Source organism: Croceicoccus marinus (genome assembly GCF_001661675.2).
Classification (GTDB): domain Bacteria; phylum Pseudomonadota; class Alphaproteobacteria; order Sphingomonadales; family Sphingomonadaceae; genus Croceicoccus; species Croceicoccus marinus.
On record NZ_CP019602.1, the window covers coordinates 2634548 to 2689860 of the forward strand.

At 66.2% G+C, this 55313-nt stretch carries 54 protein-coding genes and 2 pseudogenes (1 of these 56 cut by a window edge); 28 read left to right on the plus strand and 28 right to left on the minus strand.

Annotation, left to right across the window (positions count from 1 at the left end; genetic code table 11):
* Positions 1–608: 608 nt before the first annotated feature.
* A complete protein-coding gene (locus A9D14_RS12485; protein WP_066846966.1) occupies positions 609–1625 on the plus strand; it encodes a hypothetical protein in 1017 nt (338 codons plus the stop codon).
* A gap of 453 nt (positions 1626–2078) precedes the next feature.
* Here A9D14_RS12485 and A9D14_RS12490 read toward each other — a convergent pair.
* From A9D14_RS12490 to A9D14_RS12505, 4 genes are all read right to left on the minus strand, one after another.
* A protein-coding gene (locus A9D14_RS12490) for an IS3 family transposase (RefSeq protein WP_085995949.1) occupies positions 2079–3442 on the minus strand; the annotation gives its coding sequence in 2 pieces (ribosomal slippage) (positions 2079–3092 and positions 3095–3442; 1362 coding nt in all).
* A 52-nt stretch (positions 3443–3494) separates the two neighbouring features.
* Positions 3495–3707 (minus strand): hypothetical protein, encoded by a 213-nt coding sequence (locus A9D14_RS19560; protein ID WP_157668227.1) that lies wholly within the window; start codon positions 3705–3707, stop codon positions 3495–3497.
* A 16-nt stretch (positions 3708–3723) separates the two neighbouring features.
* The gene (locus A9D14_RS20475; protein ID WP_087910516.1) at positions 3724–4134 is read right to left on the minus strand and encodes an antitoxin Xre-like helix-turn-helix domain-containing protein; all 411 of its coding nucleotides are present in this window, start codon (positions 4132–4134) and stop codon (positions 3724–3726) included.
* A gap of 130 nt (positions 4135–4264) precedes the next feature.
* Positions 4265–4498 (minus strand): hypothetical protein, encoded by a 234-nt coding sequence (locus tag A9D14_RS12505; RefSeq protein WP_066846970.1) that lies wholly within the window; start codon positions 4496–4498, stop codon positions 4265–4267.
* A gap of 95 nt (positions 4499–4593) precedes the next feature.
* Here A9D14_RS12505 and A9D14_RS19565 point away from each other — a divergent pair, with 95 nt between their 5' ends.
* Positions 4594–4857, plus strand: a complete 264-nt coding sequence (locus A9D14_RS19565; protein ID WP_157668228.1) for a hypothetical protein — start codon at positions 4594–4596, stop codon at positions 4855–4857.
* 88 nt (positions 4858–4945) lie between these two features.
* Here A9D14_RS19565 and A9D14_RS12510 read toward each other — a convergent pair whose 3' ends face one another.
* The gene (locus A9D14_RS12510; protein WP_066846978.1) at positions 4946–5146 is read right to left on the minus strand and encodes a hypothetical protein; all 201 of its coding nucleotides are present in this window, start codon (positions 5144–5146) and stop codon (positions 4946–4948) included.
* Between the two features lie 80 nt (positions 5147–5226).
* Here A9D14_RS12510 and A9D14_RS12515 point away from each other — a divergent pair.
* Positions 5227–5481, plus strand: a pseudogene (locus tag A9D14_RS12515) (NAD-dependent protein deacylase); the annotation flags it as partial.
* 36 nt (positions 5482–5517) lie between these two features.
* Here A9D14_RS12515 and A9D14_RS12520 read toward each other — a convergent pair.
* A complete protein-coding gene (locus tag A9D14_RS12520; protein ID WP_066846985.1) occupies positions 5518–7791 on the minus strand; it encodes an NADP-dependent malic enzyme in 2274 nt (757 codons plus the stop codon).
* Between the two features lie 245 nt (positions 7792–8036).
* On the opposite strand from A9D14_RS12520, the gene mutS reads away from it, so the two are divergent.
* Both mutS and A9D14_RS12530 read left to right on the plus strand, forming a co-directional pair.
* Positions 8037–10670 carry a DNA mismatch repair protein MutS gene (mutS, locus tag A9D14_RS12525; protein WP_232468573.1) on the plus strand — a complete coding sequence of 878 codons (2634 nt, stop codon included), beginning with the start codon at positions 8037–8039 and terminating at the stop codon, positions 10668–10670.
* Positions 10671–10726: 56 nt separating this feature from the next.
* Positions 10727–11161 (plus strand): YidH family protein, encoded by a 435-nt coding sequence (locus A9D14_RS12530; protein WP_066846987.1) that lies wholly within the window; start codon positions 10727–10729, stop codon positions 11159–11161.
* Positions 11162–11178: 17 nt separating this feature from the next.
* On the opposite strand, the gene A9D14_RS12535 is transcribed toward A9D14_RS12530, so the two are convergent.
* The 4 genes from A9D14_RS12535 to gluQRS form a co-directional block, all read right to left on the minus strand.
* Positions 11179–11502, minus strand: a complete 324-nt coding sequence (locus A9D14_RS12535) for a hypothetical protein (protein WP_066846989.1) — start codon at positions 11500–11502, stop codon at positions 11179–11181.
* A gap of 70 nt (positions 11503–11572) precedes the next feature.
* On the minus strand, positions 11573–12151 hold the full coding sequence (locus A9D14_RS12540; protein ID WP_066846991.1) for a cob(I)yrinic acid a,c-diamide adenosyltransferase: 579 nt from the start codon (positions 12149–12151) through the stop codon (positions 11573–11575).
* A gap of 16 nt (positions 12152–12167) precedes the next feature.
* Positions 12168–12395, minus strand: coding sequence for a hypothetical protein (locus tag A9D14_RS12545; RefSeq protein WP_066846994.1), 228 nt, complete (start codon positions 12393–12395; stop codon positions 12168–12170).
* Positions 12396–12472: 77 nt separating this feature from the next.
* The gene (gene gluQRS / locus A9D14_RS12550) at positions 12473–13324 is read right to left on the minus strand and encodes a tRNA glutamyl-Q(34) synthetase GluQRS (RefSeq protein ID WP_066846996.1); all 852 of its coding nucleotides are present in this window, start codon (positions 13322–13324) and stop codon (positions 12473–12475) included.
* Positions 13325–13644: 320 nt separating this feature from the next.
* Here gluQRS and A9D14_RS12555 point away from each other — a divergent pair, with 320 nt between their 5' ends.
* Together A9D14_RS12555 and A9D14_RS12560 are read left to right on the plus strand one after the other, a co-directional pair.
* On the plus strand, positions 13645–14253 hold the full coding sequence (locus A9D14_RS12555; RefSeq protein ID WP_066846997.1) for an HNH endonuclease: 609 nt from the start codon (positions 13645–13647) through the stop codon (positions 14251–14253).
* 32 nt (positions 14254–14285) lie between these two features.
* A complete protein-coding gene (locus tag A9D14_RS12560; protein ID WP_066846998.1) occupies positions 14286–14849 on the plus strand; it encodes a DUF1993 domain-containing protein in 564 nt (187 codons plus the stop codon).
* Between the two features lie 21 nt (positions 14850–14870).
* Here the strand turns inward: A9D14_RS12560 and hemH are convergent, their stop codons facing one another.
* From hemH to A9D14_RS12575, 3 genes are read right to left on the minus strand one after another with little or no spacing between them, the layout of a single operon-like run.
* Positions 14871–15932: a ferrochelatase gene (gene hemH / locus A9D14_RS12565; protein ID WP_066847000.1), complete on the minus strand. Its 1062-nt coding sequence runs from the start codon at positions 15930–15932 to the stop codon at positions 14871–14873.
* Complete coding sequence (locus A9D14_RS12570; protein WP_066847001.1) at positions 15929–18475, minus strand: molybdopterin cofactor-binding domain-containing protein; 2547 nt, start codon at positions 18473–18475, stop codon at positions 15929–15931. Before A9D14_RS12570 ends, hemH begins: the two co-directional genes overlap by 4 nt.
* Positions 18472–19248 (minus strand): Mrp/NBP35 family ATP-binding protein, encoded by a 777-nt coding sequence (locus A9D14_RS12575; protein WP_232468940.1) that lies wholly within the window; start codon positions 19246–19248, stop codon positions 18472–18474. Before A9D14_RS12575 ends, A9D14_RS12570 begins: the two co-directional genes overlap by 4 nt.
* A gap of 413 nt (positions 19249–19661) precedes the next feature.
* On the opposite strand from A9D14_RS12575, the gene hflK reads away from it, so the two are divergent.
* From hflK to A9D14_RS12590, 3 genes are all read left to right on the plus strand, one after another.
* Positions 19662–20843: a protease modulator HflK gene (gene hflK / locus A9D14_RS12580; protein ID WP_332459769.1), complete on the plus strand. Its 1182-nt coding sequence runs from the start codon at positions 19662–19664 to the stop codon at positions 20841–20843.
* A complete protein-coding gene (gene hflC, locus A9D14_RS12585) occupies positions 20843–21694 on the plus strand; it encodes a protease modulator HflC (RefSeq protein ID WP_066847002.1) in 852 nt (283 codons plus the stop codon). The genes hflK and hflC overlap by 1 nt, the downstream gene beginning before the upstream one ends.
* A 161-nt stretch (positions 21695–21855) precedes the next feature.
* Positions 21856–23412: a Do family serine endopeptidase gene (locus tag A9D14_RS12590; protein ID WP_083988067.1), complete on the plus strand. Its 1557-nt coding sequence runs from the start codon at positions 21856–21858 to the stop codon at positions 23410–23412.
* A gap of 103 nt (positions 23413–23515) precedes the next feature.
* Here the strand turns inward: A9D14_RS12590 and A9D14_RS12595 are convergent, their stop codons facing one another.
* From A9D14_RS12595 to A9D14_RS12610, 4 genes are all read right to left on the minus strand, one after another.
* Positions 23516–25810 carry a transglycosylase domain-containing protein gene (locus tag A9D14_RS12595; protein ID WP_066847003.1) on the minus strand — a complete coding sequence of 765 codons (2295 nt, stop codon included), beginning with the start codon at positions 25808–25810 and terminating at the stop codon, positions 23516–23518.
* A 173-nt stretch (positions 25811–25983) separates the two neighbouring features.
* Complete coding sequence (gene msrB, locus A9D14_RS12600; RefSeq protein WP_066847004.1) at positions 25984–26421, minus strand: peptide-methionine (R)-S-oxide reductase MsrB; 438 nt, start codon at positions 26419–26421, stop codon at positions 25984–25986.
* Positions 26422–26454: 33 nt separating this feature from the next.
* On the minus strand, positions 26455–26949 hold the full coding sequence (locus tag A9D14_RS12605) for an NfeD family protein (RefSeq protein WP_066847006.1): 495 nt from the start codon (positions 26947–26949) through the stop codon (positions 26455–26457).
* A gap of 13 nt (positions 26950–26962) precedes the next feature.
* Positions 26963–27964: an SPFH domain-containing protein gene (locus tag A9D14_RS12610; protein ID WP_066847009.1), complete on the minus strand. Its 1002-nt coding sequence runs from the start codon at positions 27962–27964 to the stop codon at positions 26963–26965.
* Positions 27965–28155: 191 nt separating this feature from the next.
* Between A9D14_RS12610 and A9D14_RS12615 the strand changes: the two genes are divergently transcribed.
* A complete protein-coding gene (locus A9D14_RS12615; protein ID WP_083987912.1) occupies positions 28156–29679 on the plus strand; it encodes a sensor histidine kinase in 1524 nt (507 codons plus the stop codon).
* Positions 29680–29725: 46 nt separating this feature from the next.
* Here A9D14_RS12615 and A9D14_RS12620 read toward each other — a convergent pair.
* A pseudogene (locus A9D14_RS12620) lies at positions 29726–30091 on the minus strand (sulfatase-like hydrolase/transferase); the annotation flags it as partial.
* Positions 30092–30256: 165 nt separating this feature from the next.
* Positions 30257–31765: a YifB family Mg chelatase-like AAA ATPase gene (locus A9D14_RS12625; RefSeq protein ID WP_066847018.1), complete on the minus strand. Its 1509-nt coding sequence runs from the start codon at positions 31763–31765 to the stop codon at positions 30257–30259.
* A gap of 211 nt (positions 31766–31976) precedes the next feature.
* Between A9D14_RS12625 and rpmH the strand changes: the two genes are divergently transcribed.
* The 5 genes from rpmH to yihA all read left to right on the plus strand — a co-directional run bounded on the left by rpmH (position 31977) and on the right by yihA (position 35450).
* A complete protein-coding gene (gene rpmH, locus A9D14_RS12630) occupies positions 31977–32111 on the plus strand; it encodes a 50S ribosomal protein L34 (protein ID WP_066847021.1) in 135 nt (44 codons plus the stop codon).
* Positions 32112–32217: 106 nt separating this feature from the next.
* Positions 32218–32655 (plus strand): ribonuclease P protein component, encoded by a 438-nt coding sequence (gene rnpA / locus A9D14_RS12635; protein ID WP_066847024.1) that lies wholly within the window; start codon positions 32218–32220, stop codon positions 32653–32655.
* Positions 32652–32861, plus strand: coding sequence for a membrane protein insertion efficiency factor YidD (gene yidD, locus A9D14_RS12640; protein WP_083987913.1), 210 nt, complete (start codon positions 32652–32654; stop codon positions 32859–32861). The genes rnpA and yidD overlap by 4 nt, the downstream gene beginning before the upstream one ends.
* 133 nt (positions 32862–32994) lie before the next feature.
* The gene (gene yidC / locus A9D14_RS12645; RefSeq protein WP_066847027.1) at positions 32995–34767 is read left to right on the plus strand and encodes a membrane protein insertase YidC; all 1773 of its coding nucleotides are present in this window, start codon (positions 32995–32997) and stop codon (positions 34765–34767) included.
* Entirely contained in the window at positions 34764–35450 is a 687-nt protein-coding gene (yihA, locus tag A9D14_RS12650; RefSeq protein WP_066847030.1) for a ribosome biogenesis GTP-binding protein YihA/YsxC, read from the plus strand. Before yidC ends, yihA begins: the two co-directional genes overlap by 4 nt.
* Positions 35451–35474: 24 nt before the next feature.
* On the opposite strand, the gene A9D14_RS12655 is transcribed toward yihA, so the two are convergent.
* Positions 35475–36167 (minus strand): YitT family protein, encoded by a 693-nt coding sequence (locus A9D14_RS12655; RefSeq protein ID WP_232468584.1) that lies wholly within the window; start codon positions 36165–36167, stop codon positions 35475–35477.
* 187 nt (positions 36168–36354) lie between these two features.
* Here A9D14_RS12655 and A9D14_RS12660 point away from each other — a divergent pair, with 187 nt between their 5' ends.
* Both A9D14_RS12660 and A9D14_RS12665 read left to right on the plus strand, forming a co-directional pair.
* Entirely contained in the window at positions 36355–36816 is a 462-nt protein-coding gene (locus A9D14_RS12660; protein ID WP_157668230.1) for a DUF4019 domain-containing protein, read from the plus strand.
* A gap of 69 nt (positions 36817–36885) precedes the next feature.
* Positions 36886–37587 (plus strand): glutathione S-transferase family protein, encoded by a 702-nt coding sequence (locus tag A9D14_RS12665; RefSeq protein ID WP_066847035.1) that lies wholly within the window; start codon positions 36886–36888, stop codon positions 37585–37587.
* Positions 37588–37589: 2 nt separating this feature from the next.
* Here A9D14_RS12665 and A9D14_RS12670 read toward each other — a convergent pair whose 3' ends face one another.
* The gene (locus A9D14_RS12670; protein ID WP_066847038.1) at positions 37590–38054 is read right to left on the minus strand and encodes a DUF2165 family protein; all 465 of its coding nucleotides are present in this window, start codon (positions 38052–38054) and stop codon (positions 37590–37592) included.
* 120 nt (positions 38055–38174) lie between these two features.
* Between A9D14_RS12670 and ligA the strand changes: the two genes are divergently transcribed.
* Positions 38175–40325, plus strand: a complete 2151-nt coding sequence (gene ligA, locus A9D14_RS12675) for an NAD-dependent DNA ligase LigA (protein ID WP_066849149.1) — start codon at positions 38175–38177, stop codon at positions 40323–40325.
* 4 nt (positions 40326–40329) lie between these two features.
* Here ligA and A9D14_RS12680 read toward each other — a convergent pair whose 3' ends face one another.
* From A9D14_RS12680 to A9D14_RS12695, 4 genes are read right to left on the minus strand one after another with little or no spacing between them, the layout of a single operon-like run.
* Entirely contained in the window at positions 40330–41022 is a 693-nt protein-coding gene (locus A9D14_RS12680) for a DUF2459 domain-containing protein (RefSeq protein ID WP_232468586.1), read from the minus strand.
* On the minus strand, positions 40983–41888 hold the full coding sequence (locus tag A9D14_RS12685; RefSeq protein WP_066847044.1) for a 50S ribosomal protein L11 methyltransferase: 906 nt from the start codon (positions 41886–41888) through the stop codon (positions 40983–40985). The genes A9D14_RS12680 and A9D14_RS12685 overlap by 40 nt, the downstream gene beginning before the upstream one ends.
* The gene (gene bla / locus A9D14_RS12690; RefSeq protein WP_066847047.1) at positions 41885–42799 is read right to left on the minus strand and encodes a subclass B3 metallo-beta-lactamase; all 915 of its coding nucleotides are present in this window, start codon (positions 42797–42799) and stop codon (positions 41885–41887) included. The genes A9D14_RS12685 and bla overlap by 4 nt, the downstream gene beginning before the upstream one ends.
* The gene (locus A9D14_RS12695; RefSeq protein WP_066849151.1) at positions 42789–43523 is read right to left on the minus strand and encodes an SDR family NAD(P)-dependent oxidoreductase; all 735 of its coding nucleotides are present in this window, start codon (positions 43521–43523) and stop codon (positions 42789–42791) included. Before A9D14_RS12695 ends, bla begins: the two co-directional genes overlap by 11 nt.
* A 288-nt stretch (positions 43524–43811) precedes the next feature.
* Here A9D14_RS12695 and sdhC point away from each other — a divergent pair, with 288 nt between their 5' ends.
* From sdhC to sdhA, 3 genes are read left to right on the plus strand one after another with little or no spacing between them, the layout of a single operon-like run.
* Positions 43812–44141, plus strand: a complete 330-nt coding sequence (sdhC, locus tag A9D14_RS12700) for a succinate dehydrogenase, cytochrome b556 subunit (RefSeq protein WP_232468588.1) — start codon at positions 43812–43814, stop codon at positions 44139–44141.
* Positions 44142–44164: 23 nt separating this feature from the next.
* A complete protein-coding gene (gene sdhD, locus A9D14_RS12705; protein WP_066847051.1) occupies positions 44165–44545 on the plus strand; it encodes a succinate dehydrogenase, hydrophobic membrane anchor protein in 381 nt (126 codons plus the stop codon).
* A gap of 1 nt (position 44546) precedes the next feature.
* Entirely contained in the window at positions 44547–46364 is a 1818-nt protein-coding gene (gene sdhA, locus A9D14_RS12710) for a succinate dehydrogenase flavoprotein subunit (protein ID WP_066847054.1), read from the plus strand.
* A 91-nt stretch (positions 46365–46455) separates the two neighbouring features.
* Here the strand turns inward: sdhA and A9D14_RS12715 are convergent, their stop codons facing one another.
* Together A9D14_RS12715 and A9D14_RS12720 are read right to left on the minus strand one after the other, a co-directional pair.
* Positions 46456–47022, minus strand: a complete 567-nt coding sequence (locus tag A9D14_RS12715) for a hypothetical protein (RefSeq protein WP_157668231.1) — start codon at positions 47020–47022, stop codon at positions 46456–46458.
* A gap of 20 nt (positions 47023–47042) precedes the next feature.
* Positions 47043–47930, minus strand: a complete 888-nt coding sequence (locus tag A9D14_RS12720; protein WP_066847060.1) for a DMT family transporter — start codon at positions 47928–47930, stop codon at positions 47043–47045.
* A gap of 85 nt (positions 47931–48015) precedes the next feature.
* Between A9D14_RS12720 and A9D14_RS12725 the strand changes: the two genes are divergently transcribed.
* Positions 48016–48363, plus strand: a complete 348-nt coding sequence (locus tag A9D14_RS12725; RefSeq protein WP_083987914.1) for a DUF1294 domain-containing protein — start codon at positions 48016–48018, stop codon at positions 48361–48363.
* Here A9D14_RS12725 and thrS read toward each other — a convergent pair whose 3' ends face one another.
* Entirely contained in the window at positions 48364–50403 is a 2040-nt protein-coding gene (gene thrS / locus A9D14_RS12730; protein WP_066847063.1) for a threonine--tRNA ligase, read from the minus strand.
* 373 nt (positions 50404–50776) lie between these two features.
* On the opposite strand from thrS, the gene A9D14_RS12735 reads away from it, so the two are divergent.
* The 5 genes from A9D14_RS12735 to A9D14_RS12755 form a co-directional block, all read left to right on the plus strand.
* Complete coding sequence (locus tag A9D14_RS12735) at positions 50777–51922, plus strand: YjgN family protein (protein ID WP_332459770.1); 1146 nt, start codon at positions 50777–50779, stop codon at positions 51920–51922.
* 4 nt (positions 51923–51926) lie between these two features.
* Complete coding sequence (locus tag A9D14_RS12740; protein WP_066847066.1) at positions 51927–52985, plus strand: M48 family metallopeptidase; 1059 nt, start codon at positions 51927–51929, stop codon at positions 52983–52985.
* Between the two features lie 25 nt (positions 52986–53010).
* Positions 53011–53793 (plus strand): alpha/beta hydrolase, encoded by a 783-nt coding sequence (locus A9D14_RS12745; RefSeq protein ID WP_066847069.1) that lies wholly within the window; start codon positions 53011–53013, stop codon positions 53791–53793.
* A 30-nt stretch (positions 53794–53823) separates the two neighbouring features.
* Entirely contained in the window at positions 53824–54819 is a 996-nt protein-coding gene (locus tag A9D14_RS12750; RefSeq protein ID WP_066847072.1) for an LLM class flavin-dependent oxidoreductase, read from the plus strand.
* Between the two features lie 103 nt (positions 54820–54922).
* Positions 54923–55313: the beginning of an NAD(P)/FAD-dependent oxidoreductase gene (locus tag A9D14_RS12755; RefSeq protein ID WP_066847075.1), read on the plus strand. The gene runs 842 nt beyond the window's last position; only the first 391 of its 1233 coding nucleotides appear in the window; its start codon is at positions 54923–54925; the stop codon falls past the right edge of the window.

The following is a 55313-nucleotide window of genomic DNA, read 5'->3' on the forward strand; positions in this document are numbered from 1 at the left end:
GAGTTGACCTATGATCGGCTTCTTCAACGAGTGTCGCTCGCCCTTCGCAAAGCAGCGATGACTTGAGCTTATCGGCCTTGGACCGTGTGAGCATCTGTCGGTTGCCCCCACTATCCAAAAGATAACAATTCTCTGAGGTCGAGCAGCGCGAGATAGCCTCTCGAACCTTCACTTCTGTCGGTCGATTGTCCGCGCATCCGGCCAGCGTAAAGGCCAAGATGCACGTGAAAAGCAGTCTATTCATGTTGCGAGACTAGCGGTTCAGCCAATGACCGCAACGGGGTCGTTTGCAGACAGGCAGCTTTTAGACAGAAACCTAAGGAAGCTGCCAATCCGCTTTCGGGAAGATCGCCAACCGGTCGGGATGACCAAAATGGGGTGGATTTGCGACTGTCGACTTTTGGGCCGAAATTGTTGAAAAGCGATCATCCTTTTATCGACCGCCTCTCCCAAAATGCATCGAATTTCGGATGCGGGAGCAGCATTCTAAAAACGCATTAACGATGTTTTAGAAAAGGAAAGCTGGCAGCCGCCCTGATGGCAGCGTATTTGCAACGCCGAGCCTGCCAAATTAGCATCCGGTCAGTCACGCAGGCGATTGGAGGGTTATGACGGCCCAAATCGGTAATGATGTCGACCGTAGGCAGATTGCCTGGAAGATTTTACCCTTCGCCATCGTTGCACTGGCAGGAGTAGCGGTGCGAACGCCGTTCGCGACGAGCCATCCGCTCGTGGCCCTGCTTCTGTTTCTCTGGATCGTCGCGGATGCACTGATGCTGTCGCTCATTGCTCGATCTTCGGGAAAGCCGACCAGCAAAGCCGTTTTGGCGGTGCTGGCCGGGGCAAGCTTAACCGTCTGGCTCGTTTCGCCTCCGCCAATACGGGAAGCGCTACTCGACATGCCGATCTTGATATTGGCGATGGCGGTCGTCGTTCTGGCTCATGTTATCTGCGCTATGGCTCGAGCTAGGCGGATCGTGAACCGGGAGGGCATCGCCTGTAAGGAAAGGTGGGTGTCTGCCGCTTCGCAGTTCCTTCCTCCCGCATTGGTCCGACTGGCCGTGGCGGAGATAACTGTGCTTCAAATGGCACTTTTCCGCTGGGGCGGGCCGGCTGACGTGCCGCGAGACGCCCGAGCCTTTGGTTACCATAAACACCTGACGCCGATGTGCGTGACGCTACTGATCCTGTCGGCAATCGAGGTAGCAGTCTATCATCTCCTTCTCGGCCATTGGAGCCGCACCGCCACGATCGTAATGTTCATTCTGAGCGACGTGGGGTTCGTGTATCTAGTCGGCCTCATCAAGTCGTTTCGCTTCAGGCCGGTGTTGCTGACGCCCGAAGGTGTCCGCGTACGGGCTGGCTTCCTGATCGACCAGCTTGTGCCACTCGACGCGATCGCCGCTATCGAGGGTACGTTTACCGGCGATGAAGTACGGGACAAGACCACCCTCAACGCGGCGTTGCTTGCCTGGCCGAATGTCATGCTGCGGTTGAACCGTTCGCTGCCGCGTCGTACATTTCTGAAGAAGCGCCCTCCCTTCGTCCGTGTCGCGTTCCGCTTGGACGATCCTGAGCAGTTCATACGTCTATTGGAATGCAGGCTCGGCTTGCGCGCCCGGTAGGGGAGATACTTCCCGCAAACAAAGGTTTCTCCGGGCAGGGTCGTATCCCCAAAACCTGTCCTCAATTTCATTTTCCTGAAACGGTTCGTTGTACAGGGTGAAATCGGACTGTTGCAGGTCAACGGAACGGCCGGTTTCGCGGCGCCGCGCCGAGCTACTAGATGACCGAAACCGGTCGTTTGCTGCCGGGCAGCTTTTGGCGCTGCCCAGAATGCCCCTGATGGCGAGTTGGGGGTGGGGCGCTGTCATATCGAGATGGCAATCAGCAGCCACGCTCTCGCCGTAATCTGATTAGGTCCGCCGCTTCGAGGTGAACTTCTTCGTCTCGATCTCCGTCTGTCGGATTAAACATCAATTTTGCAATATCGTCCCTTAAAAGTGTCCGTCGTCAGAACATTTGGCACAACTCGCGGCGTAAATTAGCGGAGTGCGGGCCTCGTCAGGGGATGGATGTTAAGCGGCGAGCTTGCGGTGTTGCAAGCGCCGATATTCGATGGTCTGTCGTTTGATCCTTTCACGCTGTTTGATGATGGCTGGTGCCCTGCCGAAGTAGGCGTCGGCGGGCGTCACGTTGTTCAGGCTCTCGTGGTAACGTTGATTGTTGTAGTGCTCGACGAAGGCTTCGATCTGGGCCTCGAGGTCGCCGGGCAGGAAGTAGTTCTCCAGCAGGATGCGGTTCTTCAGAGTCTGGTGCCAGCGCTCGATCTTGCCCTGGGTTTGGGGATGGCACGGTGCACCGCGCACATGACTCATCTGCTGAGCTTCGATGTATTCAGCCAGTTCGCCAGCGATGTAGCTGGGACCGTTATCGCTGAGCAGCCTGGGTTTGTGCAGCACGGTGGCGCTGTCGCAGCCCGAGGCAGCCAGCGCCATGTCCAGCGTGTCGGTGACGTCCTCGGCCCGCATGTTGGTGCACAGTTTCCAGGCGATGATGTAGCGCGAGAAGTCGTCGAGCACGGTCGACAGATACATCCAGCCCCACCCGATGATCTTGAAGTAGGTGAAGTCGGTTTGCCACATCTCGTTCGGCCGGGTGGTCTTGGTGTGGAACTGATCGGCGGCCTTGATCACGACATAGGCCGGGCTGGTGATCAGATCATGGGCCTTCAACAGGCGGTAAACCGTGGCTTCCGACACGAAGTAGCGCTTCTCGTCGGTGAACCGCACCGCCAGCTCGCGCGGTGACAGTTCGCTGTAGTCCAGGGCCATCTCGACGATCTGGTCCTGGATATCATCGCCGATGCGGTTCCACACCCTGGTCGGCGCCGACGGCCGATCCTCCAAGGCCTCCGGGCCGCCTTCGAGGAACCGGTCATACCAGCGGTAGAAGGTCCGACGGGCGATGCCGAGCTGGTCCAGCGTGCGTTTGGCGGGCAGGTGCGACTGCTCGACGATCCGGATGATCTCGAGCTTCTCCGAGGCGGGATACCTCATTCGTCGTCGCCCCCATCCGCGATCATGCTTTTTTTCAGCAGGCGGTTCTCCAGGGTCAGGTCGGCAACGCATTCCTTCAGGGCGCGGGCTTCGCGGCGCAGATCCTGCACCTCGCCAGTGGTCGCGGCACGGGCGGTGTCGCCGGCCAGGCGGCGCTTGCCGGCTTCCATGAACTCCTTCGACCAGGTGTAATACAGGCTCTGGGCAATGCCTTCCTTGCGGCACAGCTCGGCGATGCTGTCCTCGCCGCGCAGGCCATCCAGCACGATGCGGATCTTGTCTTCGGCCGAGAAGTGCCGGCGGGTTGCACGCCGGATGTCCTTCACTACCCGCTCCGCAGGGGCCTTGGTCGGCGATTTTGCATTGGAGGATTTGGGCTTCATCTTCGTTCCTTCATCACTACGACGAAGCCCAAATCCTCCTTAAATCACAACCTCAAATCTGTGCCATTGGTGCTGACGGGGAACAACCTGCGAAAAGCTTTTTCGCCGTTTCAAGAGCAACTGCAAGAGAACGATCACCGATCGCTCCCACCAGATGTATCCCATCTGTCAGGAGCTCGGCGGCTTCATCATTCCGGTTCGTTTCGATGAGCTCCAGCAGGTTCACACTTCTCATCTGTCTGCCATTCTTTATGCTTTCGGCCATCCGCTTGTAAGTCGTCCTAGCTACATTCGGCCAAGAGATAATTCCGAACTCGCGCCATTGAAAATATGGTTCCTGACATCATGACGTCGAGCGGCGTCCGCCACTGAAAAAATTCGTTGGATTTTCTGACCCAGGCATTTCCAAATGACTTGTCGTGGTAAATGATCCTTAGGCTGTTGTGGATGCTAAGGAGCAGACCAAGGCGAGTCCCCAAATCTCGACTGATGCGTATTTTGCTGTTGCTTTTCCAACGTAGCCAGGTGTCCTGGCCAATTCCTCCCAGCAGCTCTCGGGATTCCCGGTCGCTTAGGCCCCATGCATCGAATAGTCTTACGATCGCACGCGCTCCGGTGTGTGCTTCTTCCTTTGTCACCCGGAGGCTTGGCGGTTCTGGAGCCATAACAGGAAAATATCGGAGCATTTGCATCCATTCCACATTACGTTGATAGCTAATTATCTAGGTGCGAGAGGCTGTTCGGAATGCCATTCGGCCTTTGCAGAGCGCGGGCTGAGCCAAAATTGTTACGGGGGCATCACTGTGCTAGAGAGCCCGTCGCTTATTTAGCGACCCGAGCATCTCGCAACTGGCGGGGCGCCAGAAAAGCCCAGTTTTCGATATCGCCTGTCGTTTCGCTGACGAAATCGACGACCATGCGATTATCCATGGCTATGAAGTCGAGATTGACATCGCGTATTTCGTCGACACCGTTCTCTCGAAGCTTATCGACGAGCTCGACTACGCCCATCTCAAACTCACTGAGTGTATACTCGCCAACCAGCTTGACTTGCATCGCGTCGCTACTCCTCGACCAGCCCTAGAGCCGGGCCGTGGTAACACCCGCGACTGGGTCCGAGCGCGCTGCCGTCTTTGGGCAGGGCCTTGGACATGCACGACAGCGACCCGGCCAGAAAGCTGACCAAGTCCCAATCGACAGTCGGGGGTACCACGCCCCGTGCCGCTCTTTATGCGGCGCAATTTGGTATTGCAGGGAGATCGGGTTTTGTCATCCGTGTTTTGCAACCGTTTTGCGCGATCGAACTTTGCGATGAGTTGCGACCATTGGAGTTCGAAAGTGCAGTGGCGCTTTCGAACTCCAATGGTCGCCCAAGAATCTGGCGCGCCGGTCGCTATTGGGAAAAAAGATTATAAAACCTTCATGGTTAGGTGGTCGCGCCTTCTTGGACAGTTTGACGGCTGAGTTAAGCCAACCCAGTGCTTATTCATGCCGCCTCGTACTTCAGGGATCGCCGGAAGCGTTCAATGAGAACATTGTCCATCCACCGGCCCTGGCCATCCATGTTGATGCAGACTTCGGCATTATAAACGCCCAATAAGTGATCAAGCTCAAACGCAAAATGAAGATAAGGCATAAAATCAGCTCGAGCGTTTGTTGCATTTCGACAGTGGTTTTTTGCATCAATGCGAAGGCATCAACCATGCAACAACAACCATCGATAAAACATGCGAAATGGCGTAAAACGTACCCGAATTAGCCACCTTTCGAAAATTCAAACCGGATACTTTGGGAGGATGCCCTATCAGATGGACCGCATCTATCAGGCGCTGGCGGAGTGCGACCTGTTCGTGTCGATCGGCACGTCGGGCGCGGTCTATCCCGCCGCGGGCTTCGTGCGCGAGGCCAGGGCGAACGGGGCGCGCACGCTGGAGCTGAACCTCGAGCCGAGCCAGGGATCGCGCTGGTTCGACGAGACCCGGCTGGGCCCGGCAAGCGAGCTGGTGCCGGTGTGGGTCGACGAAGTGCTGGGCGAGTAGCTACCCGCCCAGAACTTCGCGATCAGCGTTTCGCGATCAGCTCAACACCCCGGCAGCGGCCAGCACCGCCAGCGTCAGCACGTCGGGCGCGATGGCGGTCATCGGGGCGATCTGCACCGGCTTTTCCATGCCGACCATCATCGGGCCGATGGTGGACGCGCCCGCCAGTTCGCGCAGCAGCTTGGCCGACAGGTTCGCCGATTGCAGCCCCGGCATCACCAGCACGTTGGCAGGCGCGGACAGGCGGCTGAACGGATAGAGCTTCATCACCGTGGGGTTCAGCGCGGCGTCGGGCGCCATTTCGCCTTCATATTCGAAGTCCACGCCTTCCTCGTCGAGGATGTGAACCGCGTCGCGGATGTTTTCCAGCCATTTGCCCGACGGATTACCGAAGGTCGAATAGGACAGGAACGCCACGCGCGGATCGTGGCCCAGCCTGCGCGCGACCCTGGCGGTCGTCTTGGCGATATGCGCCAGCATGGCGGCGTCGGGCCGTTCGTTGATCGTGGTGTCGGCAAGGAACACCGTATAGTTCTTGCCGATCATCAGATGGATGCCGAAGGGCACCTCGCCCTCCTTGGGGTCGAGCACGGTGGCCACTTCCTTGGCGGTCTGCGCGAAGGGGCGGGTCAGGCCGGTGACCATCGCGTCGCCCGCGTCGATCGCCAGCAGCGCCGAGCCGAAGATGTTGCGGTCCTGATTGACCATGCGGCGCACGTCACGCTCGGTATAGCCGCGGCGTTGCAGGCGATTGTAGAGATGCTCGACCATGGCGGGCACGTGGTCGCTGTCGGCGGAATTCTGGATCTCGAAACTGTCGGGATCGTCGACGCCCAGCTGGACCAGCTTGTCGCGCACCGCCTGGGTGCGGCCCACCAGGATCGGGTGGCCATAGCCGAAATCGCGGAACTGGATCGCGGCGCGGATGACCACGTCCTCCTCCGCCTCGGCGAAGACGACGCGCTTGGGGTTCTTCTTCGCATCCTCGTACACCTTGGTCAGGACCGAGGTGGTGGGGTTGAGCCTGGCCTTGAGCGAGAGCTTGTAAGCCTCGAAATCCTCGATGGTGCCCTGCGCCACGCCGCTGTCCATCGCGGCCTTGGCGACGGCGGCGGATACGCGCTCCATCAGGCGCGGGTCGAACGGGGCGGGGATGATATATTCGCGCCCGAACTGGTGATCGACGCCATAGGCGGCCGCGACCTCGTCGGGCACGCGTTCGCGGGCGAGTTCGGCGATCGCCTCGGCGGCGGCGATCTTCATCTCCTCGTTGATGGCGGTCGCGCGCACATCCAGCGCGCCGCGGAAGATGAAGGGAAAGCCCAGCACGTTATTGACCTGGTTCGGATAGTCCGAGCGGCCCGTCGCGATGATCGCGCGCGGCTTCACCTTCTTGGCTTCCTCGGGCAGGATCTCGGGCACCGGGTTGGCCATGGCGAAGATGATCGGCTGGTCGTTCATGCCTTCCAGCCATTCGGGCCTCAGCGCGCCCGCCGCCGACAGGCCGAGGAACACGTCCGCACCCACCAGCGCTTCTTCCAGGCTGCGGGCCTTGGTCTCGACCGCATGCGCGCTCTTCCACTGGTCCACGTCGTCGCGGCCCGGATAGATCGGGCCGGAGCGGTCGCACATGATCACGTTGTCGTGGCGCACGCCCATCGCCTTGATCAGCGCGGTGCAGGCGATGGCCGACGCGCCCGCGCCGTTCACCACCATCTTGATGTCCTCAAGCTTGCGCCCGGTGATGTGGCAGGCGTTGATCAGCCCGGCGGCGGCGATGATCGCGGTGCCGTGCTGGTCGTCGTGCATGACCGGGATCTTCATGCGTTCGCGCAGCGCCTGCTCGATGATGAAGCACTCGGGCGCCTTGATGTCTTCCAGGTTGATGCCGCCAAAGGTCGGCTCCATCAGCGCGACCGCGTTGATGAAGGCCTCGGGATCCTCGGTATCCAGTTCGATGTCGATGGAATCGACATCGGCGAAGCGCTTGAACAGCACCGACTTGCCTTCCATCACCGGCTTCGACGCCAGCGCGCCGAGGTTGCCCATGCCCAGGATCGCGGTGCCGTTGGAGATCACGGCGACGAGGTTCGAGCGCGCGGTATATCGCGCCGCCATCGACGGATCGTCGGCGATCGCCTGCACCGGGGCGGCGACGCCGGGGGAATAGGCCAGCGACAGGTCGCGCTGCGTCGCCATCGGCTTCGACGCGATGATCTCGATCTTACCGGGACGGATCGTCTCGTGATAGAACAGCGCCTCGCGCTCGGTAAAGGAAACGTCGGGCTTGTTGGTACCGTCACTGGTCACGGATCGATTGCTCCTTCTTGCCCTCTCCAAGGGCGATGCCCCAAGGCGATAATGGGGATCGTGCTGGCGCGCCTATAGCCCATTCGCCACCGAGCGACAGGGGGTAGCGTTGCGAATTTCGCCGTATGGCTTGCGGTAATAGTCCGACAAATCGGGGTCAAGCGGGATGGGGGTCGGGCATGTCCGGGGATAGCACCGCGGCAGGGTTTGGCCGAATCGAGGCTGCGTCGCTAACGCTCTCGCCCATGGCAGGCGGAACGGTCACCCCGATGATGGCGCAATATCTGGCGCTGAAGGAGAAGGCGGGCGAATGCCTGCTGTTCTATCGCATGGGCGACTTCTTCGAACTGTTCTTCGAGGATGCGAAACGGGCCGCGCAGGTGCTGGACATCGCGCTGACGTCGCGCGGGGAACATGACGGGGCGCCGATCCCGATGTGCGGCGTGCCGGTGCATTCGGCGGAAAGCTATCTCGCCCGCCTGATCCGTGCAGGGCTTCGCGTCGCGATTGCCGAGCAGACCGAGACGCCTGCCGAGGCCAAGGAGCGCGCCCGCGCCGAGGGGCGGGCGTCGAAGGCGCTGGTGGCGCGCGACATCGTGCGCTTCGTGACCGCGGGCACGCTGACCGAGGACAATCTGCTGGAAGCGCGGCGCGCCAATGTGCTGGCGGCGATCGCGCCGGTGCGCGGGCGGGTCGGGCTGGCGGCGGTCGACATCTCGACCGGCGAGATGGCGCTGGAAAGCATGGCGCCCGAGGCTTTGGGCGCGGCATTGGCGCGGATCGGGGCCGCGGAGATCGTCGCGCCGGAGGATGCGGAGCCGCTGCTGGGTGTCTTTGCTGGTGAGGGGGCGATCCTGCGCCCTAACCGTGAATTCGCCAGCGACAAGGGCGAGGCGCGGCTGAAGGAATTGCACGGGGTCGCCACGCTGGACGGGTTCGGCGCGTTCGACCGCGCCGCGCTGGCGGCTGCGGGGGGCCTGATCGCCTATCTGGGTCATGTCGGGCGCGGGACATTGCCGCTGCTGCTGCCGCCGCGTGCGCGGTCGGCGGACGGGCATCTGGCGATGGACGAGGCGACGCGGGGTTCGCTGGAGATCCTGGTGTCCGCCAGCGGCACGCGCAAGGGCAGCCTGATCGACTGCCTCGACCGCTGCCTGACCGGCGCGGGGGCGCGGCTGCTGGCCGACGATCTGTCGGCGCCTTTATGCGATGTCGAGGCGATCCGCGCGCGGCTGGCCGCCGTGGGCTGGCTGCATGGCGATCCGCTGCTGCGCGAGGCGGTGCGCGATGAACTGCGTGCGCTGCCCGATATCGGGCGCGCGCTGGGGCGGATCGTGGCGGGGCGCGGCTCTCCGCGCGATCTGGGGCAGCTGCGCGACGGGCTTAACGTGGCGCTCGCCCTGCAGGACCGGCTGGCGCGTCGGGGCGAGATGCCGCCTCTGGTCCAGGCGCTGGTGCCGCGCCTGCAGGGGCACGGCGCGCTGATCGAACTGTTCAGCCGCGCGCTGGTCGAGACGCCGCCGACCGAGCGGGCGCAGGGCGGGTTCATCGCGGCGGGCTATGACGACGGGCTGGATGAGCTGCGTGACATTGCGAAGAACGGGCGGCGCGCCATCGCGGCGCTGGAGGCGAAATATCGCGAGCAGACGGGCATCGCGACGCTGAAGATCAAGCATAATGGCGTGCTGGGCTATTTCATCGAGGTGCCTGCCCGCCATGCCGATGCGCTGATGGCGGCGGACAGCGGGTTCACCCACCGCCAGACGATGAAGGACGCGGTGCGTTTCAACGCGCTGGCGCTGCACGAGGAAGCGAGCCGCATCGCCGAGGCGGGCGGACGCGCTTTGGTGGCCGAGGAGGCGCATTTCGAGGAGCTGGTGAAAACGGCGACCGACGCGCGCGAGGCGATTGCCGCCACCGCGCAGGCCCTGGCCCGTATCGACGTTTGCGCCAGCTGGGCCGAACGTGCCGGAGAGGGTGCCGGCTGGGTCATGCCCGAGGTGGAGGACAGCCAGACGCTGGACATCCGGGCGGGCCGCCATCCGGTGGTGGAGGACGCGCTGGCTCGCGCGGGCGAGCGTTTCGTCGCCAATGACTGCGCGCTTTCCGAAAATTCGCGGCTGTGGCTGATTGGCGGGCCGAACATGGGCGGCAAGTCGACATTCCTGCGGCAGAACGCGCTGATCGTGCTGATGGCACAGGCGGGCGGTTTCGTTCCGGCGGAGGCGGCACGGATCGGGCTGGTCGACCGGCTGTTCAGCCGCGTCGGCGCGTCGGACAATCTCGCGCGCGGGCGGTCTACCTTCATGGTCGAGATGGTGGAGACTGCCGCGATCCTGTCGCAGGCCACGGATCGCAGCTTCGTCATTCTCGACGAGGTCGGGCGCGGGACCAGCACCTATGACGGGCTGGCGCTGGCATGGGCGGTGGCGGAAAGCGTGCATACGACGCTGAAGTCGCGCTGCCTGTTCGCGACGCATTACCACGAGCTGTCGCGCCTGGCCGAAAGCTGCGAGGCGTTGTCGCTGCACCACGTGCGGGCGCGCGAGTGGAAGGGCGACCTCGTCCTGCTGCACGAGCTGGCCGAGGGGCCCGCGGACCGGTCGTACGGCCTGTCGGTGGCGCGGCTGGCGGGTCTGCCCGCGCCGGTGATCGCGCGGGCCAAGGCGGTGCTGCAAAAGCTGGAGAAGGGCCGCGCCGAAACCGGCGGGCTGGCGGCGGGGCTGGGCGAGCTGCCCTTGTTCGCGGCGGCGGCCGTGACGGCCGAGGAGCAATGCGATACGCTGCGCGAGGCGCTGCGCGATCTGGATGTCGATGCGCTGTCCCCGCGCGAGGCGCTGGACATGCTGTATCGGCTGAAGGCCGAAGCCGGGGACTGATCTTTTCCGAACCGCCGCCTCTGGAACCGCATCGCTTGCGCGGCGGTTAAACCTGTATGGCCGAGGACGATCCATATAACGCGGACGAGAAGGACGAGAATAGCGACGACCTCGCCCACGACCGCACCAACATGGCCGAGGACCGCACCGTCATGGCGGTCGAACGGACATTCGCGGGTTGGATGCGCACCTCTTTCGGGGCGATCGGCATCGGGCTGGGCTTCAACGCATTGTTCGATGCAGTCGAGCCATGGTGGGTCGCGCGCGCCATCGCCACCATCTTCATCGCGCTGGCCGCGGCACTCGCGGTGGTGGCGCAGCACCGTGCGCGCAAGGCGCTGGGCCGGATGAGCGGCCATGCCGTCGACCGCCCCGACGCACCGCACCTGCGCTATATCGCATGGTCGGTCTGCGCCGGGGCGCTCACGCTGATCCTGGCGATCTGGTTCCTGCTGGACCCAGCTTCGTCAGGAAGCAGCGGAAGCGGCTGACGCTTGATGGTTGGCGATCAGCTGTCGGAGTTGCCCGGCTCGTCCTTCATGATGTTGCGCTTGCCGTATTTCTGCTCGTTGTCGTCCATGTTCGGCTCGCCGCGATAGGCCGACATGTCGATGCCGCCGCGGTCCATCTGCTTCATGTGGTCGACCAAATCTTCCTCGCCCTCGCCATTGCTGGTGATCGAGCCGATGGCCTTTTCGCTATCCTCATCCAGGCCAAAGCTGGACGGGCTGCGTCCGCGCGCCTGGTCCGCGACGGTCTGCGCCTGTTCGTCCTTGTCGACCTGTTCGTCGTTTACCGTTTCGGGCGGAAGGTCGTTGCGGGGATCGGCCATGATATGTGTCCTGTCTGCGTTATCGGGGTTTTGCAGACAGAACGGCTGGCGGGGGGCGCTTGTTCCGGATTCAGCGATTTGCCGCGGGCACCCACAGCACGTCGGCGCGCCCTCCATCGTTCGCAAGCCGGGCCAGCACGAACAGCAGGTCGGACAGCCGGTTGATATAGGCGCTGGCGGCGGGATTGACCGGAACCTGGCCCGCCATGGCGACGACGCTGCGTTCGGCGCGGCGCGCGCTGGCGCGGGCGACATGCAGGCGCGCGGCGGCTTCGCTGCCGCCGGGGAGGATGAAGCTGGTCAGCGGTTCGAGCTTCGCCGTCGCATCGTCGATGGCGCTTTCCAGCCATGCGGTCTGCGATCCGACCATGCGCAGCACCATTTCCGACGGGGCGAAATCCTCGCCATCCGCCAGCGGTGTCGCTAGATCGGCACCAAGGTCGAACAGATCGTTCTGCACGCGGTGCAGCACCTCGGCCATGCGGTCGCCGGATAGCGCGGCAGCGGCGAGGCCGATGGCGCTATTCGCCTCGTCGATGGCGCCGATGGCTTCCATGCGGGCGTGATGCTTGGGCAGGCGCGATCCGTCGACGAGGCCGGTGGTGCCGTCGTCGCCCGTGCGCGTGTAGATCTTGTTCAGCCGGACCATGCGGGATGCGCGCCGCCTAGCGCGCGATCAGCAGCAGCAGCGCGACCACTGCGATCGCCGCGGCCTGGTACTTGATGCGCGCGAACATCGCCTTGTTCTGGCGTTCCTGCATCATTTTCACCCGCTCTTCCCCGCCTTCGAGGTCGAGCCGGGTCGTTTGCAGGAATGCGATGATCCCTTTCACCAGCGAGACGACGACCATGACGGCCAGGATGGCGATGACAATGGCAAGGAATGTATTCATGGCCGTGAGATAGTGATCGCGGAGGCGAAACGCCAGCCCCCCACGCTCCTGCCCCTAAGGTCAGGTCGCGACCAAGGTCAGCTCGTCCCCAATGTCAGCTCGCCGGGCAGCACGCCCGCGCGCAGCCGGTCCGCCAGTGCGCGCCCGTCCTCGCCCGCCAGCCGGCGCTGCGCCAGCGACGGCGATCCGCGCCGCTTGGCAAGCTTCTGCCCGTCCGCATCGAGCAGCAGCGCGTGGTGGTGCCACACCGGCACGGGCAGGCCGAGCAGCGCCTGCAGCAAGCGGTGGACATGGGTGGAGGCGAACAGGTCCATGCCCCGCGTCACCACCGTGATCCCGTCCGCCGCATCGTCCAGCGTCACCGCCAGATGATAGCTACCCGGCGCGTCCTTGCGGCCCAGTATCACGTCGCCGAAGATTTCGGGCGTGGCGCGCACGGTGCCCGCGATCTCGTCCTGCCATGCCAGGGGCCCGGTGCGGCGGGTGGCTTCCGCCATGTCGAGCCGCCATGCAACCGGGCCGTCGCCGGCGGCATGCCGCCCGCGGCAGGTGCCGGGATAGATCGGCCCGTCCGGTCCCGTCGCGGTCGCGGCGGCGGCGATTTCGGCGCGGGTGCAGCGGCAGGGATAGACAAGGCCATCGCGCTTCAACCGGTCGAGCGCGGCGGCATGGCCCGCGATGCGGGAAGACTGGCGGATCGCCTCTTCGTCCCAGTCCAGGCCGAGCCAGCGCAGGTCTTCCAGCGCGGCATCCGCGAATTCGCCGCGGCTGCGCGCACCGTCGATATCCTCGATCCTGACGAGGAAGCGGCCGCTGTCATCACCCGTCCGGGCGCCCGCCCGCGCCCGGTCATGCGCCGCGATCGCCGCATAGGCATGGCCCAGGTGCAGCGGGCCGTTCGGGCTGGGGGCGAAGCGGGTGACGATCATCGCGCCCGTCTGTGCCGCGCGCGCCGCCTGTGCACAAGCCTGCGGACATCGGGTGGGCAAATTGCGGATAGGCGGGGGATGACCCGTGCACGGACTGTGGAAACCGTTCCTTGCGCCATCTTGACCCGCGCGGCGCGTCAGGGCAGCAATTGCACTATCATGCGTCATCATGCGGTCATCCAATCCTGCCAGTCAGCGCCCCCTACCGGCGCTGTCGGCATTGGGGTATTTTGGGCGGCCGTCCGGCCCCATACCGCCGCGGCGCACCGTGGAAGGGCCGTCCAAAGGCCCTTCGCTCAGATGGAGGCGCGGCGAAGGATATGTTTCGGGCTGAGTTGATCGAACAGAAGGCCAGGCTCGCAAGTGCAGACGACGATCCCGTCCGCAAGCTTGCGAGCTGCCCTGCCCTTGTCCTCAACGCCGATTACACGCCGCTTTCCTATTATCCTTTAAGCCTGTGGCCATGGCAGACCGCGATCAAGGCGGTGTTCCTCGACCGGGTGGCGATCGTCGCCAGCTATGACCGGGAAGTGCATTCCCCCTCGCTCGACATGAAGATCCCCAGCGTGATCGCGCTCCGCGAATTCGTGAAGCCCTCGCAGTTCCCGGCCTTCACCCGCTTCAACCTGTTCCTGCGCGACCGATTCTGCTGCCAGTATTGCGGCAGCCCCCGGCAGCTGACCTTCGACCACGTGGTCCCCCGGCGGCTGGGCGGGCGCACCAGCTGGGAAAACATCGTTACCGCCTGCGCGCCGTGCAACATGAAGAAGGGTGGGCGCACGCCGAAGCAGGCGCATATGCATCTGCATGTCGACCCGATCCGCCCGACCAGCTGGCAGCTGCAGGAAAAGGGGCGCGGCTTTCCGCCCAACTATCTGCACGAGACGTGGCGCGACTGGCTGTACTGGGATATCGAGCTGGAGGAATAGCGGCGATCCTGCCGCTTCGCTGCGGAGCCACGATGTCCTTCACCAATCTCCTCGTCCCGACCTATGTGCCGATGCTGACAAATCTGTCGGCGTGGCTCGACAAGGCGAAGGCGCAGATGCCCGGCGACGAGGCCGAGGCGCTGCTGTCGGCGCGGCTGGCGGACGACATGTATCCGCTGGCGACCCAGCTGCGCTTTGCCTGCGTGCAGGCGCTGGAAGCGGTGCACCGGCTGCAGGGGATGCCATTTCCGGGCCGCATCGGCGAGCTGGTGCAGCAGGGGCGCGACGCGGGCGAGCGGCCCGGTTCCATCGCCGAAGCGCAAGCCGTGATCGCCGCCGCCATCGCCGAGGTCGAGGCGCTGGATGCAGGCGCGCTGGATGCCGATCCGGACAGCGCCATCGTCCACGAATTGCCCAATGGCATGGTGCTGGACCTGACCGCGCAGCAATATGCGCGCGACTGGGCGATCCCGCAGTTCTATTTCCACGTGATGACCGCCTATGCGATCCTGCGCCACCGCGGTGTGGAGATCGGCAAGGCGGATTATTGCGCGCATGTCCTGCCGTTCCTGCGCCCGGTGCCGCAAGACGTCTGACGCAAGGCGAAGCGCGACCGCCTAGACCCAGCCGCCCAGTTCGCGGACGACCAGCGATTCCAGCATGTCCATGCCGGGCGCCCCGTCGTTCAGGCAGGCGAGCGCGGCGAATTGCTCTCCCCCCGCTCCGGTGAACTGGTCGCGGCCCTGCATCGCCAGCTCCTCCAGCGTTTCGAGGCAATCGGCGGAAAAGCCCGGCGCGGCGACGACCAGCCGTTTCGTGCCCGCCTTGCCCTCGGCCTGAAGCACGACATCGGTGGCGGGTTCCAGCCATTTGGCGCGGCCAAAGCGAGACTGGAAGGTGACGTCGATGCGCAGGTCCGGATGGGTCTGCGCCATCGCGCCCGCCAGCAGGCGCGCGGTCTTGCGGCAATGGCAGTGATAGGGATCGCCCAGATGCAGCGTGCGTTCGGGCATGCCGTGGAACGACAGCAGCAGGACCTCGGGCTCCCACGCCAGCGCCGCGATCTGCCGCGCGATATCGGCCTGCAGCGCGGCGATATAGGCCGGGTCGTCGTGATAGGGCGGCAGGGTGCGGATCGCAGGCTGCCAGCGCATCCTGCCCAGCGCCGCGCCCAGCGAGTCGACCGCCGTCGCGGTGGTCGCGCCCGAATATTGCGGATAGAGCGGCGCGAACAATATGCGATCGAAGCCCGCGTCCTTCAGCGCCTGCACCTTGTCGGCGATCGCGGGTCTGCCATAGCGCATCGCCCAGTCGACCTTGACCCGATCCCCCAGCCGCGCCTGCAGCGCCTCCGCCTGGCGGCGGGTGATCGCGGCGAGCGGGGAGCCGTCCTCGGTCCAGACCTGGCTATAGGCGTGGGCGGATTTCTTCGGCCGTGTATTCAGGATGATGCCGCGCAGGATAGGCTGCCAGGCGATCGGCGGTATCTCGACCACGCGGCGGTCGGACAGGAATTCGGCGAGGTAGCGCTTCACCGCGCCTTTCTCCGCCGCGTCGGGCGTGCCCAGGTTCACCAGCAGCACCGCGACGCGGCCCGTCGGCGCGGTCGGGTGGTCGGCGGGGCGCGGCATGACAGCTTGCGGCGTCGCGGCCTGATGGGTCGTCTCGGTATCGCTCATCGTGCCATGCTCCCGTCGGGCAGTTCGACCGGCTCGTCATAGGCGGGCGCGGCGGAATCGGGTGCGGCATCCTCTGCCGCGGGTTCGAGGGCCGCGTCGGCGGCGGCATCGGCCTGCTGCGGCGGGTTCGCCGGGGCCAGTTGCGAAGCGCTGACGCGGATCGGCATCGTGCGGTAACGGCTGCCGGTCGCGGCGCGCAATGCGTTGGCGATGGCTGGCGGCGCGGCGACCACGCCGATCTCGCCCGGATCGAACGGCGGCGCGAGACTGTCGGCAAAGGCCACGCTGATTTCGGGCATGCGGGACAGCTGCGGCAGGTTCAGCGCGCCCAGCGTGCGTTCGCGCACCAGGCCGCCGTCGAAGCCGACCGCCATGCCCAGCGCCAGCGCCATGCCATAAAGCAGCCCGCCCTCGATCTGCTGCAGCGCAAGGTCATAGTCGATGATGCGCCCGATATCGACATGGGCCGACAGGCTGGACACCTCGACCCCGCCCCCCGCCTCGCTCGATCCCAGCCGCGCATTGGCGATCACCGCGATATAGCCGCCGCCCTCGGGCCGCCCGGCGGGATCGGCCATCTGCCAGCAGGCCAGCCCCTGGCTGCTGCCGTCGCTGCCGCCGTCCCAGCCCGCGATCTGCGCCGCCCCCTGCAAACAGGCGAACAGGCGCGGATTATCGCCCAGCATGGCGACGCGAAACGACAGAGGCTCCTCGCCATTGGCGCGGGCAACCTCGTCCACGAAGCATTCGGCGGCGAAGCAGGGATGGATCTCGCCATTGCCGCGCAGGCGTCCGACCGGCACGCCGATATCGGCGGGCACGCAATCGACCAGCAGTTCGGGTATCGCATAGGGCGGCGCATGGCCCATCAGCGCGGGCGGATCGACCAGCCCCGATGCCGCCTCCATCGCCGCTTCGGGGCGCAGCCCCTCGTCCAGGCGGGCGTGCATCTGGCGCGCGGCGGCGGGCCGGGCGATGCGGCTGTGCCAGGCGCGGATCGTGCCCCGCTGCCCGACCAGCGCGCGGCAGTCGATGCGCGCGGGCGGCAGCGGCAGGGCGCGCAGATGTTCCTGCCAGCGCGAATAGGTCAATTGCACCGGGCGGCCGATGGCAAAGGCGATGGCGGCGACCTCGCGCGCGATGGCGACTTCCAGCCGCGCATCGAAGCTGCCGCCCGCGCCCACGGGCAGCACCACGACGTCGCTTTCGGGAATGCCCAGCGCCTCGGCAGCGGCGCGGCGGGCGGCGCCGGGCGCCTGCGTCGCCATCCACAGCGACAGGCGTCCGTCCATGATGCGCGCGGTGGCGCTGGCCGTCTCGATCGTGCCGTGGATCTGCGGGGCAAAGCTGTAGGACGCCTCGGTCACGCCCATGCCCTGCAGCGCGGGCAGCGGGTCGGCCCGTTGGTGGATCACCTCGGGCGCGCCTTCGGCCATCGCCTGGTCCAGCGCGCTCTGGATCCTTGCATCGTCGGGCAAAGCGCGGCCCGGGCGAAAGCGCGGTTTCATCAGCCCAAGCGCCTTTTCCGCCGCCCACTGGCTGGTCGCGACGCAGGCCAGCCAGCCCGGCCCCTCGACCCGGCCCAGATAGCCGATCACGCGGCGCGCGGCGCCGTCGTTGGCATCGGCGTCGAAGCTGTCCAGCTCGCTATCAGCCAGCGGACCATGCGCGGTGGCGGCATAGACCAGGTCGGGGATGCGGATGTCGGCGGCAAAGGGATAGCTGCCGTCGACCTTGGACGGCGCGTCGAGCCTGACGAAATAGCCCGCCTCTCCCAGCGCGGCATTGCCGGTCAGTTCGGGCATGGTCGCGCTGGCGGGATCGGGACGCAGCGGGACGGGATCGGGGGGCGTCAGCCGGGCGGCTTCGTCGACCAGCTCGCCGAAGCGCAGGCTCTTGTCCTGATGGGTGATGAAGCCCGCCTCGGCGGTGCATTCCTCGAAATTCACGTCCCAGCGTTCGGCGGCCGCCATGGCGAGGACGGTGCGGACCGCGGCGGCAGCCTCGCGCAGTTTCATTTCATAGGCCGCGATGCCGGTGCCTTCGGCGGTGGCCATCAGGCGCTCGGTCTCGGCATGCCGCTCGACCAGATAGTCGTCCGGGTCGTCGGCCAGTCCCAGCCGGTTCGCCGACCCCAGCCAGCTTGCCGACCAGAGCCCCGACCAGCGCGCCGCCAGCACCGGATCGGCATAGGCGGCGCTGATCGCGGCGGGCTCTACCGCGACCTGGCGCCAGTCCGCGCCCAGTTCCTGCGCCGCGATGCGGGGAAACAATGTGGTCGATCCCTGCCCCATCTCAAGCTCGGGCACGGCGACCGTCACCACACCGTCGCGTCCGACCTTGATCCAGGCGTTGAACGCATGTTCCGCCTCTCCGGCCGAGAGCGGGACGGGATAGTCGCGCGGCATCAGCGCCCAGATCGCGATGATCCCGCCGCCCGCCGCGCCCGCGATCATTAGGTTGCGGCGCGTGACATGCGGACCCGCGCGATCGCGCGGCTTGCGCTTGTCGGCCGAATCCGGCTCGGGCGGCGGGGGCGTCATCGCACGCCCTCTAGCAGCCGGTCCGCCAGCCCGGCGAAGGAATCGGCGATCGCCCCCTCGCCCGCGGCGGGCGGGCGGCCCGCGTCGCTGGCGGTGCGGATGTCGATGGCCAGCGGGATGCGACCCAGGAACGGATAGCCCAGACGCTTCGCCTCCGCCTCCGCGCCGCCGGTGCCGAACGGATCGCTCGCCTCGCCGCAGTGGGGGCAGACATAGCCAGCCATGTTCTCGACCACGCCCAGCACGGGCACGTCGGCCTTTTCGAAAAAGGCGATGGCGCGGGTCGCGTCGATCAGCGCAAGGTCCTGCGGGGTGGAGACGATCACCGCGCCCGCGGGCTTGAATTTCTGGATCATGGTCAGCTGCACGTCGCCGGTGCCGGGCGGCAGGTCGATCACCAGATCGTCGATGTCGCCCCAGTCGGCCTCCATCAATTGCGTCAGCGCGCCTGCCGCCATCGGGCCGCGCCACGCGATCGCCTTGCCCGGCTCGACCAGCTGGCCCATCGACAGCATCGACACGCCGAACGCGGTATCCACGGGGATCAGCTGTTTCTCGCGCGCCTTGGGCTTCATACCCTCGGCCGCGAGCAGGCGCGGCTGCGAGGGACCGTAGATGTCGGCATCGACCAGCCCGACCCTGCGGCCCTTGCGTGCCAGCGCGACCGCCAGATTGGCCGACAGCGTCGATTTGCCCACGCCGCCCTTGCCCGATCCGACCGCGATCAGCCGCGGGCCCTTTGGCGCGGGCGCGTCACCGCTGCGCTCCGCCATGTGGGCCACGCGAATCTCGCCCAAGTCGAGGCCGGGGTCCATGTCCGCCAGCGCCGCGCGCACATCGCGTTCCAGCGCCCCGCGCGCGGGGGCGTCCATCCCGCCCGTTTCCAGCACCAGCGTCACCGCGCCGGTCGCGCCGACGCGTACGCCGGCCAGCCGGTCCCCGGTGACGGGTGCAAGGCGGGATCGGATCGCGGATTCTGTATTCTGAGAGTGGTCGGCCATGGCGCATGCACTGGCAGCTTGATGCGCAAAATCCAATGCCGCAAAATCGATTTCGACCATCGCGTTCGCCGCAGGGGCACCGTGGGGGCACTGTGGGAGCACTGTGGGGGGGGGGGCGGCACCGGGGCGGCGGTTTTTGATCCATGCCCCTGTTTTTATCGGCCCGCATACCTATAAGGAGATGCATGAACACGATGGGCGGGTCCGTGAAGGACGCAATACTGGGAATGGTCGGCCGCAACCCTTGGGGCTCGTCCGGCAGCGGACGGGATGACGAGGTGTCGGGCGAAGCCGCGCCCGATGGCGATTCTCCGGCTCCGGCCGGAGAGGACAGGCCGCCCCGGTCGAAACCCAAGAACCCCTGGCTGCCCGATGGCGGCGCCGGTTCCACCGGCGGCCCGCGCCGCGCCGCGAATATCGAGGATCTGTTCGGCCGCCGCGGCGGACGCGGTCCCGGCGGCGGGCCAAGCGGCGGCGGCGGCGGCAGTTTCCCGCGCATGCCGCAGGCCCCCGGCGGGAAGAGCTGGGTGCCGCTGGTCATCGTCGCGGTGATCGCGTTCTGGATCCTGCTGACCAGCTTCCACATGATCGGCCCCAAGGAACAGGGCATCGTCACCACTTTCGGCAAGTACGAACGCACGCTGCGCCCCGGCGTGTCCTTCACCATGCCCTGGCCGATCCAGCAGGTCGAGGTCGAGGACGTCACATCGATCCGCCGCGACACGATCCCCGAGGGCGAGGGCGAGAAGCTGATGCTGACCGGCGACCAGAACCTGGTCGACCTGTCGTATCTGATCCGCTGGAACATCAAGGACCTCAAGCTCTATACCTTCCAGCTGGCCGAGCCGGACGAGACGGTGAAGGAAGTGGCCGAGGCCGCGATGCGTGCCGCCGTCGCCGAAGTGACGCTGGACGAGGCGCTGTCCGGTTCGGGCCGCGCCGAGATCGAGCGCAGCGTGGCGGCGAACATGCAGGCGCTGCTCGATGCCTATCGCGCGGGCGTCACCATCCAGGGCGTCGAGATCAAGAAGGCCGACCCGCCCGGACAGGTGATCGACGCATTCCGCGAGGTTCTGGCCGCCCAGCAGGACGCGCAGTCCGACATCAACCGTGCGCGTGCATGGGCCGAACAGGTCACCGCCCGCGCCGAGGGTGAGGCGCAGGAGTTCGACGAGGTGTACCAGCAGTACCGCCTGGCCCCCGAAGTGACGCGCCGCCGCCTGTATTACGAAACCATGGAGCGCGTGTTGCGCGAGACCGACAGCACCGTCGTCGAGACCGATGGCGTGGTGCCCTATCTTCCCCTGCCCGAGACCCGGCGGAGCACCAGCCCCGCCCCGCAGGCCGCCCCGCAGGAGAACAACTGATGGAACGGATCTGGGAACGCTGGAAGCTGTGGATCATCGGCGCGGGCATCGCGCTGGTGGTCGCGCTGTCCTCCTTCATCGTGGTGCCCGAGACGATGCAGGCGGTGATCGTCCGCACGGGTGAGCCCGACCGCGTCGCCAACCGCTATCGCCCTAATGCCGATTTCGGCAATACCGGCGCGGGCATCGTGTTCCGCATCCCCATACTGGAGCGCGTGGTGTGGGTGTCGAAGCAGGTGCTCGACGTCGACATGCAGCGCCAGGAAGTGCTGAGCCGCGACCAGCGCCGCCTCGAAGTGGATGCCTATGCGCGGTTCCGCATCATCGACCCCGTTCTGATGGTCGAGACCGCCGGCAGCACCGAACGCGTGGCCGAGGCGCTGCAGCCGATCCTGAACTCGGTGCTGCGCCAGCGGCTGGGCACGCGCAGTTTCCAGTCGCTGCTGACCGCCGACCGCAGCGCGGCAATGGAAGAGATCCGCGAAGGTCTTGACCGCGAGGCGCGCGAATATGGGGCGCAGGTGATCGACGTAAGGATCAAGCGTGCCGACCTACCCGAGGGGAGGCCGCTGGAAACCGCCTTCACCCGCATGGAAACCGCAAGGAAGCAGGAATCGGACACGATTCGCGCGCAAGGGTCCAAGCAGGCGCAGATCATCCGCGGCGAGGCGCAGGCCGAGGCGTCGGCCACCTATGCGCAGGCGTTCAACCAGGATCCCGAGTTCTACGACTTCTATCGCGCGATGCAGAGCTATGACGCAGTGTTCGCGGACAGCAGCAGGGGCAGCGAAAGCTCGATCATCCTGTCGCCGGACAATGAATATCTGCGCCAGTTCCAAGGTCGCCGCTGATCACGCAACTGTACCGAATAGTCGCAGTTCGTATCAGCGAGCCGATATTCAATCCGCGTTCAGCCCTTTTAGCGTGAATGGACGGGGTCGATGGAAAATCGGGGATCGATGGAAAAACCTGCAATTGGCCCCATATTGACCTGAAACCGCCAGAAGAATTCATGAAACAAGATACCAAGAGGACCACGATCGTGCGTTACGCCTATTCGGTCACAGCCGCGCTGCTTGCTGGCGGCGCCGCCCTTTCCTTTGCCACCGGCTTCCCCGCCGGCGCGCAGGTCGCGCAGAACGACGATGCGTCGATCAACCGCGTGGTGCCCCGTTCGGGCGCGCCCGCCAGCTTCGCCGAGCTGACGGCGCAGCTGCAGCCGGCGGTGGTGAACATCTCCACCCGCCAGCGCGTGCAGGTCGCCAATAATCCGTTCGCGGGCACCCCTTTCGAAGGGCTGTTCGGCGGACAGGGCCAGAACCAGACGCGCGAGGCGCAGTCGCTGGGTTCGGGCTTCATCATCAGCGCCGACGGCTATGTGGTGACGAACAACCACGTCATTTCCGTTCAGGGCGACGGCGAGCTGGAATCGATCACCGTCACCATGCCCGACGGCACCGAGTACGAGGCCGAGCTGATCGGCAAGGATCCCGAATCCGACCTTGCCGTGTTGAAGATCCAGAGCGACCGGGACTTCCCCTTCGTCGAGTTCGGATCGTCCAGCGACGCGCGCGTGGGCGACTGGATCATCGCCATCGGCAATCCCTTCGGCCTGGGCGGCACGGTGACCAGCGGCATCATTTCGGCCGTGTTCCGCAACACCAATTCGGGCGGCATCTATGACCGCTATCTGCAGACCGACGCCGCCATCAACCGCGGCAATTCGGGCGGCCCGATGTTCGACATGCAGGGCAATGTGATCGGCATCAACAATGCCATCTTCTCGCCCACGGGCGGCAGCGTGGGCATCGGCTTTGCCATTCCCGCCGACACCGCGGCCCCGATCGTCGAGAAGCTGATCGCGGGCCAGTCGATCGAGCGCGGCTATCTGGGCATCCAGATCAACCCGGTGACCGACGACCTCGCCTCCTCTCTGGGCCTGCCGCGCAATCGCGGCGAGTTCGTGCAGTCGGTCGTGCCCGGCGGCGCGGCGGACCAGGCGGGGCTGCAGCCCGGCGACGTGGTGGTCAAGGTCGCGGGCCGCGACATCACGCCCGACCAGACGCTGAGCTATACGGTCGCGAATATCGAACCCGGCACGCGCGTTCCGATCGAGATCATCCGCAACGGCCAGCGCCGCACGCTGACTGCCACGATCGGCCTGCGCCCCAGCCAGGAAGAGCTGGCCGACAGCTTCGCCAATCCGGATGACGAGGAAGACGAGGGCTTCGGCAATCCCGGCACCGAGGGCGAGCAGGAATATATCGCCGAGAAGCTGGGCCTGTCGGCCATCCCGCTGACGCCGGAAATCCGCCGCCAGCTGGGCGTGGGCTCCGATACGCAGGGCATGGTGATCGCGGCCGTCGCCGCAAGCTCCGACGCGGGGCAGAAGGGCCTTCGCCGCGGCGACATCATCCTGTCGGCCAATTACCAGGACGTCACAAGCGTCGCCGAGCTGGAAAGCGCAGTCCGCGCTGCCGAGCGCGACGACCGCGAGGCGGTGTTGCTGCGCGTGCAGCGGCGCGGCCAGCCGGCGATCTATCTGCCGATCCGCCTCTCGCGCGACTGATCGCCCGGGACAGCAGGACAGACGAAAGGGCCGCTCCCGTCGCCGGGGGCGGCCCATTTGCTTTGGTTCGGCTGGCCTGACACGCGATCAGGCGGGCGAACGATCAGGGCTGGTACTGGTCCTCCATCCGTTCGAATTCGACCACCTTGGGCTGGGACTGGCGCGTCGGCTCGATCCGCTGGGCCGCGCCCTGCTGGCGTAAGACCTGCTGGCGCGAACCGGGCGGCGGGTCGCGGCGCAGCTGCCTGTCCTCTCGCCCCGTGGCGCGGTCGAGGAAGTCCTGGTCGATGCCGCGCGGCTGTTCGGGCTGGCGTTCCGACGGCGGCGCGCTGCCATAGCCGTCGTCATAGTAATCGTCGCGATAGCCGTCGGGGCCGTAGCCATATTCGCCGTTCCCCCTGTCGCCCGACCTGTCTCCGGGCCGCATGCCGTCGTCGGGCGGAGCGCGATAATCGCCGCCGTAGGGATCGATCGGATTCCCGTCCTCGTCGAAGAAGTAGTAATCGCCGCCCTCGCCGCCGAACCAGGCCTCGTCATCGGGCTCCAATTGCCATTCGGGCAGGGTGAGTTCGGTGTTGAATTCCTCGACCGGGCGCTTGTCGGTGGCGATCCGCATATAGGCCGCCCAGGCGCGCGCGGGCGCGGTGCCGCCCTGCAGCCCGCCGACGCGGGCATTGTCGTCGCGGCCCATCCACACGCCGGTGGTGATGCCGCTGGAAAAGCCCATGAACCAGCCGTCCTTGTTCGAGCTGGTCGTGCCGGTCTTGCCCGCGGCGGGCCGTCCGATCTGTGCCGCGCGGCCGGTGCCGGTGTTCACCGCGGTCTGCAGCAGGTCGGTCATCTGCGCGGCGACATAGGGCGCGACCAGCTGGTCCTGGCGCCCGCGCTGGCGTTCGTACAGCAGTTCGCCGTCGGCGGTGGTGACGCGGGTGATGCCATAGGGCTCGACCGAGCGCCCCTCGGCCTGGACCGCGGCGAAGGCGCCGGTCAGGTCGATCAGCCGCACTTCGGACGCGCCCAGCACCATCGAGGGATAGGTGCTGATCGGGCTGGTGATGCCGAAGCGGCGCGCCATGCTGGCGACGGTACCGAAGCCGACCGATTCGCCCAGCTGGGCGGCGACCGTGTTCTTGGAATAGGCAAAGGCCGCGCGCACGTCGATCTTGCCCGCATAGGTCCCGCCCGAATTGCGCGGGGTCCAGCCGTCGATGGTGATCGGCCGGTCGAACACGGGCGAATCGGGCGTATAGCCGGCTTCCAGCGCGGCAAGATAGACGAACAGTTTCCACGCCGAACCCGGCTGGCGCTGCGCCTGGGTGGCGCGGTTGTAGTTGGTCTCGACGTAATCGGTGCCGCCGACCAGCGCCAGCACAGCCCCGTCGCGGTCCAGGCTGACCAGCGCGCCCTGCGCCCCGCTGGGGACGTTCGACTTGATCGCGGTGGTCGCCGCGCGCTGCATGCCGACATCCAGCGTGGTCCACACCTCGATCGGCCCGAAACTGTCGGGGACCAGGAAGTCGAGCTGCGGCAGCACCCAGTCGGTGAAATAGCGCACCGAGTTCTGGCCGTGCTCTTCCTTCAGCTTCACCGTGCTGACGTCGATGGCGGCGGCTTCGGAAGGGCTGATATAGCCTTCCTGTTCCATCAGCCGCAGCACGATGGCCGCGCGCGAGATGGCGGCATTGGCATCGGCGGTGGGCGAATAGCGCGAGGGCGCCTTGACCAGCCCGGCGATGATCGCCGCCTCGGCCGGGCGCAGGTCGGTCGCGGGATGGCTAAAGAACAGGCGGCTGGCCGAATCGACGCCATAGGCGCCGCCGCCGAAATAGACCTTGTTGAGATAGAGCTCGAGGATCTGGTCCTTCGAGAATTTCTGTTCCAGCGCCAGCGCCAGGATCGCCTCGCGCACCTTGCGGTCGAAGGTCTTGTTGTTGTTGAGGAAGATGTTGCGCGCCAGCTGCTGGGTGATCGTCGATCCGCCCTGCCGCCAGTAACCCTGCTCCACCCGCACCATCAGCGATCGCAGCACGCCGATCGGGTCGACGCCCCAGTGATCGTAGAAGCGGCGATCCTCCACCGCGACCATCGCGTTCTTCATCACCTCGGGAATTTCGCGCGCGTCCAGCCATTCGCCATAGCTGGGGCCGATCGACACCAGCTCGCGCCCGTCGCGTGCGCGCACCACGATCATCTGGCCGTGCTCGCTGGCTTTCAGCGTGGAATAGCTGGGCAGCGAGCGCATGGTGACCAGCACCGCCATCACCAGCCCGATCGCGGCCAGCACGCCAATGCCGACCAGCGTCACCAGTATGCGCAGCCACCAGCGCTTCTTCGGTCGATCTGAATTGCGCGATCGCCTGCCCGAATCCGGGGACCGCCGCTTGCCGTTACTGGCCATTACCCGCCTATCACATCATCGGCACCGCATTGCCCGCGGCCCCGTCCAAACGGACGGCGGCATGCGATATGCGAGCAGAACCCATGCTGAACAGGGTTGCGCATGGCGCAGCCCCGTTCAAGCGGGCGGGCCGATCCATCCTCGGCTTTTTTGGGTTCGGCTGGTTGGGGTCTTCAGGACGTCAGGTCGCTGCCGGAACCCTCGGCATCGAAGTCGAGCGCCACGCTGTTCATGCAATAGCGCTGGCCGGTCGGCTGCGGGCCGTCGGGGAAGACGTGGCCCAGATGCCCGTCGCAAGTGGCGCAGCGGATCTCGGTGCGGATCATGCCGTGGCTGGTATCGCGGATTTCCTTTACCGCATCGGCGCCGATCGGCTGGAAGAAGCTGGGCCAGCCCGATCCGCTCTCGAACTTGGTGTCGGATGTGAACAAGGGCGAATGGCACCCGGCGCAGCGATAGAGGCCGTCCTCGTCATTGTGATAGAGCGCGCCGGCGAAAGCGCGTTCGGTCCCGCCTTCGCGCAGGACGTGATATTGTTCGGGAGTCAGCCGGTCGCGCCATTCGCTCTCGGGCAGGTCCAGTTTCTCGGGGCGTTCGAGGTTGTCGGCCATTGGGGGGCTTTCCTTTCGCCGCCCGGCCAGGCGTCATGGCAATGCGGGCGGACTGTTCGTTGGTGAACCCGCGATATGGGAAGTGTCCGGCGGGCCGACAAGCAGCACCACCCCGTCGTGCCCCGTCACCACCAGCCGCGTGCCCGCGGGCGCATCGTCGCCGCGCGCGATCCATTCGCTGTCGCCGTGGCGCACGCGCCCGCTGCCGCCCTCGATCGCGCGGCTGACCACGACGCTTTCGCCCACCAGCCGCCCGCCGCGGTCGTTCATCAGCGGGTCGCTGCTCTCTATCGGGTAGAGCGTCAGCCAGTGCCGCGCGGCCAGCACCGAGAAGCCCGAGAATACCGCGAAGGTCAGCACCTGGATCGCGAAATCGACATCGGCGACCCCCGCCACCAGCGCCGTGGCGAAGGCGGCAAGCCCCAGCCAGATCAGGAAATAGCCGGGTGCGATCAACTCTGCCGTGAGCATGACCGCGCCGAGGATCAGCCAGAGCCACACATGGTCGATGCCGTCGAAGAACCCCATCGCCGTTCTGCCCCTAACCCGCGCGCGGCACGCTGCCGACATAGGGGCTGCCCGATGCCGTGCCGCGTGGCGGTTGCGGCGGCGGAACGTCGGTCTTCACCGTGCCCGCGGGCGGCGTCACCGCGTCGCGCACCAGCTCGCCGATGCCGCCCAGCGTGCCGATCAGCTGCGTCGCCTCGACCGGGAACAGGATGGTCTTGGCATTGGGGCTGGTGGCGAACTCGCTGACCGCCTCGACATATTTCTGCGCCACGAAATAGTTCAGCGCCTGCGTGCCGGACGAGGCGATCGCCTCGGACACCACGCGGGTCGCCTCCGCCTCGGCCATGGCCTGGCGTTCGCGCGCCTCGGCGTCGCGGAAAGCGGATTCCTTGCGGCCCTCGGCCTCAAGGATGCGCGATTGCTTCTGCCCTTCGGCGCGCAGGATGGCGCTGGCGCGGTCGCCCTCCGCCTCGAGGATCTCGGCGCGCTTCAGGCGTTCGGCCTTCATCTGGCGGGCCATCGCCTCGGATATGTCGATGGGCGGGCGGATGTCCTTGATCTCGACCCGCGTGATCTTGATGCCCCAGGGCGACGTCGCGTGATCGACCACCGACAGCAGCTTGGCATTGATGTCGTCGCGCTGGGACAAGGTCTCGTCCAGGTCCATCGACCCCATCACCGTGCGCAGGTTCGTGGTGGTCAGCGCCATGATCGCGTTCTGCAGTCCCGATACCTCGTACGCAGCCTTGCCCGCGTCCAGCACCTGGAAGAACACCACCGCGTCGACGCCGACCATGGCGTTGTCCTTGGTGATGATTTCCTGCCCCGGAATGTCGAGCACCTGTTCCATCATGTTGATCTTGTGCCCCACGCGGTCGACCAGCGGCACGATCAAGTGCATGCCGGGATGCGCGGGCTTGGTGTAGCGGCCGAGTCGCTCGATCGTGTAGACATGGCCCTGCCGGACCACGCGCACGCTGGTCATCAGCAGCAGGACCACGAACGCGACCAGCGCGATCAGGAAGATTTCCATTGCCGTACCCCTTGTCCGGGATCGCAGCGGCGCGACCCCCCTGTGCCCCATGATGCGCAGAACTTGCGCAATTGGCCAGCCAAACCGGCCGCAGGAATGCGGTGAACCGAAGAAATCGTGCAACAAGATGACCAGCGAGTTAACAAAGACTGTATCTCGCAGCGGATTATGCGGCTACAAGGGGGGCCTCTATGGCTTACGGCGATATTACCCGCAGCCCTTCCGCCAGTAACAGGGCGCTGTCGGCAAAAGATCGGCAAAGGCTTGCTGCCCTTGCCGAGTACGAAGTGCTGGACAGCGAGGCGGAGGAGGCGTTCGACGAGATCGTCTTCACGGCGAAGACCGTGTGCAATACCCCCATGGCGCTGATCAGCCTGGTCGACCGCGACCGGCAGTGGTTCAAGGCGCGCATCGGGTTCGATCCGTGCCAGACCCCGATCGAGCAGTCGGTCTGTTCGCATGGCATGTACAGCGACGAACTGATGGTGATTCCCGACCTTACCGCCGATCCGCGCACCCGCGACAACAGGCTGGTCGATGCGCCCGACGGGGTGCGCTTCTATGCGGGCGCGCCGCTGGTCACGCCGGGTGGCGCGGTGATCGGCATGCTGTGCGTGCTGGACGTCAAGGTGCGTCCCGGTGGGCTGGACCCGGCGCAGCGGCGCATCCTGAAATCGCTGTCGAAGCAGGTGATCACCCAGCTTGAACTGCGCAAGTCGCTGCGCACCGCCGAGCGCGAGATGGAGCAGCACAAGTCGCAGACCGAGGTGCTGAAAAGGGCCAGCAAGCGCCTGCAGCTGGCCGAGGAAGCGGGCAATGTCGGCGCGTTCGAACTGAACTGCCAGACACGCATGGTGAAGGTCAGCCCCGAATTCTGCCGCATCTATGGCTTCGACAATGTCGAGACGATCCACGGCAACACGATCGCCGAGCGGCGCAGGGCCTTTACCGACGTGCCGGTCGAGGCGAGCAGCATGGCCGCCGCCGATCACCAGGTGATCGAGGAATACGAAATCCTGCGCGCCAATGACGCAGAGCCGCGCTGGCTGGAACTGCGCGCCCGCTATGTCGCGGCCGAGGAAGGACGCGCGCCCATGCTGGTCGGCATCGTCAGCGACGTGACCGAACAGCACATGGTGAACGAGGAAATCGCCCACCGGCTCAAGAACACGCTGGCGCTGGTGCAGGCGGTGGCCGGTCACACGCTGCGCGGCATTCCCGATCCCGGACCGGTGCACGAATTCAACCGCCGCATCTCGGCGCTGGCCACCGCGCACGACCTGCTGCTCAGCCGCAGCCGCGCGGCGGGGTGCCTGCAGGAACTGGCGCGGGGCGTGTTCGACAAGCTGGGCATCGAACAGCGCGTCGACATGTCGGGCCATGACCGCGAGCTGGCCTCGCGCCCGCTGCTGACGCTGTCGATGATCCTGCACGAGCTGGCGACCAATGCGATGAAATATGGCGCTTTGTCGGTGCCCGACGGGCGGGTCGAGCTGCGCGTCATCTGCTGTCCCAAGGACGAGGACGGCGAGGAATGGCTGACCCTGAAATGGACCGAGCTGAACGGCCCGCCGGCGGCCACCCCGAATCGCAAGGGCCTGGGCACCAGGCTGATCGAACGCGGGCTGGACCCCGAGGGCGAGGTCGAGATGATCTTCGGCGAAACCGGCTTTGCGCTGACGCTGGCCGCGCCGATGAAGAACCTGATCAGATAGGCCCTTTTCCCCGACCGGATCGGAACGGGCCCCGCCGTGGCAGGGCCCCGTGAATGGTGGGCAGGTGCTCGTCCCGGTCGCCCAGGTGGTTCTTGCCGAACTGCCCCGTCGCATAGCCCGCCGATTTCAGCACCGTCGCGATGGTCGGGTTCTCCTTCATCATGCCTTCCCTGGCGCCCGGCATGCCGACCTTGGTCAGGCCGGTGCGCACGCCGTTCTGGCCCATGATGAAGCTGGCGCGGCCCGCGGTGCAGCTTTGCTCCGCGTAATAGTCGGTGAAGGCCATGCCCTGTTCGGCGATGCTGCCGATGCTGGGCGTGCGATAGCCCATCATGCCCTTGGTGAAGAAACTGATGTTCGGCTGCCCGATGTCGTCTCCCCACAGGATGAGGATATTGGGTTGCCGGGCCATGTGATGCTCCTGCGTTTGGTGCGGCGCCGTCAGCGTCCGGACCGGGGGGATCCGCGACGGCAGGCGGACAGTGGAGCATCGGTTTCGGCAGAATAATCCTCCCCTAGGGCGCGTCGGGGATATGCGGTAGGTCGGCATGCGGCCCTGCCCGATGGCGAAAACGCGCTATGCGCGCGGCGGCTGGCGGCGATAGCTCAGCGCTTCGGCGACATGGGCGCGGCCGATGGTGTCGGCGCCCGCCAGATCGGCGATGGTGCGCGCGACGCGCAGCAGGCGGGTAAAGCCGCGGGCCGACAGGCGCATCTTTTCCGCCGCATCCATCAGCAGCTTGCGCCCCGCCTCGTCCGGCGCGGCGAAGCGGTCCAGCGCCTCTCCGTCAAGCGCGGCGTTGTTGCGCATCGGCGTGCCTTCCAGCCTTGCGGTCTGGATCGCGCGCGCCGCCCGGACGCGCGCGGCGACGTCCGCGCTGCCTTCGCTGGGCGGCGGCAGGGCCAGGTCGCGGGCGGAGACCGGTTCCACTTCCACATGCAGGTCGATGCGGTCGAGCAGCGGGCCGGACACGCGGCTCTGGTAGTCGGCGGCGCATTTGGGCGCGCGCGAACAGGCCAGCGCCGGATCGCCCAGGTGCCCGCAGCGGCACGGGTTCATCGCCGCCACAAGCTGGACGCGGGCCGGGAAGGTCACATGCGCATTGGCGCGCGCGACGCTGACCTCGCCCGTTTCCAGCGGCTGGCGCAGCGAATCGAGCGCATTGCGCTGGAACTCGGGCAATTCGTCGAGGAACAGCACGCCCAGATGCGCCAGGCTGACTTCGCCGGGGCGGATCCTCAGCCCGCCGCCCGTCAGCGCCGCGATGCTGGCCGAATGATGCGGGCTGCGGAACGGGCGCGCGCGGCTGATGCGGCCGTCCTGCAGCATTCCCGCCACCGATTGCACCATCGAAGTTTCCAGCACTTCCTCGGTCGTGAGGTCGGGCAATATGCCGGGCAGGCAGCTGGCCATCAGCGACTTGCCCGCGCCGGGCGGGCCGACCATCAGCAGGTTGTGACCGCCCGCCGCCGCGATTTCCAATGCGCGCTTGGCGGTTTCCTGGCCCTTCACCTGTTTCAGGTCGGGGCCGTGCGTACGTTCCGCCAACTCGCCCTTTTCGGGCAGCGGCAATTGCTGGACGCCTTTCAGATGGTTGAGCAGGCTCACAAGGTCGGGCGCGGCGACCACGGCGGTCTCGCTCGCCCAGCGCGCTTCGGCGCCCTGCGCGGCGGGACAGATCAGCGCCTTGTCCTCGCTCGCCGCATGGATCGCGGCGGGCAGCACGCCGGACGAGGCCACGATGCGCCCGTCGAGCGCAAGTTCGCCCACCGCGACATGATCGGCCAGCTGCTCGCCATCGGTGACGCCCATCGCGGCCAGAAGGGCGAGCGCGATCGGCAGGTCGAAATGCGAACCCTCCTTGGGCAGATCGGCGGGCGACATGTTGACGGTGATGCGCTTGGGCGGCAGTGCCAGCCCCATCGCGGCCAGCGCGGCACGCACGCGTTCACGGCTTTCGCCCACGGCCTTGTCGGGCAGGCCGACGATCTGGAAAGCGGGAAGCCCCGATGCCAGCTGGCATTGGACTTCCACGCGGCGAACCTCGAGGCCCAGATAGGCCACCGTCTGCACCAGCGCGACCATGATTGAAGAGTATCCTTGCGACCTTGAGGCCCACGGCTATGAATCAGCACGGCCTGCGCTGTCCAGCCCGCTTGCCGCTTGACTCACAGCTGCAACGCCAGTAACCGCGCCCCCAGACGCTGCCTGTTTCGGGCAGCCCTTTTTGTTGGCACTGGCCCGGTAAAGCGGGCGCGGTGTCGGAAACACAGTTTTCGGATTTGGGAATTTCACCATGAAGCGCACTTTTCAGCCGAGCAATCTCGTGCGTAAGCGCCGCCACGGTTTCCGCACCCGCAGCGCCACCCCCGGTGGCCGCAACGTGCTGCGTGCGCGCCGTGCCCGCGGCCGCAAGAAGCTGAGCGCCTGAGGCTTTCGAGCCTACGCTCACGCGATTCGCATGATCATCGAAGCGCCGGCCGGGTCCGCCCGTGCCGGCGTTTTGCGTTTGCGGATCGCGGGCGTAATCTTGCGCGATGACGACCGCAGCCCCCAGCGTAATTCGCAAACGCCGCGATTTCCTGGCCGCGAACAAGGGCCTGCGCGTGGCGCGGCCGGGTTTCGTGCTGCTGGCGCGGCCCAACGGGCTGGATGAAGACGGTGACGCGGGCCCGATGCGCTTTGGCATCACCGTCACCAAGAAGATCGGCAATGCGGTGGTGCGCAACCGCATGAAGCGGCGCTTTCGCGAATTGCTGCGTGCCGAACTGCCGCTGCATGGCCTGCCCGGTCACGATCACGTGCTGATCGGCCGCGACAACGGGGTCGAGCGGGATTTCGCGCAGCTGCGCGAGGAGCTGCGCGCCGCGCTGACCCGCGCCCGCGAAGGCAAGGGCGATCCGCCCCGCAAGAGGAATCCGGGCAAAAGGACTCCGGGCAAGAGGAATCCGGCCCGCAAGGGACCGAAGCGTTGAAGTATGTTTTCATCGCCATCGCCCGTGCATGGCAGCTGGGTCCGTCGCTGATCCTGCCGCCGTCCTGCCGCTTCACGCCCTCGTGCTCGGAATATGCGATCCAGGCGCTGAGGAAGCATGGCGCGATTAAGGGTGGATGGCTGGCGACGAAGCGACTATTGCGCTGCCACCCGTGGGGTGGGTGCGGCCATGATCCGGTTCCGTGACCGGACACCGGTTCCGTGACCGGACACCGGTTCCGTGACCGGACACCGGTTCCGTGACCGGACAGGGGCCATGAATTTTTGGACGTGCGCCCGGCTTTGCGGCGCCTGAATTTTTGATCGACTGGATTTGGATTTGGAAAACCAGCGCAATATCGTGGTCGCACTGGTCCTCGTGGCCTTGCTGCTGTTTGGCTGGGATTCGGCCATGCAGTATTTCTATCCGCAGCCCGCGGTGGAAGCGCAGAACGCGGTGCATGCCGATGCCGCGGCGGGCGAACCCGCCCCATCGGGACGCAACCGCGAAGGCGGGCTGACCGCTGCCGCCGACATCGCCGAGGAAGAGCGCGACCTGGAGACGCAGCTTGCCGATGCGGGCCGCGTCGCGATCGAGGCGCCCGCGGTCGAAGGCTCGATCAATCCGGTCGGCGCGCGGATCGACGACCTGACGCTGACCCGTCACCGCCAGACGGTCGAAAAGGATTCGCCGCCCGTCCGGCTGTTCTCGCCCAATGGCACGCCCGCGCAATATTTCAGCCAGTTCGGCTGGGTCGGAGACGGCGTGGCCACCCCTGGCCCGGATACCGTCTGGCAGACCGAAGGCGGCCCGCTGACACCGTCCAGCCCGGTCACGCTGCGCTGGAACAACGGACAGGGCCAGCTTTTCACGATCCGGCTGGAAGTCGACGACAATTATCTGATCACCGCGACCCAGACCGTCGCCAACACGGGCAGCGGCCCGGTGGTGGTGCAGCCATACGGCTTCATCAACCGCACCAGCCGCACCGCCAGCAGCGACATCTGGAACGTGCAATCCGGCCCGATCGCCGATGTCGAGAACTCGGTCGATTTCGGCACCGATTACGACGATCTCGACGATGCGAATGTCATCCCTGCCGAGGGCAATTCGGAATGGCTGGGCTTTACCGACATCTACTGGCTGTCGGCGCTGATCCCCGAGGAAGCCGCCGCTGCCGATGCATCGTTCCGCGCGCTGGGCGACCAGCATTATCGCGCCGACCTGATCTATGATCCGGTCACGGTGCAGCCGGGCCGCCAGGCGTCGCGCACCACGCGGCTGTTCGCGGGCGCCAAGGAGAGCGAGGTCCTGGAAGCCTATGAGGCGCAGGGCGTCGACCGGTTCAGCCTGGCGATCGACTGGGGCTGGTTCCGCTGGTTCGAAAAGCCGATCCTGTGGCTGCTGAAAGCGCTGTTCAGCGTGGTGGGCAATTTCGGCGTGGCGATCATCCTGCTGACAGTGATCGTGCGCGGCGTGATGTTCCCGATCGCGCAGAAGCAGTTCGCCAGCATGGCCGCGATGCGCGCGGTGCAGCCCAAGATGAAGGCGCTGCAGGAACGCTACAAGGACGACAAGCAGACGCTTCAGCAGGAGATGATGAAGCTCTACAAGCAGGAAAAGGTGAACCCGCTGGCGGGCTGCCTGCCGATGTTCCTGCAGATCCCGGTCTTCTTCGCGCTGTACAAGGTGCTGCTGATCTCGATCGACATGCGCCACCAGCCCTTCGTGCTGTGGATCCGCGACCTGTCCGCACCCGATCCGGCGCATATACTGAACCTGTTCGGCCTGCTGGACTTCCAGCCGCCCGGCTTCCTGGCGATCGGCGTGCTGGCGCTGCTGCTGGGCCTGACCATGTTCCTGCAGTTTAAGCTGAACCCGGCGCAGATGGATCCGGCGCAGCAGCAGATCTTCATGATCATGCCCTGGGTGCTGATGTTCGTGATGGCGCCGTTCGCGGCGGGCCTGCTGATCTACTGGATCACGTCCAACACGCTGACCATCGCGCAGCAGAAATATCTCTATTCGCGCCATCCGCAGCTGAAGGAGCTGGCGGCGAAGGACGCCGAAGAGAAGAAGCGCAAGGCCGAAGAAGCGAAGGCGAAAGCGTGACCGATACGCCCACCCCCGGCGATTCGCCCGAAGAGCAGCGCAGCGCCGAATATCAGGAGCGTGCGCGCAAGCTGTTCTCGGGCCCGGTCAATTTCCTGCTCAGCGCGCCCGAGCTGAGGTTCCTGCCGGAACCGACGGTGCCGGAAATCGCGGTGGCGGGCCGGTCGAACGTGGGCAAGTCCTCGCTGCTCAACGCGCTGACGGGCCGCAAGTCGATCGCGCGCACCTCGGTCACGCCGGGGCGCACGCAGGAGCTGAACTATTTCGACGTCGGCGGGGGCGAGAGCGGGCCGGTGCAGTTCCGGCTGGTCGACATGCCCGGATACGGCTTTGCCAAGGCGCCGCTGGCGATCGTCAGGAAATGGCGCTTCCTGGTGAACGACTATCTGCGCGGGCGGCAGGTGCTGAAGCGCACGCTGCTGCTGATCGACGCGCGCCACGGAATCAAGCCGGTGGACCACGAGATCATGGAGATGCTGGACACGGCGGCGGTATCCTATCGCATCGTGCTGACCAAGGCGGACAAGATCAAGGCGAGCGAACTGGAAGACGTCACCGCCCGCACCCTGGCCGAGGCGCGCAAGCATTCGGGCGCCTATCCCGGCATTTCAGTGACGTCATCGGAAAAGGGCATGGGCATCGCCGAACTGCGCGGCTTCGTGCTGGAGAGCGCGGAGATCTGATCGCCGCCGCTTCGATCGCCGCGGTCAGTGGCCGACGTAGCGGCCGGGGCGATGGTTCACCATCAGGATCGAATTGATCGCCAGCGCCGACAGGACCGAGATCACGAACGGCTTCCAGTCCAGCGTGACGAGCGAGGCGCTGACGATCACCGCGTCGCCGATCATCTGCGTGCGGCCCGCGTTCCAGCCCTTCGTCTTCATCAGCGCCAGCGCCACGATGCCCGAACCGCCCACGCCCGCGCCGTGGCGCGCCAGCGACAATATGCCCAGCCCCGCCATCCAGCCGCCCAGCAGCGCGGCGAACACCGGATCGACCCTTTCGGTGACGATGCCCCAAGGCACGACAAGGCCCAGCACCATGATCGCCGCATTGGCGAGCAGCGTCTTCAACGCAAAGGCGCGCCCCATGACCCGCGCAGCCAGGAAGAAGAACGGGATGTTGATCACGATGAACAAGGTCGTGGCCGGCACCGGCACTAGATACGACGCCAGCAGCGCCACGCCCGCCATGCCGCCCGTCACCAGCCCCGCCTGTTTCAGCAGCACCACGGCAAAGGCGATCATGCTGCTGCCGATCACGATGGCATAGCAGTCCTCTGCCAGCGAATGGCGCATCCGGTCGCGCGCCGCAGGATGGGGGGCGCTGTCGGTCATCGGGAAGCGGGTATCGGTCGGCTGCTGCATGGCGTCCTTCGGATCAGCGAAACGGCCAGGCATCCTCTTGTCGCCCGCGGTTGTGACGGCTGCGGGCCTTGGCGCGGCCTTTTGCGTATCCGGCGGCGCGGCGCAAGCCCCGATGGCGGCCAGCGGCGGACTGGAAACGGCAGCGGCCCCGCCCTATGGTCGCCCCATCCGGGCATGCCGCAAGCGTCCCCGACGACAACCCGCCAAAGGAATGATCATCATGTCGCTTGTCATCGCCGTCGCCGCGCTCTGGTCGCTTGGGGGCGGTACCGCCCCGGCTGCTCCCCCGCCCGCCCCCGCGGCCACGCAAGCTCCTTCCGCGATCGATGCCGCGACCCAGACCGCCGCGACCGCCGCCGCGCGCGACTGGCTGGCGCTGATCGATGGCGGGCAATGGCAGGAAAGCTGGCAGCAGGCGGGCATATTGTTTCGCTCGCAGATCACCTCCGACCGCTGGACCCGGCAGGTGCAGCCGGTGCGCGAGCCGCTGGGCGCGGTCGTTTCGCGCGAGCTTGTCCAGACCAATGCCGCCGACAGCCTGCCAGGCGCGCCTGCCGGCGATTATGTGGTGCTGCAGTTCCGCAGCGACTTCGCTGACATGCAGGACACGATCGAGACGGTGACGCTGGCGCGGGGCGATTCGGGCTGGGCGGTGATCGGCTATTTCATCAGGGCCGCCTGACTTTCCGCGATCGGGGCGCGGGATCAGACCGCTCGACTTCACCGGCACAGGGGTTTAATCCCGCAACCCATGAAATTGATCATCGGCAACAAGAACTATTCCAGCTGGTCGCTGCGCGGATGGCTCGCGGCGAAGCAGTCCGGCCTCTCGTTCGAGGAGATCACCGTCAACATCAGCGGCGAGGACTGGGAAGAGGCCAAGAAGGGCTGGGCCGATGTGCAGCCGTCCAGCGGCAAGGTGCCGATCCTGTGGGACGGCGAGGTGGTGATCTGGGACAGCCTGGCGATCCTGGAATATCTCGACGACAAGGTGCGCGAGGATTCGATGAATGCCAGCAAGGCCGCCGGGATCGGCAGCCGGTTCTGGCCGAAGGATCCCGTGGCGCGCGGCCTGTGCCGGTCGATGGTCGCCGAGATGCACAGCGCCTATCAGCCGCTGCGCCGCGAGATGCCGATGAACGTGCGCCGCCGGGTCGAGGGGATCGCGGTCAGCGACGAGGCCATGGGCAATGTGGTGCGCATTCTCTCGCTATGGGCCGAGGCGCGGTCGCGTTTCGGTTCGGGCGGGCCGTTCCTGTTCGGCAGCTATTCGGCGGCCGACATCTTCTATGCGCCCGTGATCAGCCGGTTCATGACCTATGGCGTCGGCGTCCCCAAGTTCGCCGAGACCTACATGGAAGCGATCTGGGAACACGACTGGATGCAGGAATGGATCGCCGGCGCCGAGGACGAGGACTGGCGGATCGAGGCGTTCGAGATCGCGGCGGAATAGGGCTAGTCGCCGCGCTGGCTGACATGGATCAGGCTTGGCATCGCGATCGCGCCATAGGCCCAGGACCCCATCATCGGCCCTTCGCCCAGCGGCATCTGCCATAGCTGATAGCCCGCCACCGCGACGCGCTGGAACAGCCCCCACCAGTTGAGGATCGCGCAGCCCAGCCCGATCCTGGTCCAGCGCTTGCCGCGTTCGAACGCGGCGACATCGGCGCGGCGCAGCGCGAACAGGTGCCACGCGCCATACAGGCACAGCAGCGCCGCCGCCCCCTCCATCGCGAAGACCAGCGCCATGGCGATCACGATCAGCCACGGCGGCGGCACCGGCAGCAGCGTGACCGGATTGGCGGTATAGGTGAAGAAGTCGAAGGCCATGCCGATATTGGCCAGATTATGCGCGAGATAGAGCAGCGCGATAGATCCGACGATTGCGCTGATCAGCGCCTTCAGAATCCGGTCGGTCATGCTAACAGTCCCCCCGGAATGTCGCGCGCCCCTGCGGTGCGTGGATAGCATGACTTGGCAGAAGGGCGAAGACGCGTGGCGCTGGACGACATCAAGGAAGCGGATGCCGCGAACGAGCTGATGCGGCTGGCGCGCCAGATCCGGCGGCACAACCGGCTGTATCACGCCGACGACGCGCCCGAGATTTCGGATGCGGAATATGACGCGCTGGTCCGCCGCAATGCCGAGCTGGAAGAGGCCTTTCCGCATCTGGTGCGGCCCGACAGCCCCACGCAGGACGTGGGGCACGACGTCGCCGCCTCGCCGCTGTCGAAGGTTCGCCATGAGGTCCGGATGATGAGCCTCGACAATGCGTTCGACGACGAGGAAGTGGCCGAATTCGCGGCGCGCGTGCGTCGCTTCCTGGCGCTGGATGCAGAGGAGCCGGTGGCCTTCACTGCCGAGGACAAGATCGACGGCCTCTCCTGTTCGCTGCGCTATGAGGGCGGCCGCCTGGTGCGCGCCGCCACGCGCGGCGACGGGCAGGTGGGCGAGGATGTGACCGCCAATGCCCTGCATATTCCCGACATCCCGCAGCAGCTGAACGGCGACGTGCCCGAGATCTTCGAGGTGCGCGGCGAAGTCTACATGGAACGCGCCGCCTTTCGCGCGCTGAACGAGGCGCTGATGGAAGAGGCCCGCGCCAAGGCCGAGGCGAAAGGCGAGCCGTTCGATCCCGAAAGCGTCCGCCAGTTCGCCAACCCGCGCAATGCCGCCGCCGGATCGCTGCGCCAGAAGGACGCTAGCGTCACCGCCAAACGCCCCTTGCGCTTCTGGGCGCATGGCTGGGGCGCGGCCAGCGCCGTTCCGGGCGAGACGCAGCACGATGTGGTGAAGGCGCTGCAAGGCTGGGGCCTGCCCGTCTCGCCCGACTTCCGCATCTGCCATTCGCTGGACGAGATGTATGCCGCCTATCACGCGATCGCCGAAGGGCGGGCGGGCCTGCCCTATGAGATCGACGGCGTCGTCTACAAGGTCGACCGGCTGGACTGGCAGCAGCGGCTGGGCTTCGTGGCCAAGGCGCCGCGCTGGGCGCTGGCGCGCAAGTTCCCTGCCGAGCGGGCCGAAACGGTGCTGGAGACCATCGACATACAGGTCGGGCGCACCGGCAAGCTGACTCCGGTGGGCAGGCTGGCCCCGGTGCTGGTCGGCGGCGTGACCGTCACCAATGTCACGCTGCACAACCGGGACGAGATCGCGCGGCTGGGCGTGCGTCCCGGCGACCGCGTGGTGATCCAGCGCGCGGGCGACGTGATCCCGCAAGTGGTCGAGAACCTGACGCGGCCAGAGGACGGGGACGAGGACCGCCCCCCCTTTCCCTTCCCCGACCATTGCCCCGAATGCGGCAGCGAGGCGGTGGCCGAGGAAGGCGAGGTCGACGTGCGCTGCACCGGCGGCCTGATCTGCCCCGCCCAGCGGACCGAGCGCCTGAAGCATTTCGTCAGCCGCGGCGCGCTGGATATCGAGGGGCTGGGCGAGAAGACCATCGACGAGTTCTTCGCGCTGGGCTGGCTGGAAAGCCCCGCCGACATCTTCCGGCTGAAGGACCGGCGCGAAGCGATCCTCAGCCTTGAGGGGTGGCAGGACAAGTCTGTCGATAATCTGTTGGCGGCGGTGGATAACAAGCGCACGCCCGATGCGGCACGGCTGCTGTTCGGGCTGGGCATCCGGCACATCGGCGCGGTGACGGCGCGCGATATATTGAAGGGCATCGGCGACATCCGCCTGCTGCCCGCCAAGGCGCGGGAACTGTTCGACTATCGCGACGCCCATCCGCGCGGGCCCGCCGAGGCGATCAGCCCGTTCAAGTCGCGCATGGCGGACAAGGCCAAGAACGTGCTGGGCGGCGCGGACGGCATCGGCTGGGCCGTGGGCGAGGCGCTGGCCGATTTCTTCCACGAGGATCACAATCTCGACGTGTGGAACGACCTGATCGGCGCAAGGCCTGGCGGCGGCGTGGTCGATCCCCCGCCCTATGTGGTCGAAACGAAGGAAAGCCGCGTATCGGGCATGACCGTGGTCTTTACCGGCAAGCTGGAAACCATGAGCCGCGACGAAGCCAAGGCGCAGGCCGAGCGGCTGGGCGCCAAGGCCGCCGGATCGGTCAGCGCCAAGACCGACCTGTTGGTCGCGGGCCCCGGCGCGGGATCGAAGCTGAAAAAGGCCGAGGAACTGGGGATCGAGGTGATCGACGAAGCCGGCTGGGCCGCGATCGTCGCAGCGGCGGGATAGCGATTCAGGGCCGCTCCACCCATTTCATCACCGAGCTTTCGAACGGCGTCCATGCACCCGTCAGGATACCCGCACGGCGTAGGCTTTCGCCCACCCATTCGTTGCAGGTGAGATAGAGCGTATAGGTGCCGCGCGCGTCATAGAACACGTCCTGCGGCCCATAGCCGGGATAGGATCGGCGCTGCCCCGGCGGCGGCAGGTCGCGCAGCAGCGCGCGGACGAGGAGGCGATATTGCTCGCGGCTGATGCGAAGGGGGCGATAGTGTTCCGAAGGCTGCGGGCTTGCCCAATGCTCGACATGCATCAGCCCCTCGCCGCCCATCGTCGCCACGCGCAGCACCAGAAGTGGCGACAGATCGGCCCATGTCGGCGTGTCGAGGAACACTTCCCGCTGGCCCCAGCTGATCCCGACGTGGGTATAGGGCCGGTACGGATTGCCGATGTCGGCGGGCGGGAAGACGCGGTGCCAGTCCAGCCCCTCGGCTCGGACCGGCATGACGATGGAGTTGTGGACGCCATTGGTCGCGATCAGGATCTCAACCCCGTCATCGGTTTCCCGGAAGTCGCGATTGACCGGAAAGGACGAGCCGATCCAGCCACACAGGAAATAGGCCCCCAGCGCCAGCGCCGCCCATCCGGCGACCGCGCGCAGGAGCGCTAGCGCGCGCTTCGCCGCCGCAGCCACAGGATCGACCAATCGCCGTTCACCGCGCGCCGCGCCAGGCGGAAGCCCGCCCGGAACGCCGCGCCGCGCACCGCCTTTTCCTGCGTTTCGAGCAAGCCCGCCAGCAGCAGATGCCCGCCCGGCGCGCAGATGCGGGCGAAATCGGGGGCCAGCTGGATCAGCGGCCCGGCCAGGATATTGGCGATCACCAGGTCATAGGGCGCACGCGACTGGATCAGCGGGGAATCGCAGCCCTCGGCCACGGTCATCACCAGCTGGCCGGGGGCGCCTCCCATCGCGAAACCGTTGGCCTGCGCATTATGCTCGACCACCTGCGTGCAGACCGCGTCGATGTCGGACGCCAGCGCCAGCGCGCGGGGCCACATGTCCATCGCCGCAAGGGCCAGCAGCCCCGTGCCGGTCCCGATGTCGGCGATATTGCGCGCGACCACGCCCTCGCGCTTCATCAGCGTCAGCATTTTGAGGCAGCCCGCAGTCGTCTCGTGCTGGCCGGTGCCGAAGGCCTGGCTGGCGGGGATCAGCAGGTCGCGCACGCCCGCCTCGTCCACCGGCGGGAAATCGGGGGTGTGGATGCGGAACCGGCCTGCGCGGATCGGCTGGGTCAGGTTCTGGCTGGCGACCAGCCAATCCGTATCGGGCAGCTTCTCGACCTCCAGCTCTGGTGCGCCATGGGCGAAAAGGCCCGCCACCGCGGTCTTGTCCTGTTTGGTGGGCCTGCGCGGCAGCCATGCCTCCAGCTTCCAGTCGAGCGGCCTTTCCTCGGCGATCTCGCTGCCGGCGATGACGATCGCGGGGTCCCAGTCCCACACGTCCTCATGCGCGACCAGTGCGGCCTGCACCACGTCGCGCGGGGCATGGGCAGTGATCTTCCAGCTCATCGCGCGGCCTCTGCCGCCAGCCGTTCGTTCAGGCGGGCATCGATCGACGCGGCATAGGTCCGGCAGGCGGTCGCGTCGGTCAGATCGCCGCCGACCAGCCGCTCGCGCATCTGGCTGGCCGAGGGATGCGGGGTCAGCAATATGTCGCAATCAAGCGCCGCCAGCTCGGCAAGCCCCGCGCGATAGGCGGCAAGATAGGCGGCATGGTCCGAAAAGCGGTATTCGTCCGCGCTCACGGGCGAGAGGCTGTCGGCATAGACGATGCTGCGGCAGTCTTTGCCCTCGCAGGATTGCCATTGCCAGCTGACCGCCCCCGGCGTGTGGCCGGGCGTGGCGATCATGGTCAGGCGCAGCGGGCCGACTTCGACCGTTTCGCCGGGACGGACGATGCGGCCGACGCTGGCGGGCGGCATCGGATCGTGCATGCCGGCCTGCGGATCGTCCTCGCCTGCCTCGCCGCTGGCCAGAACGGCGGCGGCGGGGGCGCTGGCATAAAGATCCGCGCCGGTCCGCTGCTGGACCAGCGCCGCGCCGCCGACATGGTCGAAATGCTCATGGCTGGACAGCAGCACCGCGATGTCCCGCGGATCGAAGCCCAGCCGCTCTACATTGGCGAGTACGGTTTCGGCCCCCGCCTCGGTGCCGGTGTCGATCAGCACATGGCCTTGCGGAGCAGTGACGAGGACCGCCGCGATGCCGCAGGTGCCGACATAGAAACTGTTCCCATGGATGCGGAACGGCGGTCCGGGCTTGTCCCAATCGTCCCAGTCCGCGCACGAGGCTGTCCAATCAGAGGCCGGCCACTCAGTTGCTGGCGGAGCGGCGACGACCTGCTCGCCAGGGATTTCGCGCGCGCCGACGCATCCGGCCAGAACCAGAGCCGCCAGCGCCGCCGCGGTCCTAGCGGACATAGCTGGCGCCATTCGCGTCGAGCACCGCGCCCGTCATGCTGGGCGGTGCGTCGGTGGCGCAGAATGCGGCGATCGCGGCAATCTCGGCCGGTTCGGCCACGCGGCCCAGCGGAATATCCGCCAGCAGCCCCGGCCCGCCGCGCGAAGCGAGATAGTCGCCCGCCATGGAGGAGTCCGTGAAGCCCGGACAGATCGCGAAGGCCAGGATCCCCTGATTCGCATAGGCGCGCGCGATGGTCTTGGTCATCGCCACCTCGCCCGCCTTGGCCGCGGCATAATGCCAGTGATCGGGCGAATCGCCGCGATAGGCGGCGCGGCTGGCGATATTGACCAGCCGCCCGGCGACCGGCCGGACAGGATCCGCCAGCCATTGCCGCACCGCCAGCCGCGACAATTGCGCCGCGCTGGTCAGGTTGATGCGCAGGCAGCGCTCCCACTCCGCCAGCCAATAGGCATCGGTATTGTCGATCGGGCTCGCCTCGAACACGCCGGCATTGTTGACCAGCACGTCGATGCGGCCCCCGGCCTTCTCGCGCGCCTCGTCCCACAGCCGCGCGGTTTCGGCGGGATCGGCGAGGTCGGAGGCGATGCTGCTGGGCCCTTCGGCGCGGGTGCCGTGGCGGATGACGTGGATGCCGCGCGCCTCCAGCGCCTCGGCAATGGCAAGGCCGATGCCGCGCGTGGAGCCGGTGACGAGGGCCGTGATCGTGCGATGCTTTTCCATGGAAAACCGGGTAGTGCGCGCAGGCGCGGCGGGCAAGCCTTCGAGATAGGCCGCGCCCCCGCCCATCGCAAGACGCACCATATAACCCCTTGCCTAGGGCGCACGGGCCTGCCATTCGCGCCCGCAGCACCTTTCTTTGACGCGGCGGGGATTCCATCTTCGGAATTCCGTTCAGGCCGCATACCGCAGGGGATTGAATCCATGGCGCATCCCAAAGGCAGCACGGGCCCAGGTATCAGGCCGCGCCCGCTTTCGCCGCACCTTTCCATCTGGAAATGGAGCCCGGCGATGGCCGTCTCCATCCTGCACCGCGTGTCGGGCAACGGCATGGCGGTCGCGGGGCTGGGCGTGCTGCTCTGGTTCGTGGGCGCGATCGCTTCTGGTCCGGCGGCCTATGCGACCTTTGCGGGCGTGATGGGCAGCCCGATCGGCATCATCGTGCTGATCGGCATCAGCTGGGCGTTCTTCAACCATCTGATGAGCGGGATCCGCCATCTCGTGCTCGACGTGGGCGCGGGGTTCGAGGTCGATCGCAACAATCGCTGGGCGACCATCTCGATCCTGCTCGGCATCGTCCTGACCGTCCTGTTCTGGGCGATCATCCTGTTCGCCAAATGATCGAAGTTACGAGGACTATCTAGATGGGTAACGGAACTCGCATCGGCCGCGTACGCGGACTCGGTTCTTCGCATCAGGGCGCGCATCACTGGCTGCTGCAGCGCTTCACCGCGGTCGGCAATCTGGTGCTGGTGCTGTGGCTTGTGTTCAGCCTGCTCGCCATGCCCGACTATTCCTACGGCACCGTGTATGGCTGGCTGTCCACCCCGTTCGCGGCCACCGCGATGGTGCTGCTGATCGTCTCCACCTTCTGGCATGCGCGTCTGGGCATGCAGGTGATGATGGAGGACTATCTCCACGGCGCGAACCGCTTCGCGGTGCTGCTGCTCCTCAATCTCGTGTTTGTCGCGCTGGGCGTCTTCGGCGTCGTCAGCGTGATCCGCATCGCGCTGGGAGGCGCGTAAGATGGCCGAAACAACTGCACCCGCCTACAAGATCATCGACCACACCTATGACACGATCGTCGTGGGTGCGGGCGGTTCGGGCCTGCGCGCCACCATGGGCAGCGCCGAGGCCGGTCTGAAGACCGCCTGCATCACCAAGGTGTTTCCCACCCGCAGCCACACCGTGGCGGCACAGGGCGGCATCGCGGCATCGCTGGGCAACAATACGCCCGACCACTGGTCGTGGCACATGTACGACACCGTCAAGGGATCGGACTGGCTGGGCGACCAGGACGCGATCGAATATCTGGTGCGCGAAGCCCCCGCCGCGGTGATCGAGCTTGAGCATGCCGGCGTGCCCTTCAGCCGCAACCCGGAGGGGACGATCTATCAGCGCCCGTTCGGCGGCCACATGCAGAACATGGGCGAAGGCCCCCCGGTGCAGCGCACCTGCGCCGCGGCCGACCGTACCGGCCATGCGATGCTGCACGCTTTGTACCAGCAGTCGCTGAAGTACGACGCGGACTTCTACATCGAATATTTCGCCATCGACCTGATCATGGTGAACGGCGAGTGCAAGGGCGTCATCGCCATATGCATGGACGACGGTTCGATCCACCGCTTCCGCGGCCATGCGGTGGTGCTGGCGACCGGCGGTTATGGCCGGTCCTATTACACCGCGACCAGTGCCCATACCTGCACCGGCGACGGCGGCGGCATGGTGCTGCGCGCGGGCCTGCCGCTGCAGGACATGGAATTCGTGCAGTTCCACCCGACCGGCATCTATGGCGCGGGCGTTCTCATCACCGAGGGTGCGCGGGGCGAAGGCGGCTATCTCACCAATTCCGAGGGTGAGCGTTTCATGGAACGCTATGCCCCCTCGGCCAAGGACCTTGCCTCGCGCGATGTCGTCTCGCGCTCGATGGCGCTGGAAATCCGCGAAGGACGCGGCGTCGGCAATGACAAGGACCACATCTTCCTGCACCTCGATCACATCGATCCCAAGGTGCTGGCGGAACGGCTTCCCGGCATTACCGAAAGCGGCAAGATCTTCGCCGGCGTCGACCTTACTCGCCAGCCGCTGCCCGTGGTGCCGACCGTGCACTACAACATGGGCGGCATCCCGTGTAACTATCACGGGCAGGTCGTGACCATCGGTGCCGACGGCGATCCCGAAACCGTGGTCCCGGGGCTCTATGCCGTGGGCGAAGCGGCCTGCGTGTCGGTGCATGGCGCGAACCGCCTCGGCTCCAACTCGCTGATCGACCTTGTCGTGTTCGGCCGCGCGACCGGCCACCACCTCAAGTCCTCGATCAAGCCGGGCACGGCGCATGACAATCTGCCAAAGGACAGCGCGGATTTCGCCCTGTCGCGGCTCGACCATTTCCGCCATTCCAAGGGCGGTTCGCCCACTGCGGAAATCCGGATGGAGATGCAGCGCACCATGTCGGCCCACGCCGCCGTGTTCCGCACCGACGAGCTGATGGCCGAAGGCAAGGAAAAGCTGGCCGCCACCTATGCGCGGATGGAAGACATTTCCGTGGCCGACAAGTCGCTGATCTGGAACAGCGACCTGATCGAGACGATGGAGCTGGACAATCTGATCAGCCAGGCCACCGTCACCATGCATTCGGCGTTCAACCGCAAGGAAAGCCGCGGCGCGCACGCGCACGAGGATTTCCCTGAGCGCAACGATGCCGAATGGATGAAGCACACCGCCAGCTGGTTCGACGGATGGGGCGGCAAGAGCGGCAGCGTCAAGCTGGACTATCGCCCGGTGCACGAGTTCACGCTGACCGACGATATCGACTATATCCAGCCTAAGAAGCGGGTTTACTGACCCCTCTTCAAGGACTGAGACCGAGACGGGGTCGGGGGCGTTGGGGCCTCCGGCCCTTTTTCATGCGCCTAAGCCGTATCGCGCGCCCGCGTCATTCGCCGTCGTGATATCTGCCCGCCGCCCCGGGCTTCACCGAATATCCGGCATCGGTCCGAACAAGATCTTCGGTCAAAGGAATGGCGCCGCTTGGCATGATGGGTAGCGACGCTGTTTCCGGCCATTCCTGCCTGACCCTTGCCATGAGCGCCTTTTGGAAACTCATCGAACGAAGCGGTGCTTCGCCCCTGGGGAAACTGATCCAGACCCGCCCGATCCGGTCCTGAAAATCCATGGCAGAGGCCATTAGCTCTTCGTCGTTACCCCGCCAGACCGCCGCGTTGAACGTCATGGGCGACACTTGTGACGACCATTCAAGCTCGCTCGGCGTCGCTGCATCCACGTGATAGCCGTTCGCCTCGCTGACTTCGTTCAGCAGGGCCAGCAACCGCTGCCTGTCGTCGGCATTGCGCAGCGGAACCTCGAAGGCGGCGGTCGTCTTCATGCTGTCGGGTTGTCTGGCAGGACCGCACGCCGTGACGAGAAGGAAGAGTGCGGGCGCGTATCGGATCATGCCCCGATCATGAGGCCAGGAAACAAGCAGGGCAAGCTGTGCCACCATGGCGGCACGGCTTGCCAAGCTCACAACCGCGTCCGCACCAGCATCGCCCTCAGATAGTTCCGCCCGGGCCGCAGCACGATCACCAGCACGCCTGCCGCTGCGACAAGCGCGCCTGACACCAGCGTGGGCCCCACCTCGTCGCCTGTCAGCGACACGCCCAGGAGCACGGTGAACACCGGCGTCATCAGCGTCAGCGGCGCGATCAGATTGACGTCATGCTCGGCAAGCAGCCGGAAATAGAGCGTATGCGCGCCGACCGAGACGACGAGCCCCGAAAACAGAATTGCCGCCAGCCCGCCCCATGGCTCGGCGCCGATCGCGGCAACCTGCCCTTGCTCCAGCGCCAGCGAAAGCGGCAGGAGCACGATGGCCGATACCGCGCCCGCCCATGCCTGCATGCGCAGCGGCTCGAGCGATATGCGTTTCAGGCCGACACTGCCCAGCGCGCCGACCACCGAAGACGCACCGACGAACAGCAGGCCGATGCTGCTCTGCCATCCCGACGGTGAGGCGACGGCGATGCCCACGCCCACGAATGTCAGCGCGATGCCCAGCGCCCGCCTCCAGTGCACCTTTTCGCGCAGGAGGATGATCGCGAACAGCACGGTCAGCGGGGCGCCGGTCAGGCTGACGATGCCCGCCGCCGAAGGGCTGGCGTCGGTCAGGCCGATGAACAGCAGCGCGAACGATCCGCCGCTGACGGCAAGCGCGACCGCGGCGACGAACAGGAAACGGTCGGGCAGCGGCCTCAGCCACGGCAGGAGGGCCAGCGCCACCACGGCGGAACGCAGCGTCGCGTAGAACAGCGGCGGCAGGCCCAGATCGCTGACCGCCAGCTTGGACACGATGGTATTGAGCGCCCAGACAAGACAGATCGCGACCAGCAGGAAAAAGCTGCGGAAAGTCATGCCGGGCTGGTGACGCCCTCTATCGTCGAATCATAGCGCAAATTCATCTCACTGCGATGGCGTCTGTCAAAAACGGTATGGAAGGATGCCGCTTGACCTTTTGGCAATATGTCTGCGGCCACAAACCCTCGCCTATTCGAAGGAGCGCAGCGCCTTGATCGGTATTTATCTCATTATCGTGCCGATCGCCTTCGTGGCAATCAATGCATGGACCATCATCTGTTTCTGGGATGACAAGCAAAGCGCCATCGCCGGCCGGCGGCGCATTCCAGAGGCGAGCCTGCTGCAACTCGCCCTGCTGGGCGGCACACCCGGGGCCTTCCTTGCGGGCCATCTGTTTCGCCACAAGACGCGCAAGGAGCCGTTTTCCACCCGCCTGCAGGTCATCGCCGCGGTGCAGCTTGGCCTGCTGATCGGTTTCGCGATCTGGTGATCAGCGCAGGTCGGGCGGCGTGGCCTCTGCCTTCAGCATGGCGATCGCCTCGTCCAGCGAGCAGAAGTTCTGCTGCTGTTCGCCCAGGGTGCGGATCGCGACGGTGCCTTCCTCGGCCTCGCGCTTGCCGACGACCAGCAGGCGCGGAACCTTGGCCACCGAATGTTCGCGGACCTTGTAGTTGATCTTCTCGTTGCGAAGATCGCTTTCCACCCGCACGCCCGCCGCCTGCAGCTTCGCGGCGACGTCCTTCGCGTAATCGTCGGCGTCGGACACGATGGTCGCGACCACCGCCTGCACCGGCGCAAGCCACACCGGCAGCCTGCCCGCGAAATGCTCGATCAATATGCCGATGAAGCGTTCGTAACTGCCAAAGATCGCGCGGTGCAGCATGACGGGGCGGTGCTTTTCGCCATCCTCGCCCACATAGGTCGCGTCGAGCCGTTCGGGCAGCACGCGGTCACCCTGAATCGTGCCGACCTGCCAGGTGCGGCCGATGGCATCGGTAAGGTGCCATTCCAGCTTGGGCGCATAGAACGCGCCCTCGCCGGGCAGTTCTTCCCAGCCATAATCCTCGTTCGCCATGCCGGCTTCGGCCACGGCGTCGCGCAGTTCCTGCTCGGCCTTGTCCCAGCCCTCCTCGCTGCCGAAGCGCTTTTCGGGGCGCAGGGCTAGCTTGACCTCGTAGGTGAAGCCGAAATCCTTGTAGACGGCATCGGCCAGCTTGCAGAAGGCGCGAACCTCGTCGACGACCTGGCTTTCGGTGCAGAAGATATGCGCGTCGTCCTGCGTGAACTGGCGCACGCGCATCAGCCCGTGAAGCGCGCCATGCGGTTCGTTCCGGTGGCAGCAGCCCATCTCGCCCAGCCGAACGGGCAGGTCGCGGTACGAGGTGATGCCCTGCTTGAACACAAGCACGTGGGCCGGGCAGTTCATCGGCTTGATCGCCATCCAGTCGGCGTCGGCCGCGACCCGTGGGCTGGCGCCCTTGCCGTCATTGTCGTCGCCCAGCCCTTCGACTTCGGGGACGATATCGGGGACGGCGAACATGTTCTCGGCATATTTGCCCCAGTGGCCTGACTGTTCCCACTGGCGCACGTCCATCAGCTGCGGGGTCTTGATCTCCTGATAGCCCGCGCCGTCCATCTTGCGGCGCATATAGGCCTCCAGCTCGCGCCAGATCCGATAGCCGTTGGGGTGCCAGAAGACGCTGCCATGCGCTTCCTCCTGCAGATGGAACAGGTCCATCTCGCGGCCCAGCTTGCGGTGGTCGCGCTTGGCGGCCTCTTCCAGCCGCGTCAGATGGGCGCTCAGCTGCTTCTTGTTGAGCCAGCCGGTGCCATAGATGCGGGTCAGCTGCGCGTTCTTCTGGTCGCCGCGCCAGTATGCCCCGGCGACGCGCATCAGCTTGAACGCCTGCGGATCGAGCTTTCCGGTCGAAGGCAGATGCGGCCCGCGGCACATGTCGAGCCACGAGCCTTCCTCGCTCGGGGCGCCGGACCAGTAGACGGTCAGCTCCTCCCCCTCGGGGAGTTCGGCGGCCCATTCGGCCTTGAAGTTCTCGCCTTCCGACTTCCAGCGGTCGATCAGCTGCTGGCGGGTCCAGACCTCGCGGTGCAGCGGCTTGTCGGCCTTGATGATCTCGCGCATCTTTTCCTCGATGGCGGGAAGATCGTCCATGCTGAACGGATCGCGGGTGGCGGGGGCCATCACGTCGTAATAGAACCCGTCGTCGGTCGCGGGGCCAAAGGTGATCTGCGTGCCGGGCCACAGCGCCTGCACCGCCTCGGCCAGCACATGGGCATAATCGTGCCGGGCGAGTTCCAGCGCGTCATCCTCGTCCCTGGTGGTCACCAGCGCCAGTTCGGCATCGCCCTCGAACGGGCGGCCAAGGTCGCGCAATTCGCCGTCGACGCGCGCGGCGATGGCCGCCTTGGCAAGGCCGGGGCCGATCGCGGCGGCGACATCGGCAGGGGTTGAGCCTGCGGGCATCTCGCGCACCGAACCGTCGGGCAGGCTGATCTTCAGAAGTTCGCTCATAATCTCTCGGGCCGATCTAAAGGGCAGAGGCGCGCCATGGCACAAGCGGGGCCAAGCCGGAAGGGGCGGCGTCGGGCGTTGAGGGGTTTTTCGGGAAGCGACGCCGACTGCCCGAACCCGGGGCACCGGCGGAAGCGTCAGCGCGCGACCGGCCGGCCCCGGGCACACCCGGTGGTAGTCGTGGTGGTCGTGGCGTTCTGCTGCTTCATGGAAAAATGAATATAGGCGGCACGATCGCCGCTGTCACCCCGCCGGGCCGGCATCGCATCTCGCCCGATTGATTTGTGCCGGGCTCCGTTACCCTTTGCTTGACACTCCGCCGCTATGGCACGAGTTTTCCGGCGCGGTTTTCGGGGGTCGATCGATGGACGGCATGGCTGGCGGTTTTGGCGCGGATGGCCGCATGCCTGACGGGGGCGACCCCGCAGAGGCCGTGGACGCCCCCGCATCGGCCTTTGTCTTCGAAGGAAGCTGGCGCGAGTTTGCGCCCATCGCCTTTACCAACCTGCTGCTGACCATCGTCACCCTGGGCATCTACCGCTTCTGGGCCACCACGCGCGAGCGGCAATATCTGTGGAGCCGCAGCCGCTTCATCGACGAGCATCTCGAATGGACGGGCACCGGCAAGGAACTGTTCTTCGGCTTCCTGCTGGTCACCGTGCTGATCCTGGTACCGTTCGGCGTGATCCAGCTTATCGCCCAGGGGCTGATCTTTCGCGGCCAGGGCGGGATCGCAGCGGGCGTGTTCATCGCCATGTTCGGGCTGCTGTTCTATTTTTCCGGCGTCGCGCGCTTTCGCGCCCTGCGCTATCGGCTGGGCCGCACGCATTGGCGCGGCATTCGCGGCGGCAGCCATGATCCGGGTATCCGATACGGCCTGTCCCACATGTGGAAATATGCGCTTGGCTATGGCGCGATAGGGCTGATGGTGCCTTGGGCGATGGTATCGCTATGGAACGAGCGTTGGGCGCACATGAGCTTCGGCCAGCTGCGCTTCAGGAGCGAGGCGGATTTCTCGCCGCTGATGAAGCGCTATCTGCTGTTCTATCTTGCGCCGCTGATCCTGCTGATCGTCGGTTTCCTTGGCATCGGGGCGATCGCCTTGGGCATTGGCGCGGCGGGTGACTTCGACCGCGAGGAACTGGCGTGGGGTGCGCTTGGCGGGCTGATCGCGATCGGCTTCGTTGCCTTCTATCTGCTGTGGGGCCTTGCCTACCTGTTCTTCTATGCCAAGTACCTGCGCGTCGTGATCAGCGAGATGCGGCTGGGCGACGACATCAGCTTCGGCTTTTCGGCCAGCACGAAGGACTGGTTCCGCCTGATCCTGGGCGATGCCGGGCTGGTGCTGGTGACGCTGGGTGTCGGCTGGATCTTCCTTTCCTATCGTCACTGGAAGTTTTTCATCACCCATCTGGAAGCCTATGGCGTGATCGATCCCGAAATCCTGATGCAGTCCGACACCCCGATGGCGCGCCACGGCGAGGGGCTGCTCGACGCGTTCGACATGGGCGCGATCTGACGCGATGGCGGACCGGGTGGAGGCCAGCTGGTACGACGGGCTGACCGCGCGCAAGCGCGAGGGCGTGGCCGTGCTGGCGGGCGACCGATTGCTGCTGACCGAGGATGACGGCACGCAAGTCGCCCTGCCGCTGCAGGACCTGCGCCTTGTCGAGCGGCGGGCCGACGGCCTGATACTGACATTGAACGACAATCGCGGCTTTCGCTTGCGGCTGCCGGGTCCGATCCCTGCCGATATGGCGGCGCGGCTGCCGGGCGAGAATCGCTATGGTCACTGGATCGACCGGCTGGGCCTGCCGCGCGCGGCGGTGCTGTTTGCCGGGATCAGCGCGGCGGCGCTGGCGGTTGTGCTGACGCTGCCAAGCTGGCTGGGGCCGCTGGTCCCCGCATCGTGGGAACGGCGCGCGGGCGATGCGGTGATCGGCGACATGGGCAATACGCTGTGCCGCACCCCCGCGGGCGACGCCGCGCTGCGGCAGCTTTCGGCCGCAATCGATCCCCAGCGTCCGCTGACCCGCGTCGACATCGCCAATATCGACATGGTCAATGCCGTCGCCCTGCCCGGCGGGCGCGTTGTGGTGTTCGACGGGCTGGTGCAGGAAGCGGAAAGCGCGGACGAGCTGGCGGGCGTCGTCGCGCATGAGATCGGCCATGTGCGCGAACGCCACGTGATGCAGGCGCTGCTGCGGCAGTTCGGCCTCTCGATCCTGCTGGGCGGGTTCAATTCGAACGTCGGCAGCGGCATCTTCGGCATCGCGTCGACCAGCTACACGCGATCGGCCGAGCGCGAGGCCGACGATTACGCGCGCGAGCGGCTGGCGGCGGCGGACATATCCCCGCTGGGCGCGGCGGCGTTTTTCGAACGGCTGAGCGAAGAGCATGGCGACGGCCCCGACTGGGCGGCATGGGTCGCGACCCATCCAGCGCCGTCGCAGCGGCAGGCGCAGTTCGAACGCGCGGCACGTGAGGGCGCCGATTACGATCCCGCCCTGTCGCAGCAGGAATTCGGCGCGCTGAAATCCATGTGCGAACAGGACGCCGATGTCGAAGAATTCTATTTCTGACTTCCCCGACGGAGAATGCCCCCGCATGAGCGAAACCGCTGCCACGCTGCCCGAAATAAGCCGCTGCCCCGGACCCGGCGGGCTGACGCTGGCCTTTCGCCATGCCGAGGGGGTCGGTCCACTGATCGTGTTCCTGCCCGGCTACATGTCCGACATGGCTGGGTCCAAAGCCGAAGCGGTGCTGCAATGGGCGGCGGGTCATGGGCGCGGCTGCCTGCTGCTCGACTATTCGGGCTGCGGCAACAGCGCGGGGCGTTTTGCTGACGGCACGTTGTCGCGCTGGCGGGACGAAGTCCTGCACCTGATCGGACAGGCTGGCGCGGGCACGGCGGAGCGGCCGGTGCTGCTGATCGGGTCGTCGATGGGTGGCTGGCTGATGCTGCTGGTCGCGCGCGCCCTGATCGAGGCGAAGGGCGACGCGGTTTTGGCGGGCATGGTCGGCATCGCCGCCGCGCCCGACTTTACCCGTTGGGGCTATGACGAGGAGCAGCGCGCCCTGCTGGCGAGCGGCAGGGTGCTTTATGAAGACAATCCCTATGGGCCAGAGCCGACGCCCACGCACCCCGGCTTCTTCGCCGATGCCGAGGCGCAGCTGCTGCTGGACGAGCCGCTGGCGATCGCCGCGCCGACCCGCCTGCTGCACGGGCAGCGCGACGCCGACGTGCCGTGGGAAATCTCGATCCGGCTGGCCGAAAGGCTCACGGGCGGGAACGTGCGCGTCCTGCTGGTGAAGGACGGGGACCACCGGCTGTCGCGCGAACAGGACATAAAGCTGTTGTTGTCCACGCTGCAAGAATTGCTCCATTGAGGCTGGGGGGCCGATCCCCATATCGGTCCCATGACAAAACTCTCCGTTCTCGATTTCGTGTCCATCGTCGAAGGCGGCACCGCTTCCGACGCGCTGGCAGCCAGCGCCCGCCTTGCCGCCCATGCCGAGGCCGAGGGGTATCACCGCTTCTGGCTGGCCGAGCATCACGCGATGCCGGGCATCGCCAGCAGCGCAGTGTCGGTGTGCCTGGCGCATATCGGCCATGCGACCAGCACGATCCGCATCGGATCGGGCGGGATCATGCTGCCCAACCACAATCCCTTCGTCATCGCCGAGCAGTTCGGCACGCTGGAGGCGCTGTTTCCCGGCCGCATCGACCTGGGCCTTGGCCGCGCGCCCGGCGCCGATGGACGCATCGCGCGCATGCTGCGCAAGGACCTGCACGGCGCGGCGGAAAATTTCCCGCAGGACATAGTCGAACTGCAGGCGATCTTCGCGGGCGACGAGCGGCTGCCGCTGCAGGCCACCCCCGGCGCGGGCGCGGATATCGAGATGTGGATCCTGGGCTCAAGCCTGTTCGGCGCGCAACTCGCCGCGCGGCTGGGCCTGCCCTATGCGTTCGCGGCCCATTTCGCACCCTCGCAGCTTGACGATGCGCTGCGCGTCTACCGCGAATTCTTCCAGCCGTCCGAGCAGTGCGAGAAGCCGCATGTGATGGTCGGCACCAATGCCTATGCCGCCGAAACGAGCGAGGAAGCCTATCTCCTCGCCTCGAGCATGGACCAGAGCTTCGTCGCGCTGCGCACCGGCACGCCGGGCAAGCTGCCGCCGCCGGTGCCGGGCTATCGCGACAGCCTGCCGCCGCAGGCCGCCGCAACGCTCAACGCCATGCGGTCAGTCAGCGCCATCGGTACGCGCGCCGAGGTGGGCGAGAAGCTGGCCGCGCTGGTCCGCCGCACCGGCGCGGACGAGCTTGTGCTGGCGGGCAATACATACGACCCCGCCGCGCGCGAGAAATCGCTGAGCCTGACCATGGAGGCGATGAAGACCGCCCTGCCCGCCTGATAGCCTGCCTGATAGCCCGCAAGCGGCTTGCCATCCCCGTGGGCTTTGCCCTAGCCCTGTGCGCCGATGACCCGGCCCGGACGCCGGGGGGAGAAGGATGGGAATGAAGCAAGCAGACGTCATCATCGTGGGCGCAGGCCATGGCGGCGCCGCCGCCGCGCTGGCCTTGCGCCAAGGCGGGTTCGAAGGTTCGGTCGCCATGATCGGGCGCGAGAAGGAGCCCCCCTACGAGCGTCCGCCGCTGTCCAAGGAATATCTCGCGCGCGAGAAGGAGTTCGAGCGGCTGTATATCCGTCCGCCCCAGTTCTGGGGCGAAAAGGACATCGAGCTGATCCTGGGCACCAGCGTCACCGAGATCGATGCGCGCGCCAAGACCGTGAAGCTGAGCAATGGCGAGGACATGGAATATGGCCGCCTGATCTGGGCGGCGGGCGGCGACGCGCGCCGGTTGTCCTGTTCGGGCGCCGAACTTGGCGGCGTGCATTCGGTGCGCA

Coding starts and splice junctions, on each gene's coding strand:
- A9D14_RS12540 (WP_066846991.1), bottom strand. CDS start 12,151: ATGGTCCGGCTGAACAAGATCTACACGCGCACGGGCGACGACGGCACC.
- A9D14_RS12625 (WP_066847018.1), bottom strand. CDS start 31,765: ATGGTCGCGCTGGTGCAGACGGTGGCCTATCTGGGCCTCGAGGTTCGC.
- rpmH (WP_066847021.1), top strand. CDS start 31,977: ATGAAGCGCACTTTTCAGCCGAGCAATCTCGTGCGTAAGCGCCGCCAC.
- bla (WP_066847047.1), bottom strand. CDS start 42,799: ATGTCCGCTAGGACCGCGGCGGCGCTGGCGGCTCTGGTTCTGGCCGGA.
- sdhA (WP_066847054.1), top strand. CDS start 44,547: ATGGCCGAAACAACTGCACCCGCCTACAAGATCATCGACCACACCTAT.
- A9D14_RS12725 (WP_083987914.1), top strand. CDS start 48,016: ATGCCGCTTGACCTTTTGGCAATATGTCTGCGGCCACAAACCCTCGCC.
- hflK (WP_332459769.1), top strand. CDS start 19,662: ATGAACACGATGGGCGGGTCCGTGAAGGACGCAATACTGGGAATGGTC.
- ligA (WP_066849149.1), top strand. CDS start 38,175: ATGCGGCTGGCGCGCCAGATCCGGCGGCACAACCGGCTGTATCACGCC.
- A9D14_RS12485 (WP_066846966.1), top strand. CDS start 609: ATGACGGCCCAAATCGGTAATGATGTCGACCGTAGGCAGATTGCCTGG.
- A9D14_RS12660 (WP_157668230.1), top strand. CDS start 36,355: ATGTCGCTTGTCATCGCCGTCGCCGCGCTCTGGTCGCTTGGGGGCGGT.
- hemH (WP_066847000.1), bottom strand. CDS start 15,932: ATGAGCGATACCGAGACGACCCATCAGGCCGCGACGCCGCAAGCTGTC.
- A9D14_RS12510 (WP_066846978.1), bottom strand. CDS start 5,146: ATGGTTGATGCCTTCGCATTGATGCAAAAAACCACTGTCGAAATGCAA.
- A9D14_RS12670 (WP_066847038.1), bottom strand. CDS start 38,054: ATGACCGACCGGATTCTGAAGGCGCTGATCAGCGCAATCGTCGGATCT.
- msrB (WP_066847004.1), bottom strand. CDS start 26,421: ATGGCCGACAACCTCGAACGCCCCGAGAAACTGGACCTGCCCGAGAGC.
- A9D14_RS20475 (WP_087910516.1), bottom strand. CDS start 4,134: ATGCAAATGCTCCGATATTTTCCTGTTATGGCTCCAGAACCGCCAAGC.
- hflC (WP_066847002.1), top strand. CDS start 20,843: ATGGAACGGATCTGGGAACGCTGGAAGCTGTGGATCATCGGCGCGGGC.
- A9D14_RS12655 (WP_232468584.1), bottom strand. CDS start 36,167: ATGCCTGGCCGTTTCGCTGATCCGAAGGACGCCATGCAGCAGCCGACC.
- rnpA (WP_066847024.1), top strand. CDS start 32,218: ATGACGACCGCAGCCCCCAGCGTAATTCGCAAACGCCGCGATTTCCTG.
- A9D14_RS12570 (WP_066847001.1), bottom strand. CDS start 18,475: ATGACGCCCCCGCCGCCCGAGCCGGATTCGGCCGACAAGCGCAAGCCG.
- A9D14_RS12695 (WP_066849151.1), bottom strand. CDS start 43,523: ATGGAAAAGCATCGCACGATCACGGCCCTCGTCACCGGCTCCACGCGC.
- A9D14_RS12505 (WP_066846970.1), bottom strand. CDS start 4,498: ATGCAAGTCAAGCTGGTTGGCGAGTATACACTCAGTGAGTTTGAGATG.
- A9D14_RS12605 (WP_066847006.1), bottom strand. CDS start 26,949: ATGGGGTTCTTCGACGGCATCGACCATGTGTGGCTCTGGCTGATCCTC.
- A9D14_RS12665 (WP_066847035.1), top strand. CDS start 36,886: ATGAAATTGATCATCGGCAACAAGAACTATTCCAGCTGGTCGCTGCGC.
- A9D14_RS12685 (WP_066847044.1), bottom strand. CDS start 41,888: ATGAGCTGGAAGATCACTGCCCATGCCCCGCGCGACGTGGTGCAGGCC.
- A9D14_RS12720 (WP_066847060.1), bottom strand. CDS start 47,930: ATGACTTTCCGCAGCTTTTTCCTGCTGGTCGCGATCTGTCTTGTCTGG.
- A9D14_RS12560 (WP_066846998.1), top strand. CDS start 14,286: ATGTCCTTCACCAATCTCCTCGTCCCGACCTATGTGCCGATGCTGACA.
- A9D14_RS12615 (WP_083987912.1), top strand. CDS start 28,156: ATGGCTTACGGCGATATTACCCGCAGCCCTTCCGCCAGTAACAGGGCG.
- A9D14_RS12750 (WP_066847072.1), top strand. CDS start 53,824: ATGACAAAACTCTCCGTTCTCGATTTCGTGTCCATCGTCGAAGGCGGC.
- A9D14_RS12555 (WP_066846997.1), top strand. CDS start 13,645: ATGTTTCGGGCTGAGTTGATCGAACAGAAGGCCAGGCTCGCAAGTGCA.
- A9D14_RS12735 (WP_332459770.1), top strand. CDS start 50,777: ATGGCTGGCGGTTTTGGCGCGGATGGCCGCATGCCTGACGGGGGCGAC.
- sdhC (WP_232468588.1), top strand. CDS start 43,812: ATGGCCGTCTCCATCCTGCACCGCGTGTCGGGCAACGGCATGGCGGTC.
- A9D14_RS12545 (WP_066846994.1), bottom strand. CDS start 12,395: ATGAATACATTCCTTGCCATTGTCATCGCCATCCTGGCCGTCATGGTC.
- A9D14_RS12535 (WP_066846989.1), bottom strand. CDS start 11,502: ATGGCCGATCCCCGCAACGACCTTCCGCCCGAAACGGTAAACGACGAA.
- A9D14_RS12740 (WP_066847066.1), top strand. CDS start 51,927: ATGGCGGACCGGGTGGAGGCCAGCTGGTACGACGGGCTGACCGCGCGC.
- A9D14_RS12530 (WP_066846987.1), top strand. CDS start 10,727: ATGGCCGAGGACGATCCATATAACGCGGACGAGAAGGACGAGAATAGC.
- A9D14_RS12715 (WP_157668231.1), bottom strand. CDS start 47,022: ATGGTGGCACAGCTTGCCCTGCTTGTTTCCTGGCCTCATGATCGGGGC.
- A9D14_RS12575 (WP_232468940.1), bottom strand. CDS start 19,248: ATGGCGGAGCGCAGCGGTGACGCGCCCGCGCCAAAGGGCCCGCGGCTG.
- gluQRS (WP_066846996.1), bottom strand. CDS start 13,324: ATGATCGTCACCCGCTTCGCCCCCAGCCCGAACGGCCCGCTGCACCTG.
- A9D14_RS19565 (WP_157668228.1), top strand. CDS start 4,594: ATGCACGACAGCGACCCGGCCAGAAAGCTGACCAAGTCCCAATCGACA.
- mutS (WP_232468573.1), top strand. CDS start 8,037: ATGGCAGGCGGAACGGTCACCCCGATGATGGCGCAATATCTGGCGCTG.
- thrS (WP_066847063.1), bottom strand. CDS start 50,403: ATGAGCGAACTTCTGAAGATCAGCCTGCCCGACGGTTCGGTGCGCGAG.
- A9D14_RS12590 (WP_083988067.1), top strand. CDS start 21,856: ATGAAACAAGATACCAAGAGGACCACGATCGTGCGTTACGCCTATTCG.
- A9D14_RS12610 (WP_066847009.1), bottom strand. CDS start 27,964: ATGGAAATCTTCCTGATCGCGCTGGTCGCGTTCGTGGTCCTGCTGCTG.
- A9D14_RS12745 (WP_066847069.1), top strand. CDS start 53,011: ATGAGCGAAACCGCTGCCACGCTGCCCGAAATAAGCCGCTGCCCCGGA.
- sdhD (WP_066847051.1), top strand. CDS start 44,165: ATGGGTAACGGAACTCGCATCGGCCGCGTACGCGGACTCGGTTCTTCG.
- A9D14_RS12595 (WP_066847003.1), bottom strand. CDS start 25,810: ATGGCCAGTAACGGCAAGCGGCGGTCCCCGGATTCGGGCAGGCGATCG.
- A9D14_RS19560 (WP_157668227.1), bottom strand. CDS start 3,707: ATGGCCGAAAGCATAAAGAATGGCAGACAGATGAGAAGTGTGAACCTG.